Genomic DNA, 54,698 nt, shown 5'->3' on the forward strand with positions numbered 1-54,698 from the left:
AACGCTTTCAGGCGAAACTTCGCCCACGAGCTGGGCGACGATGGTCTGCGCCGTTTCGGCGGCGATATCGTCGACCTGGGTGAGGGCGGCGGCCTTGGTCTGGGCGATGCGCGCCTCGGCCGAAGTCATGCGGGCGGCAAGGTCGGTTTCCACGGCCTGGCGCTTGGCGGCCAGTTCGGTCTGGATGGATTCGCGCGTTTCGGTGGCAATGCCCTGCGCCTTGCTCTTGGCAGCGGCAAGGGCCGCCTCATAGGCAGCGATGGCGGCATCGGTTTTCTGGCGGCTCGCATCGGCGGCAGCCAGGTCGGCATCCAGCCGTGCCTTGCGCTCGTCGATAATCGAACCGAGGCGGGGCAGGGCCAGCTTGCTCATCAGCAGGTAGAGCGCGGCGAAGGTGATCGCCAGCCACAACAGCTGTGAGGGGAATGTTGCGGGGTCGAAGGGCGGGAACACGCCGGTGTCATGGGCATCGGCGCCCACTTCGGTGCCGTGGTGTTCGGCAGCGGGGTCATGCCCCGTGGCGCCTTCCACAGGCTCCCCATGGGGGACATCAATAACCGTGTCGAGGTTTTGCTCGCTCGGTGTTTCCGCCTCTTGGGCGAAGGCTTGCGTGGCCATCGGCTTGGTTCCGTTCGATCCGGAGAAACCGGCGGTCGGCCGGTCGAGAAAAGGCAGCCGGGTCTAGAGCCCCGGCTGCATCAGCGTCGTGCTGCCTTGGATTAGGCGACGAACAGCAGGATCAGGGCGACCAGGAACGAGAAGATGCCCAGTGCTTCGGTCACGGCGAAACCGAAGATCAGGTTACCGACCTGCGAAGGAGCAGCGGACGGATTGCGCAGTGCGCCCGTCAGGAAGTTCGAGAAGATGGATGACACGCCAAGGGCAGCGCCGGCCATACCGAGGGTTGCAATACCAGCGCCGATGAACTTTGCGGCTTCAGCGTCCATTTGGGTAGTCCTTTCGAGGGGTCAAAGAAGTTGGCGGGTTCGCCGGGGAAAAACTCAACGCCTAGTGTGAAGGGTGAACCGCGTCGTTGAGATACATCGAAGTCAACACTGCAAACACATAGGCCTGCACTGCTGCCACGAGGAATTCGAGTGCTGTCAGGGCAACGCCCATGAAGAGCGGCAGGATGGCGCCCATCCAGCCAAGGAACCCGGCGGCACCCAGCGTCACCACAAAGCCGGTGAACACTTTAAGCGTGATGTGGCCAGCCAGGATATTGCCGAACAAACGAACCGACAGGCTGATCGGACGCGACAGGAACGACACGATTTCGATCGGCACGACGATGAAAAGGATCGGGGTCGGGATGCCGGCGGGGGCGAACAGCTTGAAGAACTTGAGGCCATGGCGCATCACGCCATAGATGAACACCACGCTGATCACCAGCATGGCGAGCGCGAAGGTCACGATGATGTGGCTGGTAAAGGTGAAGGCATAGGGGATCATGCCAAACAGGTTGCCCACCAGAACGAAGGCAAACAGCGAGAACACGAAGGGGAAGAAGCGCATGCCTTCGGTGCCGGCCGAACTCTTGAGCATATTGGCTATGAACTCATAGCCCATTTCCGCCACCAGCTGCAGCCGGCCGGGAATGATGCTGCGCCGGCTCGTTGCCAGCAGCAAGAAGCCCGTGATCACCACCACTGCCAGCACCATATAAAGCGAGGAGTTGGTGAAGGCGATATTCAGCCCCGAACCGGGGGTGCCATCGCCGCCAATCGTGGCAATGGGAAAAATGTCTTCGATGACAAACTGGTGGATCGGATCAGTACCGGCCAATGGAGAGCCCCTTGCGCGTCATCATCTAATCGATCCGCTCTTCCTCATCCGGCTCGGGCCCCATATCGGAGCCCGGCGGAGGCGGTGAAGCGGCGTTCATTTCCGTCACCACGCGGATGACATTGAATACTCCGGCAGCAAAGCCCACCAACAGCAGGATCAGCATGCCCCAAGGGCTTGAACCCAATCCCAGGTCGATCAGGTAGCCGAGACCTGTACCAACCATGATGGCGGCGACGAATTCGGTGCCGATGCGCATGCCGCGCGCCAGTCCGCTCATCTGCTTGGAATGGTCCTGCGAGGCTCTGTTGTCCTCGCGCTCCCGTTCCCGCCTGGCCTGGGCAATGCGCAATGCCAGATCGCGCGTTACCCCTGCAGCACTGGGCCGACCTTCGGTATCTTGCGGCTCTTGCATCCGCCTCTTCCCCTCGGCCGGCTTGAACCTGCACTTGGCAGGGCGCCCTTTTCTAAGTGGCCGCAACATAGTGGCGCCCCCTACAGGTGTCAAGAACACTGCAATTGGCGCAAATGCTTGTTAATAAAAGCCTTTCCGGTTTTACCTGGGGGTGCGGCATGCTGTCCTGTCCCCGGTGTGGCAAAGTTAAGGCAGAGGCGGCGGATTCTCTGCCCGCGGTCGGTGGTAAAACCAGGCCGGTTTGAGCCCCTCACAAGGTGCAAGTCCTGCGCCAGTCGGGGGTGCTCGCCAACTCCTATTGACCTCTAGGTCATTTCCTATGCAGATGCGCGCCCATGAGCGATATCAAGTCTTTCCGCCAGTCTGTTGAATCTTTCATTGCCGCACGCGGCTGGACCCCGACCCGGTTCGGGCGCACGGTGGCGGGCGATCCGCTGTTTGTGTTCGACCTGCGCGAGGGGCGTGAACCGCGCAGCGAAACGCGCGCCCGCATTTTGCGCGCGATGCAGGAGTTCGGGGAAGGGGAAACCGCCCCGCCGCTGCGCATCGGCGTTGCGGGCCTCGGCAATGTCGGTGCGACCCTCGTGCGCATCCTGCAGCGCGACGGTGCCGAACTCACGCGCAAGCTCAACCGCCAGATCGTCGTCACGGCCGTTGCCGCCCGCTCCCGCTCGCGCGACCGCGGCATCGATATTTCGGGCCTTGAATGGTTCGACGATCCCGTGGCCCTGGCCAAATCCGACGGCATCGATCTCTTCGTCGAGCTGATCGGCGGCGAAGACGGCCCGGCCTTTGCTGCGGTGAAAGCCGCGCTCGAGATCGGCCGCCCCGTCGTCACTGCCAACAAGGCGCTCCTCGCCAAGCACGGCGTTGCCCTCGCGCGCCTTGCCGAAGAATCCTCGGCCCAGCTCGGCTTCGAAGCCGCGGTCGCTGGCGGCATCCCCGTCATCAAGACCCTGCGTGAAGGCTTGGGCTCCGCCCGCATCGCCAAGGTCTTTGGCATCATGAACGGCACCTGCAACTATATCCTCACCCGCATGGGCAATGAGGCCATTTCCTTTGCCGATTGCCTCAAGGACGCGCAGGCTCTGGGCTATGCCGAAGCCGATCCGACCTTTGACGTCGAGGGCTTCGATACCGCCCACAAGCTTTCCATCCTCGCCACCCTCTGCTTTGGCTACGAGATCGCCCCCGACCAGATCCATGTGGAAGGCATCTCGCGCATCACCCAGCACGACATCAAGGTTGCCGCCGAGTTGGGCTACAAGATCAAGCTCCTCGGCATTGCCCAGCGCACCGAAGACGGCATCGAGCAGCGCGTGCACCCCACTTTCGTGCCCAAAGGCTCGGCCATTGCCGGCGTCGACGGGGTGATGAACGCCATCGCGCTCGAAACCGATCACGTCCACGAATTGCTCCTGGCCGGCCCCGGCGCTGGTGGCCCGCCCACCGCCGCTTCGGTGCTGTCCGATATTCTCGACATCGCCCGCGGCACCCGCGTGCCCCCGCTCGGCGTACCCTCCGAAGAGTTGATGCCCTATAAACAGGCGCCCATGCGGGCCCATGAGGGCGGCTATTATATCCGCCTCAGCGCCAAGGACGTGCCCGGCGCGCTCGCCGCCATCGCCACCCGCATGGGTGAGCGCTCGATTTCCATCGATTCTGTCATTCAACGGTCCGATCTTGGCGTTAAGGCTGTGGCCGAAGACGGTACGCCTGTCCGCACTGTGGTGATGATCACCCAGCGGACTTTGGAATCGGATGTGCGTGAATCGCTTGCGCAGATCGCCGCTGACGGGTTCATAGTGGGTGAACCGCAGTTGATCCGGATCGAAATGCTCTGACACTCCCACCGGGATAAGAACAGGGCCCGGGGGGAGCCAGCATGAAACTAAGCAAGGTCGAGGCCGAGAGCCCGGCCAATCTTCACCGCAGCCTGACGCTTGAGCTCGTTCGCGTCACCGAACGGGGCGCCATCGCTGCGGCCCAGTGGCGCGGCAAGGGCAATGAACAAGCGGCCGATGAGGCCGCCGTCGGGGGCATGTGCGACGAGCTTGCCACCGTTGCCATCGATGGCCGTATCGTCATCGGCGAAGGCGAAGAGCATGAATGCGAACGCCTGTTCATCGGCGAACGCGTCGGCACCGGCGCGGGGCCCCAGGTCGATATCGCCGTCGATCCGCTCGAAGGCGTCACCCTTTGCGCCAAGAACCAGCCTGATTCGATTGTGGTCCTCGCCATGGCCGAGCGCGGCGGCCTCCTTAACGTCGCGCGCGATGTTTATATGCACAAGATCGCCATCGGCTCGGATTATCCCGCCGATACCGTCCACATCGATTGGACCGCCACCGAAAACGTCACCGCGCTGGCCAAGGCCAAGGGCGTGCCGCTGAGCGAAATCACCGCCATCGTGCTCGACCGGCCCCGCCACTCCGCGCTGATCGAGGAACTGCGCACCGCCGGGGTTGCCGTCAAGCTCATCAGCGATGGCGACATTGCCGGGGTCATCCACGCAGTCAATGCCGACCAGACCGGCGTCGATATCTATCTCGGCTCCGGCGGCGCTCCCGAAGGCGTGCTTGCTGCTGCCGCGCTGCGCTGCATTGGCGGGCAGATGCAAGGCAAGCTCATTCTCGATACTCCCGCCAAGCGCGAGCGCGCCCACCGCATGGGCATCACCAATCCCGCCCGGATCTATGAGGCAGGCGAACTCGCCGCCGGCGATGTGCTGTTTGCCGCCACCGGCGTTACCGACGGCACCTTGCTCGATGGCATCCGCCTCAGCCGCAATGCGGTGGAAACCTCCACCATCGTCATGCGCTCCTGGTCCCAGACCGTCCGTTGGATCCGCGCCCGCCACGCCCGTTGAACCAAACTTTCCGGGCTGCCCGGAAAGTTTGCGCGTCTGATCCGTGCCGGCTGGGCGCGGGCCGCTTTGCCGCGCCGGCCGGGCAGCCCCTCGAAATTGCCGCTAATATAGCTTAACTCTGCGCCATGCTGGAGCTTCCCCGCCACTTTCTCGACGTTTCCCGTTCCCTGTCCGGCCGTGCCTGGGTCGATCGCCTCGATCCCAATGCCACGCGCATTGCCACCGCCATCGGCCAGCGCACCGGCATTTCCGAAATCCTCGCGCGCATCATCGCCGCCCGCGGCGTGGGTCTCGATGGCGCCGAAAAGCATCTCGAGCCCACCGTGCGCGAACTGATGCCCGATCCCTCGACCCTGACCGACATGGATGCCCTCGCCGAGCGGATCGTCGGGGCGATCGAAGCGGGCGAGCCCATCGCCCTCTTTGGCGATTACGACGTCGATGGCGCCTGCTCCTGCGCCCTCATGGCGCGGTTCCTTCACCATTTCGGCGCTGCCCCGCAGGTGCATATCCCCGACCGCATCTTTGAAGGCTATGGTCCCAATATCGCCGCCATGGACAAGCTCATCGATGGCGGCGCGCGCCTCATCATCACCCTCGATTGCGGCACCACCAGCGATGCCCCCATCGCCCATGCCCGCAATCGCGGCGTCGATGTTCTGGTGATCGACCACCATCTCTCCGACCACGAGCTGCCGCCCGCTACCGCCCTGGTCAACCCCAACCGTCCCGACGATATTTCGGGCCTTGGCTATCTCTGCGCCGCCGGCGTCACCTTCATGGTGCTGGTTGGCGTCAACCGCCTCTTGCGCACGCGCGGCCATACCGGTCTGCCTGACCTCATGCGCCTCCTTGATCTCGTCGCTCTCGCCACTGTTTGCGACGTGGTCCCCTTGGTGGGCCTCAACCGCGCCTTTGTGGTGCGTGGGCTCCAGATCGCGCGGCGCGGCGACAATCTGGGCATTGCCGCCCTCGCGCTCGCCGCCCGCGTCAATGGTCCGCTCAATCCCTATCACCTCGGCTTTCTGATCGGCCCGCGCATCAATGCGGGGGGACGCATCGGCAATGCCGCGCTCGGCACCGAACTCCTCACCCTCACCGACGAGCATCACGCCCTCGCCATTGCCGCTCGCCTTGACGAGCTCAATAACGAGCGCCAGCGCATCGAAATTGAAGCGGTGGAAGAAGCCACGCGCGTCGCCGAACTCGAAATCGGCAATGGCGAAGGCCCGCCGGTGCTAGTGCTGGCTTCCGCCGCCTGGCACCCCGGTATTGTCGGCCTCGTTGCCGCCCGCCTGCGCGAGCATTTCGAGCGCCCCGCCTTTGCCATCGCGCTGCAGCCCGATGGCTCGGGCACGGGTTCGGGCCGCTCCATGCCGGGCGTCGATCTGGGGCGTGCTGTGATCGAAGCGGTGGAAACCGGCCTCATCCCCAAGGGCGGCGGCCATGCCATGGCAGCCGGCGTTACCATCCGCCCCGGCCAGCTCGGCCCCTTCCGCTCCTTCCTTTTTGAAGCGCTGGGGTCCGCTGTGGGAACCGCCCGCCGCGCCACGAGCCTGCCGGTGGATGCCGCGCTCACCAGCCGCGGCGCCACGCTTGAACTTGTGCATGAGGTTGAGCGGGCAGGGCCCTATGGCGCCGGCAATCCTTCGCCACTCTTTGCCTTTCCAGCCCATCGCGCCAAGTTCGCCCAAATTGTCGGCAAAGGCGGCCATGTCAGCTTTTCACTGACCTCGGGCGATGGCGCGCGGCTCAAGGCCATTGCCTTTCGTGCTGCGGGCACCCCGATCGGCGATGCCCTGCTTGGCAATACCGATCGCCCGCTGCATTTTGCCGGCGGGCTTTCGATCGACCATTATCAAGGCCGCGAACAGGTGCAGTTTCGCCTCACCGATCTAGCCGTGCCTGCCCCGTGAGGTGAACTGAGGCTTGCATCTGCTTGTGGGCTGCGTAAATTAAGCGCATGGGCCTCTTTGTCGCACTGCCGACAGCGCGCCAGGGAGGGGGTTCTATCTCGGGGCAGTCGCTCTGCAGCGCTGCCAGGTAGCTGGGCAAGCGTTTATGCGTAAAACTGCAGTCACGAATACCGCCGCCGGCAGCAAACCTCTGACGGCGATACTGTCCTGGGCCGTCGAGCAAATCGGCTCCCGCGTCGTCAACGCGCCCCGGCATGGCGGCGTCACGATCATCTTCCCCAATGGCCGCACACGAACCCTGGGCAATCCGGCCACCGGGCTTCATGCCGTGCTGCGCCTCAACAATTTCCGGGTTCTGAGCGAATCGATGCAGCGCGGCACGGTTGGTTTTGCCGCCGCCTATATGAATGGCGACATCGAGGTCGATGACCTTACCGCCTTGTTCCGCTTCTTTCTGCAGAACCGCGATATCATTCAGCGCGCCAATCCCGGCATCTTCCGCAAGGCGGCCGGCGATCTGCATTATCATCTCTCGCGCCGCAACACGCTCGATGGCTCCAAGCAGAACATCGCCGAGCACTATGACCTCGGCAATGACTTCTACGGCCAGTGGCTCGATCCCTCCATGACCTATTCCTCGGCGGTCTTTACCTCCGGGGACCAAAGTCTCGAGGAAGCCCAGCTCGCCAAATATCACCGCGTCGCCGACATGGCCGGCATCACCCCCGGCTCGAGCGTTCTGGAAATCGGCTGTGGCTGGGGCGGCTTTGCCGAAACCGTCGCGCGAGACTATAGCGCCAATCTGCGCGGCATCACTCTTTCCGCCGAACAGCTGCGCTTCGGCCAGGAGCGCCTGCGCCGCCAGGGGCTCGACAACCGCGCCAAGCTTCATTTCGAGGATTATCGCAACACCACCGGCCAGTTCGACCATATCGGCTCGATCGAAATGATCGAAGCGGTCGGGCAGGAACACTGGCCGAGCTACTTCCAGACGGTCCATGACCGGCTCAAGCCCGGCGGCACCGCCGCCATTCAGGCCATCACCATCGATGAGGCCGATTTTGCCGGCTATAGCAGCGGGCCCGATTTCATCCAGCGCTATATCTTCCCCGGCGGCATGCTGCTGACCAAGACGGCGATGCGCGAATGCGGCGAGCAGCACGGCCTTGTGCTCGAACAGGTGGAAACCTTCCGCCTTTCTTATGCTCGCACCCTGCGGCTTTGGCGCGAGCGGTTCCTTGAGCGTTGGCCCATGATCGCCCCGCTCGGCTATGACGAGCATTTCCGCCGCAAATGGATCTATTACCTCAGCTACTGCGAGGCGGGCTTCACCGAGGGCTGCATCGATGTTGGAATCTACCAGTACCGCCGTCCGGCCTGAGCTCTAATCCTTGGGCTTGGGCAGCCGGCCCATCACCCAGAAGAACACCGGGTAGGGCATCATCCGCAGCAGTTTCATCGGCCACACCAGGCGCCGGGGAAACGCGATCTCGAACCGATCCGAGCCCAACAGGCCATCAACGATCCGCCGCGCCCCATCCTCGGTTTCCATCAGGAACGGCATCGGGAAATCATTGCGCGCCGTCAGCTCGGATTTCACGAATCCCGGAGCGATCATCCGCACCTTGATCCCGCTGCCAGCCAGTTCCGTGCGCATCGTCTGCAGCAACGCGATCATCGCCGCCTTGGTCGAGGAATAAGCCGCCGAACGCGGCAAGCCGAAATAACCCGCTACCGAAGCGATCCCGGCAATCTGCCCGCCGCCTTGCCGGCGCATCTGCGCGATAATCGGATCGAGGAACCGCACGAATCCCAGGAAATTGGCGTCCACCACCGCGCTGAAGGGTTCAATGGCATAATCGCTGACCTTGCGCTCCTGCCAGGCCGCCGCCCCGAACACAAACAGATCGATTCGCCCCAGCCGCGCGATTACCTCCGCCACTGCCGCATCCACCGCCTCGGTGTCGGTCACATCCAGGGGAAAGGCATGAATGCGCTTGCCATCCGCGACCTCGGCCAGCTTTTCGACCCGCCGCCCCGAAACCGCAACCGTCCAGCCCCGGTCCGCCAGCATCCGCGCCACCGCCGCCCCGATCCCCGAACCGCCCCCAATGATCCAGGCAACTTTTTCGCTCATGCCGTCGCTCCCAACCGCGCCTCAGCTCCAAGGCCGAGACTATCCCCACTGCCGCCGCAAATCCTCCCCGCCCCCTTGAGGGGAGGGGCCGGGGGAGGGGGTCGTTCAGTCACCCCGAATCTCTCCGGACGCCCCAATCAGAATCACCGCCCCCATCATCACCCAACCCGAACCACCCGGGCATAACTTCGGCACCAAAAACCCCGATGAACAAACTGACAGACGCGGTTCATCAACCCGGCGCAAAAGTGGCGAAGGCGGTGCTAACACGCAAAAAGCCGACCCGTCAGTTCCCTGACGCGATCAGCACAACCAGCAATGAATAGGAAGCAAGACCCTGGTACGCCCAAGGGGAATCGAACCCCTGTTCCCGCCGTGAGAGGGCGGTGTCCTGACCGCTAGACGATGGGCGCGGAGGAGGTCTTAGTGCTAGCTTATCCCCGCAACAGCAGCAAGGAAAATGGTACGCCCTAGGGGAATCGAACCCCTCTCTCCACCGTGAAAGGGTGGCGTCCTGACCGATAGACGAAGGGCGCCTAAGCGCTGGTGGTCGTATAGTCGGACCCTTTTGGATGTGCAACACCTTTGCGCGCTTTCCATCAACTTTTTCAACAGCCTGAGAAAGTCACCGGCCGCCGATAGCCCTTGGGCCGCTCACGCACATCCACATGAATAAAGGGTTTACCGGGATAGCACCCCAGCCCGCCAACCGCCGGCGTGCGCATGGCAAAAGCGATCAGCTCGCGCTTGTCCACCCCGGGGATATAGAAGTCCGCCGCCATGCATTTGGTGTGAAAAGAATTGTCCGCGCCGCCCGCCGCCTTGTTGTGCCGGCCATCGCGATAGCCCGAGCTCATGATGACCTTGCGCCCGAAATGCCCCTCGAACTCCCAGATCAGGAACCGCAGCTGCGGGCTGATGCAAAACGCATTCACCTCCCGGCTGGCAACATAAGTGCCCCAGTCCGAGCGCTTGCCGGAATAGGCTTGCCCGCTGCCACTGGCGAACATCGCCATCGGGGCGCAGCCAGTCAGAACCAGAACACAAATGAGGAAGGTGGCGATCGTTTTCATGGCGTCCACTCAGGTCGGCCGGTTGCGCACAAGCAACACAGCAACTGATGGTTTACGAAGCCACTAAAATACGATCGAGATTGCTAACCAGCGCCTAAGCGTCAGGGTTAACGAAGCTGTCTACCGGCCTGCGGCCGGCAGACAAAAATCGGGTTTCGCTAGCTTACCACTTGCCGGTATTTGGCATGGAAGCCCAAGGCTCCTGCGGGGGCAGGGTGCCGTTCTGGATCAGCTCAACCGAGATCCCATCGGGCGAACGCACAAAGGCCATATGCCCGTCGCGTGGCGGCCGATTGATCACGACACCCATGTCCGACAGGTGCTGGCACAGGCCATAGATGTCATCAACGAGATAGGCGAGGTGCCCAAAATTGCGCCCGCCGGTATATTCTTCGGGATCCCAGTTATAGGTGAGTTCAACTTCCCCACCTTGGTCGCCCGGAGCGCGCAGGAAGATCAGGGTATAGCGGCCCTTCTCGTTTTCGCTGCGCTTGACCTCTTCTAGGCCTAGCCCCTCGCAATAAAATCGCAGGCTCGCTTCCACATCGGTCACGCGGACCATGGTGTGCAGATATTTCATCGGGGTAATTCCTCTGCAGTTCGGGCAACTCGCCTAACAAGTGAAGACGTGAGCCGCAACTGCCACACCTAAACTATTTCGAAACACCTTCTTAACTTTTGCCACTGAATCGGACACAGTGCTAAGGCTAGTGGAGTACCTCGCGGCGCGAGGCGAGTACGAAAAGGCGGCATCTATGGGGGCCAAACTGAGCGGCGAGGGCGACGAGCCTACGACCCTGTCTACCGGGGCGGTGACCGATCGCCCGCAAGCGACTGACGGCAGCATGGATACCATCGAGGTTTCCGGTGCCATCAAGTGGTTTGACGCTGGCAAGGGTTTTGGCTTTATCGTGCCCGATAATGGCATGGCCGACGTGCTGCTGCATGTCACCTGTCTGCGGCGCGACGGCTACCAGACCGCCTATGAAGGCGCCCGCATCGTGGTAGAGGCCCTTAACCGCCCCGGCGGGCTACAGGCTTTTCGCATTATTTCCATGGACGAATCCACCGCGCGCCATCCTTCGCAAATGGCGGCGCCGCGCACCCATGTGGTGGTGGAGCCAACTTCGGGCATGGTCCGGCTCGAGGTGAAATGGTTCAACCGCATTCGCGGCTTTGGCTTTCTGTCCGCGGGCGAGGGCACGCCTGACGTGTTCGTCCATATGGAAACCTTGCGCCGCTTCGGCATCACCGAGCTGCGGCCCGGCCAGTTCGTGCTGGTTCGCTATGGCGATGGCCCCAAGGGCCTTATGGTTGCCGAGATTCGGCCCGATGGATGGGGCGACGCACCGTCTTCGCACTAGGATCACCATCCATGCTTACCGCCTTCACCGCGCCTTCCGCTCCCGCCCAAGTGGTGCGCCGTTCCGGTCTGCTCGTGGCTGCTCTCTTCGCAGTCGCGCCGCTGGCGGCCTGCAGCGATGAGGGCCAACTGGTTCTCCACACCTCGACCGGCGATCACGCCTTCAAGGTCGAGGTCGTCGATACGCCCGAAAGCCGCGCCAAGGGCCTGATGTACCGCCAGGAACTGGCTGATGACGAAGGCATGCTCTTTGACTTCATGGATGAGCGGGAGGTGTCATTCTGGATGCGGAACACCTTTATTCCGCTCGACATGATCTTCATCGATGGCAAGGGCGTCGTCAAAACCGTGCATGTGAATGCCCGCCCGCACGACCCCACTTCGATCCCCTCGCAGGTTCCAGTGCGTTATGTGCTGGAGATCCCCGGCGGGCGCTCCCAGGAGATTGGCCTCAAGCCGGGTGACACCGTCGAGCATGACCTCATCGAGGCGGCGCTACAGCCCTGATCCTAGAGCCGCTTGAACACCATGCAATCAAGCACGGCCCACAGGTGCAGGCTGGCGCCCGCGACCACGAAGACGTGCCACAAGGCGTTCTGAAATCTCAGCGTTTCCCACAAGTGGAAGATAATCCCGAGCGAATATACGACGCCGCCCGCCAGGATCAGCCACAGTGTTGAGGCGGGCAGGGCGGTGGCCAGCGCATGGAACACCAGGATGCCGCTCCAGCCGATTGCCAGGTACAGCAGAATGGCAAGGCGCCCGAAGCGGTGCGGCACCAGCAGCTTGAGGGCCACGCCAATCAGCGAGGCGGCCCATACGAAGGTGGTCATCACCATGCCCGTGGTCGTGCCGCCCAGCACCGCGAGGAAAGGCGTATAGGTGCCGGCGATGAACAGGAAAATGGCGGCCTGGTCGAGCCGCGCCAGATGCATCTTGATCGGCGAAACCGGCCATAGATTATAGGCCAGCGACACGCCAAGCACGCAGATCAGCGTTGCCACATACAGCACAAGCGCCGGAAACGCCTCCGGCGCAGTGTGCGTCAGGGCAAATACCAGAAGGAACGATCCGGCAACAAGCGCCCCCACCAGCCCGAACACATGCACCAGACCATCGGCCACCAGTTCGGCCGGGGTATAAGGACGCTGCTCGCGGCTCCACCAGGAATAGGACGGGGACTGCTGAACGGGGTGCTGCACTACGGGCTCCTGCGGCGAGCCTGTTGCTGCCGGGTTGCCAACGCACTGATAAGCCACAGAGTTGCAGCGCGTGCGCCTGTGCCGCAGGCCAGAAGGCCACGAGCGGCCTTGGCGCTCCGTCCCACCGGGCCGCAATCGCTTGACCCGACCGACCGTTCCATGTTCGACCAGCCGGGGAGGAATAGCATGTTCGACCTGACGCTGCCGACATTGTTGACCCGCATTGCGGTGCTGGTCCCAATACTCGCCATCTACGGATTTGCCCTTACGGGTGCCGCGCGTGCGCTGGGCGATCAAGGCCCCGCCCAAGACGGCCGCCTCACCCTCAACCCTGCTGCTCATCTCGATCTGATCGGCGCTGTGGCCTTCTTGGTGTCGGGCCTGGGGTGGATGGCACCACTGCACCTGACGCCGACACGTCTGCGCCCCCCCGTTCTCGGTCCAGTTGCGGCCGTGCTCGCCCCAAGCTTGGCCATGCTGGCCTTGGCTTGGCTCGCCCAACGGCTGATCCCCCTCGCGATCAACATGGATTCGCTGGCCTGGGGCGCCATCGTGACCAGTGGTCTGCAAGCGCTTTCGGGCAGCGCCGTGCTGTTTGCGCTGATCAACCTCGTGCCCGTGCCGCCGCTGGCGGCTGGCGCATTACTCGGGCGGACATCGGAAATTGCCGGCTGGCTGGAGCGGCGGCGACTGCTGGTCAGCCTTGCCCTTCTTGTGGTGTTCGCGACCGGCAAGATCCAGCTCTGGCTGGCCCCGGTCGTCGCTGCGGTTTTGGCGCTGATCGACTGAGTTTGGGCTAATCGAGGTACTTGACGGTCAAGTCATTGAGCCGCCCGTCGTCACGAATGCGCGCCAAGGCAGCAACGATGGCGCGCTTGAGGGTTAGGTCCCCTTTCCAGAGGCCAAACACCAAAGCGTCATGCCCGAGCGGCGGCGGCAGATCGGTTATGACCAAGCCAGCCTCGCGAGCCAGCGAGTGGGCATAAAGCGCGTCGGCAATGCCGGCATCGGCCGAACCGTCTGCAATTGCGGTCGCGAGATCATCGGGCGAGCGCACCAGCTGGGGGGTAACGCCTTGCCCTCGCAAGAACCGCGACAGCCCCAATCGGTCGGCACCCGGCACATTGGCCAGCACCGCCACTGTCGCCCCCGTCTGCAGTGCCCCCGCTGCCCGGGACAGCACCACCCAACCCGTCTCGCCAAATGGTGGCGTTACGTCCAGAAAGGCGCGGGTGGCTGCTGTGTCAAGCGTGCCACCACCCACCACCGAGCATTGCGCCCGGCTGATCCGCCACAGGCTCAGATCAAAATCCTCACCCATGGCGGGCACTGTGACCGGCCGGAACCTGACACCGATCTCCTCGGCAATCATCTGCAGCAGTTCAACTTCGAGCCCCGGTTCGGCCTCGTCAGCGGTCACGAGCGGCGGCCGCGTCACGGGCAGGCAGGCGCTCAACAGACCCTGGCGCCGCACCTCCGAAAGCGAGGTATCGGGCGGGAGCAAATACACCGCCAGCAACAGAGCCACTCCTCCGATTAACCAGGCATATTGCGACACAATATCGAGGAGGCGGCGCAACATGGCTCAGTTCTTGCGGAAGTCGAACAGCGCCCAGCCAAAAAAGACCACGCACATGCCCACCAGCACCAGCGGCCCCAGGGATGGATCGAACTGGGCGAAGCCGATGAAGTTTTTTCTTAGCGCATCAACGGCATAGGTCATCGGATTCGCGTGGATCAGGAACACCAGCCATTCCGGATAGATGATCGCCGCCTGCGCCCGCGACAGCGCTGGATCGAGCGGAAACACCGAGCTCGAGAGAAAATACAGCGGCAGGATCACGGCGTTCGAAAACACCCCGAAGCCCTCGAAACTGCGTACCCGATGCGCAATCACGATTCCCAGCGACGTCAGGCCAAAGGACAGGAGAAACATCAACAGCAGGCCCATGGCGATATCGGCTGGCGCGATGGGCACATCGACGAAAAACGCCAGGATCAGCACGAGGCAGCCATGAAACATCGCCACCGTCGCGCCGCCCAGCACCTTGCCGAGCAGCACCAGCGAGCGTGGCATGGGCGATACCAGCACTTCGCGCAAGAAGCCGAACTCGCGGTCCCAGATCAGCGACACCGCCGATTGCACCGAAGTGTACATGATGTTGAGGGCGATAACGGCCGGGAAGATAAACTGCAGATAGGTGAATGGGATCACAAAGCGGACCGCGCCATAAACCTCGCCGCGGAAATAAGGGTTAAGCCCGATCCCTAGTACCAGAACCCAGAGCAGCGGCCGGCTGACCCCACCGATCAACTGCCCCTTGTCCCGCGCGGCCCGCTTGATCTCGCGCAGCCAAATGGCAAACACCCCGCTAGCCAAAGCCCGTGGCCCCAGCGGTGTGGTTTGGGGAAAGTCGTCTACCAGGCTCATCGGCGTCCCTCCCGCTTGGGCGTGACGGGTTCCGGGCGCTCCAGTTGCCGACCGGTAATGGCGAGAAACACGGAAGCAAGGCTCGAGCGATCAAAGGAGAGGTCGGTGAGCCGATCGCCGAATTCGCCCAGGAATTCACGCGTGAACTGCGATTGTGGGATGCGGACCAACAGCCCTTCTGGGATAGGCGTCACCAGCTCAGGATAGCGCGACTGAATAGCGTGCGCTGCCGCCGCATCCACCGGGCGCAGCCGCATATATTCTTGGCCATAGCGCGATTTCAACGCATGTGGGGTGTCCAGCGCCACCACCTTGCCCTGGTCGATAATGCAAACCCGGTCACAGTTCTCAACCTCTTCGACATAATGGGTGGTGATGACGAGGGTCAGGTCACGTTCGGCACGCAGCTTGGCGATATAGTCCCACATGGCGTCGCGCGAACGGGCGTCGAGCCCCACCGTCGGTTCATCCATCACGAGGATCCGCGCGTCATGCACAAGGGCGCGGGCAATTTCGAGCCGCCGCTTCATGCCGGCCGAAAGCGTCTGCACCAATGCGTTGGCGCGATCCGCAAGCTCGACCGCCGCCAGCATTTCCTGGATCCTGTCCCGCCTCAAAGCCTTGGGCACGCCATAGACCATGCCGTGGAACTCGAGGTTTTCCCGAACCGTCAGGCGTCCATCCAGGCTGGAGGTCTGGAACACTACGCCGAGATTGCGCCGCACCCGTAATGGGTCGCGCATCACATCGGCCCCGCCGACCTTGGCCGTGCCACTGTCGGGCGCCAGCAGGGTGCAGAGGATATGCAACAAGGTGGTCTTGCCGGCGCCGTTGGGGCCGAGCAGGGCAAAGACCTCGCCGCGGTTGATCGTCAGGCCTACCCCATCGAGCGCCAGATGACGGCCATAGCGCTTGCTGAGGTCGTGCAGTTCGACGGCAGGAGTCATGGATTGGAGGGTGCCGCACCGGGCATGTCGATTAGCGTCAGCAACTCATCGACGACGCCATCCGCCACCAGCGCCGCAATCGCCTGGTCGATATTGTTGCGCAAGAAGGTGTCCCGGCTAAGCATGACGCCACCAATGGGCACCGGCGGCAGGTTGAGCGGGCTGGGAGAGGCGATGATGTCGAGCGCGGCGATATCAGGGCGGCTCTTGCCCAAGGCATAAAACGAGGGTGCCCAAACCAGGGCGGCGGCGACAGTGTCGCTCAGCACGGCGTCGAGCGCCTGGGTGTCGGTCGCCATCGGAAAACGCCGCCAGCGCTCCCCGGCCGGGCGGGAATTGTTGAACTGCACGAGGCGGAAATCTGCCGCAGAGCCGATCGTCGCCCCAAGCGCCTGGCCCGGGGCGATGTCGCCGAGGGTCGCGGGGGCAGGGGACTTGGCCACAAACACATAGCCGGTTTCGTAATAAGCCCGGGTGACTGTCACCCATTCGGGATAACCGCCGGCAAACAGTTTGAACCCGAAATACACCGCGCAATCGGCCAGCAGGTGGCGGTACACATCCTCGAATTCGGCGCGCTCATTGGTGTCGGTCACCACATGCATGCGCGGCTCGAGCAAGAGACTATCGGCAATGGCAAGGCCAACCGCCTTGTCGAACTCCCATCCGGGATCACGCGGATCAACACAAAAGCGGAAGGAATACTCGTCGCTGGCCCGGCCGAACTTTTCTTGGTCGGGCAGGCTGGGGCGATCCTGCGCCAGTCCCGGGGCGCCAAGGGCAGCCGCACAGAGCAGGCACGAAGCAAGAACCCGCCCGTGGCGGCGAAGGCGGGATAGCAAAACCATCAGGCTGGTTCCTCAAGAAAAACCGCGGGCGCCGAAGCGCCCGCGTCCAACTGCCTAGTTTGCGGCAGCTTGCGTGTCGGCAGCACCTGCTGCGTCGCCAGGCAGGGCGAACACCCAGAGCACCGAGCCAGCGGTCGGCACGACCAGTTCGGGCGTCAGCGTCGCTACCGAGCGCGCCATGCTCGAACCGTTACCCACGGCAACCGCGACATACTGCTTGCCATCGGCTTCGTAGCTGACGGGGAAGGAGTTGATCGCGTTGTTGGTGCGCATCTTCCAGAGCACGTCGCCCGACTCGTCGTCGAACGCATAGAACCAGCGGTTCCAGTCACCGGCGAACACGACGCCGCCTGCTGTGGGCAGCACGGCCGAGACGATCGGTGCGCGCTGGCGATGCGACCAAGCGGTTTCCTGGTCAACCATGCTTACGGCATCCACGCGGCCGATATTGCCGTCGCTGCCGTCGACCGGAATACGCGAGAAGGTCGCACGACCACCACCGGTATAGATCTGGCCGGCGTCAAGCGGCTGGGGCGTGGTGTTCGAGCAGTACTCGTTGAGCGGCAGATAAAGCATCTGCGTGCGCGGGCTGTAAGCCGTTGCTGGCCAAGCGCGGCCGCCGGGGTCAGCCGGGCAGTTGAGCGTGGTTTCGCCGATCTTCGGGATGGAATCAGGGTTGATGGTCTTTTCGCCGGTTTCCTGGTCGATGGAAGCGACCACGTTCTGCGGCACGGTTTCCTTGGCCCAGAGCCATTCACCCGACTCGCGGTCCAGCGATTCGATGATGCCGAGCTTACCGGCTGTCACGACCTGCTTGCGATCGGTACCATCATGGGGAAGATCGATCAGGATGCGCTCATAGATATAGTCCAGATCCCAGGTGTCGTTCTTGAGATACTGGTGGTGCCACTTGAGCGCGCCCGTCTGCGGATCGAGGGCAAGGGTCGAGTCGCTGTAAAGCGCGTCATTGGTGACGCCTTCTTCCTCGGATGCCGGCAGCAGGCCGCTCATCTCGGCGATCCAGGGATAAGGCTGGCCCACGCCGCTGAACACGGTCTTGGTTTCCGGATCATACGTCCCGGCCAGCCACACCGATGCGCCAAAGCGGCTTTCGAGCGGTATGCCGTTCCAGGTTTTGTCGGCCTCGCCATCGCGAGCGATGGTGTAGAAGCGCCACTTCTCTTCGCCCGTTGAGGGGTCGTGTCCGGTGATGAAGCAACCGCCAGGCTGGGCATTGCCGCAACCGGTCATCCCCTGGATCACCACGCCGTCGGCAATCAGCGGACCAGCTGAATAGCGCCAGCCCTTGTTCCAGTCCGCAGGCTGCACGTCCCACACGACCTGGCCGGTCTTGGCGTCGAGCGCGATGATATGAGTGTCCGATGTCGCGAGGATGATCTTGTCCTCGTAGATCGACATGTTGCGCTTGGTGGCCGTGTTGCCGGTGCCGGCCGCGACAACGTCCTCAGGCAGATCGCGCACATATTCCCAGAGCAGGTCACCGGTAGCGCCGTCGAGCGCCTGGACCTTGTCGAGGTTGTTGTGCACGTAAAGAATGCCGTCGTGAACGATCGGCGTGGTTTCGGTCGCGCCCGGGGTCAGCGACCAGGTCCACGCCACGGTGAGGTTGCCGACATTGTCCTTGTTGATCTGCTCGAGTGGGCTATAGCCCCAGCCGTCATAGGTGCGGCGCCAATGCAGCCAGTCGCCATCGGCGGGGTTCAACAACGTTTCGTCGGTCACCGGGGTGTAGCTATCGAGTCGGGACGGCGTTTCCTGGGCATAAACAATGCCCAAGGCAAGAACAAGCAATGAGCTCGCGAGCGCTGATGAGGCGAGCAGTAACCGCTTTTGCATTTGAGTATTTCCTCCGTAGACGCTGAAAGCCCGATTTTCGTCACGGGCTTTGTGCCCTCGCGACGCAATGGCTTGGCAGCGTTACACCGATCATGCGCCCCGTTACTTGGAGCCGTCAACCTTGGTCAGGCTAAGCGTGATCGCCATTCCGTCGGGGCGCGGACGGCAATATCGACGGGGGTGATTCGGGCGCAAACCCCTCTGTGCCGGGCCATGGGCCGTGCTCGTCGGCGGCTGCGGCGGCGTGCCGCAGCAAGTCCACCCGGCGTCGCATTCAACTAAAGTATGAAGCTCACCTGCGACTCCTAGGCCTGGCAGTAAACCCGCGTCGCGTCACAAATAAACTTGTTGTCCTGCGCAGCCGATTGCTTCACGCTTGAGTTTGCCCAGACCGGGTAACCAAGCCCGGCAACTAGCCTGTGACGTTCTGAGGAGAATTTCGATGCTGCTTCGTACCTTCGCCATCTCGGCGGCAATGGCCGGACTCGCCTTGTCTGGAACACTGGCCAACGCCCAGGAAGACCTGCCCAAGGCAAGCTTCACTGCCGCCCAGGCCGATGCTGGACGCGCGGAATATCAAAAGAGCTGTCTGGATTGCCATGGTGCCAATCTCGACGATGGCGAGTTTGGCGGTCCGCCCCTGCGCGGCAGCAATTTCGAAGGCACCTATTTCGGTTTCACCGCCGATGGTCTGTTTGGCTTCATCAAGACGGCCATGCCGCCCGACCGCCCGGGTCGCCTGAGCGACAAGACCTATGCCGAACTGACGGCCTATATTCTGTCTAAAAACGGCGTGCAGCCCGGCACCACCCCGCTGCCCGACAACCTCGATGCCCTTGCGGGCCTTGTTATCGAGAAGTAGCGGCGGCGCTGTTTCGCGATTGTGCGGGGAGGGGACACCACCCCCTCCTGGCCCTTACCATGAGCACCGAAGTTGCGGCGCGTGGCGATCCCGGCAAGGCCGTGCGCTAAAGCGAGAATGCTGATCCGAGGGGATTCAACCGAACCCTGCACTGGACTGAGCAGCAGTTGGACTGGCCAAGCCCGCTGAAGCCGATCTCATCCCCGAAGATGAGATCAGCACCGGCCTAGCCATGCACCGCGTGAACGGCTTGATGAATTCGTCCGCACGCTCGCCTGTCAGCGGCACCGGCAGTTCCGTGTTACTGCTGGTCGGATCGGTCGCCGGTAAGCTCAAAAAACAGCCAGGTCGAGTAAGCGGCAATCGCCAGAGTGGCGCACACATACAATTCTGACATTCCGGGGACACTCCTCACGCAGGCCTTGCAGCCGTAACTCAGCATGGCCTGTTAACCTAAACGAGCCCCTAACGTTCCAGGATGGTGGAATTTTTCCGCTAAAGCAGCTCAGCCGAATTGCGATCCGAAATTGGACGCCGGTTCGGTCCGATTTGGCCAGGCTAGGAGCGGTCAAGCCTGAGCCAGCGCCCGCCAAATCTTTGATCGGTGCTGCGTCAGTGCTTCCACCCAAGTGCGCATGAGCAGAGACTCGGTTGGATCCTTGCCCATATCTGCAATCGTGTCCCTGACCTCGTTCACGCCAATCGACGTGATCTCGTCATAAACCCAAGGCGCCACGCGGGGCAGTTCATCCAAATCAAACCGGTCGGTGAGCGGGTCAGGGATGCGGTCGATTGTCGAAATGGCCATTCTAGGATCTCCTCTGTTTGAGACCAATGCCAACGACCTAGCGTAGTTCCCCGTGCTCACTTGCTGTTGAAAAAGGTCAAGACGCGGAGCGCCAAGTTCTGCAGGGTAGTGTGCTCGCAAAATCTGGTGAGTATGGCGATCCCGGCAGGACCGTAAGGTACAGACAGTGCGTTGATTTGCAGGCGTATTCGCGCTGAACCCCGCACCGGATCGCTAGGTGCGGGGATAGATGTTCACTTCTGTTCTAGGGTTTGCGCGACAGGTTGATCGTGCCAGCGCCCATTTCGGCCATGACGGCGCGGTTCGCCTTGCGGGTATAAACCGCTGCTTGCTCGGGGTTGGTCCACCCGAAAATGGCCATCAGTTGCTGGTCGGTAGCGCCGTTCGCCGCAGCGATTGTGGCTCCTGCTTTGCGTAGTCCGTGTGCCCGACCTGGTACGCCGGCCGCTTTGCATTGCTCCGCAAACCAGGCGCCGAAGGACTCCTTCTTCCACGGAGTGCCGCGCTCGGTAGCAAGGAAAGTCAGGTCTCCGGTCTTGCTAGCCTCAATTGTCTGCTTCAAGATCGGCAGCATTGGCAAAATCACCTCTACGCCGTTCTTGGTGGCCCGGTATGAAATGATGCCGTTCCGGACGTGTTGGCGGCCCAGCATTACGACGTCGCCGCGGCGCAGCCCCGTATAGAGCAGCAGGTCCATTGCAAGCCGTGCCCGCGTACCAATAGGGTGCCGCCCCTGGTATTCTGCACCTCGGTGATGGTCCAGGTGTGATGCCCTTCAGTCGCGGGGGAGGGGCGCTCAATCCCTTGGCCGGGTTTTCCGTCATGATCCCGGCATCTACGGCCCAGGCGAAGATTTGGCTCATGACCTTGAGATAGTTGATGGCGGCGAACGGCGTTTCGGGCCTACGGTCGCGACCCTCCGCTATCATTTTGCGCGTGATCTGCGACGGCTTAATATCGCCAGCGGTCTTGACGACACGGTCTAGGATGCCGCCCTAAACGTCTGTGTCTCGTTGGCCAGTCCCGCGAGCTTGGCACTGTTCTTGTACCGCTCAACCCGCCACTTAAAGGTGCCTGTGCTGGTGGGTGGAGCGGGCTTGTTTCCCCCCAGCGGAGCCTCATATGCCGCCAACCACTCTCGGCTCTCGTATTCGCCGGGCAGACGCACCCTCGGGCCGTCGCTGCGTCGGAAGTACCAGACGACGGTGCCGTGTCGGTTCTTCTCGCGCTGAACATAGCGTTTGCGGGGGGCAGGCATGGCTTGCATCAGAAGTGGCCCTTGACCTCATTGTCAACGCTGTCATTGCCGTTGTCCTTAAGTGAAGTGGCCGGATCAGCCGGACGGTGCCGATGCTCGTGACAATCTCGACTATCCCGCCTTCCTCGGTCGCAGCCTTGAGAAGCGTCTTCGCGTGGCGCCTGGTGATGGCGAGCTCGCGCGTCACCCTCGCGCCCCCATCGCTGTCCTGATGGCGGTGAAGGTCCAGGTGAACGCTGGAAACGACCACAGCCATGTGAATTCGGGCGCAAAGACTGCGTGGCTGCAGCCCCGTTACCCGCGACGCGCAGCTGAGCGCCGCAATAGCGCACCCGGATACCGAGGACAGTCTCAAGGTCGTTCCCCTTCAGCGATCTGAAGGGCGATCCGTACCGGCGCGAGCGCTCAGCTGCTTTCGTCGCCGTGCCTCCGGCGCTCGCGCATGGCGATGGACTGGGCGCGGGCGCGCTCCTGTTGGATTGCTAAAGCAATCAGAATAGCACCGTCCTCTGCACCTTCATCTCGCCATACCAGAGCCCTTTCCCAAACGTCAGGGCTGACGCCCGCGGGCTGTTCCACCGGTGAAGATGCCGGCAGGGTGGCTACTTCAATTTGCGGCGCCAACCGTTCGAGTGATGGGAGCCGGGCAGGAGGCTCAGTGCCCCAAGCCCATAATTCCAGCCGGGTAGTGCGCGCGATCAATTCGCCCAGATCAGCCATTTGCCACCACCAGATTAACGGCCAGCATGATCGGGAGCAGGAGCGCCAAGACGAACCACGACTTCCAGGGTTTGTGTCCATAGTCGATAAAGCTCGCGAAGAGTATGCCCCCCGCCCACGCCAGCACCATGCCGGTTGTAGCCACTATTTGCGCTGTCATGGCTTCACCTCCGCCAGCGCCTTCCGCAGCTCGTCCGCGGCCTTGATGGTGGCCTGGCGGAAAAGCGCCTGCCATTCATCGAGGTAGTGCGTGACCGCATGGTTTTGTCCGTCGCCGGAAAATGGCGGCGTTGATTAGCGTGCTGATGACCGTGATTAGGTCGACCAGCTTCATTGCTTCCCACATGCTGGTCTGGGCTAAATCGATGGTAGGGCAGTATTGGTCCAGGGTGGTGGTGTCGGTGGTGCTGGTCATTTCGCCGCCTGTTCCGCGTCGTATGCGGCATTCGACAGGTCAACGAACTCACCCTGCAGGTTGCCGAGCATTTCAGCTAGGCATCTGCTGACCACCCAAACTTCGGTAGCAAGCCAGTCCAAGGTCTCGACACCATCTTCCCCGATGGTGAAAGTCCTGAGCTTCCCGTCAGCGGCGACCTTGCCCTTCCCGTACCCGAACCTCATCTCGATCTGGCCCATGAGAAGATCGGAAGGTGCTTCGCGGCTTGAGCTTTGGACAACAAGCCTCCGGTCCTGTCGATTTCTCCGCTGAGCGCGCTGATTTTAGCGGCTGGCACCGAGCACATGATAATTGCCCCTGCTGGGGTCTCGGTGTTATTCTTTACCTTCGCCGAAACCCCACCGAAGGACAGGAATCGGTTTTTCCCCGCATCAAAGTGGCTGGAGCGCGAACACAAGCGCCTGCAGAGCGGCAACGCGGGTGGTGACGACTGGTCGCGCCGCGAAGCCGAAATCTACGGGAGCCTTCGCTAATGGCTGACATCACCGAGGTGTCCCGGCCTTGGCCCGCCAAGCTCAAGCCGTAGCTGAACACTTGTTGCCCAGCGGGCGCAAGATAGGCGTTGAATGGTGCGACGGCTCAACGGCCGGCGAAAAAGGCGACAGCCTGAAGGTTCACCTGATCGGAGCCAAGGCCGGCGTTTGGAAAGACTTTGCCACGGGCCATGGTGGCGATCTGGTTGACTTGTGGCAGGCAGTCAGAGGCGGCACCCGGACTGATGCGTATCGCCAGGTAAAGGACTATCTGGGCTTGTCTGACCCAAAGGCCTTCCGGGAGCCGACCAAGACATACACGCTGCCCGAGCGGCCCAAGTGCGTGCCGCCGGTCGCCAAGGGTTTAGATTACCTCACTACTGACCGAAACATCCCAGGCCACGTGCTTGGCTCCTACAGGATCGGCGAAGCGAGCGACCGCATCATCTTTCCGTTTCTGGATCCAGAGGGTGTGCTGGTGTTGGCTAAGGACGGAAGGCGGCGGATGGGGAAAAGCCCGTGCCGACGGCAGCGGGCTGCAGGCCGATCCTGTTCGGTTGGCAAGCCATGCCACCGAACGCTCGCGCAATTATCATTACCGAAGGCGAGATCGATGCGCTGAGCTGGGGGGGTATGGTCATTGCGCGGTGTCAGTGCCGTTCGGTGGTGAAGGGTGAGAAGCAGGCTTGGATTGAGAACGAGTTCGATCGGCTACAGGTGTTTGATCGGATATATCTCAGCCTTGATATGGATGGCCCCGGCGAGTAAGCGGCCACAGAGATCGCGGGGCGGCTAGGGCGACATCGCTGCCTGCGTGTTTCCCTCCCCCACAAGGACGCGAACGCCTGCCTGGTCCAAGGCGTCAGTGCAGCGGATATGCAGCGCGCGTTGGATGATGCCGCCCACCTTGACCCCGAGCGGCTGCGGCGACCGTCGGATTACTTCGACCGGGTGGCTTAGCTGTTTTGGCCAGCGCCAGATGATCGTCAGGGCTATGGGGTGCCATACGGCAAGCTTGACGGGAAACTGTTGTTTGTCCCGGGTGACGTCACCTTGTGGACTGGCGCGTCCGGTGCAGGCAAGTCGCAGGTGACCTGTGATTGCGTGCCGTTCTGGATCAAGCAGGGTGCCAAGGTCTGCATCGCCAGTCTTGAGATGCCACCCGCGCGCACCCTCAAGCGCACCGTCAAGCAGACCGGCAACGTGGATCGCCCGCCGCTGCCGTACCTGCGCAGCATCATGGATTACCTCGACCAAGGCCTGCTGATCTACGAGAAGGTCGCCAAGAGCGGCGTCGGGCCGCTGCTCGAAATCTTCGACTACGGCCGCGCCAAGTACGGTTGCGACATGTTCGTGATCGACAGCCTGCTGCGCCTCGGTATCGCCTCTGACGACTACGCGGGGCAAGAAAAGGCGGTCTACCACATCGTCGACTGGACAGTGCAGCACAACGTGCACACCCACCTCGTTGCCCACGCCCGCAAGGGAGAGAAGGGTGGCGGACCGCCCGAGATCGAGGACGTGAAGGGTGCCAGCGAGATTGGGTCCAACGCTGCCAACATCCTCACCTTCTGGCGCAATAGGGACCACGAGGACAAAGTCCAGAAGGCCAAGTCAGATGCGGAACGGGCGGAGCTCAATGAAAAAGCCGGGCGTGATCATGAACGTGGCCAAGCAGCGGCATGGCGACTTTGAAGGAAAGATCGGACTTTGGTTCGACCAGCAGACCTACCGCTACCACTCATCCCATGATCGCGGTCTTTGGGCCCGGCGGTACGTGGATCACTTCACGACAGACACAGGAGAAACTCTATGAACGAGGACGAAGACCGCATCTCGTGGCTGCAGCGAATGGGCCTTACTCTCCCTGAGAGCGAACGGTTGCTGCCGGTCTTGGAGAACCTCACGCTTATAGAGCGTGACGGCAATCTGGGCCCTCGCGACAGCCTGAGCGATGCCATGCTGGAACTGAGCAGCGGTGACTTTGCCATCGTCGTGGATGCCTGCGCCAAAGGATGGGGCGGGGAGATGGTGGCCGATGCGCTTGAGGCAGCGGCCAGCCAGTACTTCAAGGAGTACAGCGTCGAGGGCACCAATGTCGTGGCCTTCCCACCTCAGCGAGCAAGGGCAAGAGCGCCGGATAGAGATGTCGACCTGGTCTAACCCATGCCTGCCTCGATTTCCTCGACAATGCCGATAAGGCGATCCGGGCACTGACTGGCGCCAGGGAAGACAGCCTCCTGGCGTTTGACCGATGATCAAGCCGAGTTCATCGGCAATGTCGTTGCCACCAACTACAACGAAAATGCGACGAGCTCGGCTGAGGACCAGATGCTCTACGACCTTGTCGACGATGAAGTTCGTCGCGTGTTGCGGGGTGAATTTCATCCAAGCGGAACCGCATCATGAGCGAGACCACCTACCGGGATGCCGGCGAACTGCCAGCCGTCGACTGGCTGGACAAGAACCTCATCGACATCGATACGACATACCAGCGAGGCTTGGACGAAGGGCGGGTGCAGAAGATCCTAGACTGGTTTACTTGGGACAGTTTCGGCGCCGTGGTGGTCGCGCCGGCCGCTGACGGGCGCTACCACGCCATTGATGGGCAGCACCGGATCGAGGCTGCCAAGCGCCACCCCAAGGTCAGCATGGTGCCGGCGGTGATCATTGTCGCCAGCGGTACCGCGGCGGAGGCGGAGACCTTCGTCAATGTGAACGGCGCTCGCAAAAACGTCTCGCCGCTCGAGATGTTCTGGGCCGAGCTGGCAGCGGGCGATCCGGAGGCTGTGACCTTGCAGCAGGTCTGTGATCGGGCAGGGCTCAAGGTGCTGCGCTATCCTGGCCGGAATGGACAATACGGGCCGCGGGAAACCGTCTCCGTGGCGGCTATACGCGGGCTGATCGATCGGCGGGGCGCCATGAAGGCGCGCCAGGTGCTGGAGGTGCTGGCCAAGGCGGATCTGCGGCCGGTGCAGTCGCTCCAGATCAAGGCCGCTGAGCTACTGATGACCAATGCCGAGTTCAAGGATGAGGTGGACCCAGAGGCGCTGACCGACAGCATCCGCGCCCATGCTGGATTGATCGAGGCGGAGGCCAGTGCGTTTGCTGCGACCCATCGCCAGGCTAAGGTGAAAGCGATGGCTTCAGTGTGGTTCAAGCGAACCAGAAAGAAGCGAAAGTAGCCGGACTAGGTGGAAGTAGAGAGCTGTCGCTTCTCCACGTAGACCCCGTAGATTGTGGTCAAGATGGAGATGCCGACCATCAGCTTTATCCAGCCCGTCACCAGCGTCCAAAACAAGACCGCAAGTGAGCCCAGCGGCCAGTATCGGAATGCGAGGGTCGGTAAATCCAACAAGATCACTCCGATGGCGGAAAGGACTGCCAGGCCTACAAAGGTGGCAGTGGAGCCGCTGGTGGCAGCCCAAGCCTCCCCAATATTGATTGGCTTTTCGATTGCGGCGCCTGGAAGAAGAGGGGCAAGTCTGTACGTGACAGCAACGGTCAAGATGCCCAGCACGATGCCTAAGCCTATTATTATCGGCACAGCATTGGTGACTATTGCTACAAAAATCGTAATTAGCACCAGTGCCGCCGCTAACAAGCCGACGATCAATGCTGTCTGCAGCGTCCGTCCAAAATAAGCCAGCAGGCGGTCTCCCATCAGGGGAGGAACAGCTGCTGGAGGAACTTCGTCAATCAGCACGAAACGATGCCAGGCCACGGCGATCCACATAACCGGTATAAAGCTGGCAAGTGCTGGCAAGAGATATTGCCATGTTAGCGTAGGCTCGCCGCCGTTTGCTTGTTCTGCCTGAACTTGAAAGTACAAGGCAACCACAGTGAGGATCGCAATTAAGATGTACAGCCAGCCAGACAGGCGCAGCGCGCTTCTCAATTGACCAAAAACCAACTTCAACGAATGAAGAAAAATCTGTAAAGCCATGGGGCCGAAGCTCTCCGGGACACAGCAGTAGATCGAAGACCCGCCCCTAAAGCTCTTCCCTTAGAGTTCTAGGATGAACCCGACTGGCCTTCAACAGGTCTCACTGTTTGCCCAGAAGCAAAGTTCGGCGATGGTTGACGTGAACCCGATCCTGGTTCATTGTGCCAATGTCACACCAGCCTGCCCGACCTCTCCCAACCGAGAGGTCGTTCCATGTCTAAGCCCCGCAAGGGTAAGCCGCTCACCTACGATCAAGCGGCCTCCGAACTGCCCGATGCCGAGGCCCAAGCCCGCGCAGTCTCAAGCGTATATGCTGAAGCCTATGAGCAGTGCATCGTGCAGCTGCGCGTTTGGCATGGCATCATGGCCCGGGAGCGAGCCAAGTTTAAATCTGCCATGCTTCGCGTCGATCAGTTGCGCGCCATCGTCGACGAGGGCGAGGGCAAGAAGGTCATCGCGGAAGCGCTGGTGCCCAATCCGATGATCACGCAGGAACTGCCGGACGCAGTGGAAAGTGGCGAGGTGCAGACCGGCACGATCAAAGCACTGGCGTGATCCGAAATGAGGTTATCCTGGTCGGCGGCCTAGCCCGAGTGAAGGGCAAGAGCGAAGCGCAGTTTCTCGCGGCAGCTAAGTATTGCAACTTATTTGGGACCAGCCAGATCGGCCCACTGAAGGCGACCGACTAGGCGAAGTTGCGGGCCGATACCTCAGGCATCCGGCAGGATCACGTTTCAGCATCACAGGATGCAGCACGCGCTGAGCTTCAAGGGGCGCGCCGAGCATTGGGCGCCCACGCTGCCAGCATAGTGGAACAGGTTGTTGTCCAAGGGCAGTCGGTGCGCGGCCTCGCCGAGCGGCTCAAGATGGGGCAAGGTGGGCAAGCACGGCGGCGATTGGAAAAGGAGCTGCTCGATGCCTGGACGTGCTCGTCGAGCACTTCAAGTTGCTCCCGGCTGACAAGAGCGCGCCGCGAAGCGCGATGGATGGTGACCGGCTGCCTCTGGCGGTATCGCCGCTTACTCCATGATAGCTGATAGGCCGCAACCAACCCCATTGCAGTCGCTTACTTCAGCAATCAATGTTCCTGAGACCAGAAGTCGCTAGGGTGGCTTATACTGGTTGCCTCGCTGCAAGGCACACAAGTCCGCCGCTCGATCAACACCCTCCAATAAAGGCTCCATCTCAGCATGACGTACGCAATCCTCCCTGCCTTCGAAAATACTGTGGCCGAGATCGAGGTCTGGCTTGATGCCGAAGAGGCTATCTATGAGGTCGCCGCAGCGGCTTGGTCAGAAGTGCCATTCGAAGGCCCGAAGCCAACGCGCGGCTTCCGGTGCAACTGGGATACCGTTAAGACCAGCTGGCGCGAGGGAGTAGCTTAGACCTCAAGGCTCCTGCCGGTCAGTTCTTGATAAAGCCGGACGGTTTCGTGGTCCGGCCCAACGCCCAGTTCCTCGTGCAGCTGCTTGCTGCAAGCGTTGAAGAGCTGCTTAACGCGCGAGAACTGCCCCTTCGCAGCCGCGTCAGACGTCTGAGCCCGGTGGGCGCCTTCATGACAGGCGTCCAACTGTAGCAAACGGGAGGCACAAAAATGGCGTTGCTCAGGGGTGAGTTCTGTCCCGCTTTGCAGTGCCGCTGAAACCGTCCTGTTGAAGTCCTGGAGCAACGCGGTGCGCTGGAACGCAAGCCATTCCTCGAACCCGTTTCCCGCGGAGCCAGACGAATCTAGTAGCTCACCGCGGTAATTTTCGCACATCCGCACGCACGCCGTTGGGCTGGGATTGGCAATAAGACCTATGAACTCCGCCAGATCGATATAGACGTTCTGGTCGGGGTTGAGCCAGACCGCTTGGGTATCTGCCGAGGGCAACTCGCAGTTGTGATCTTGCTGGAACTTGCGAATGCGACCCATACTTTGGCGGATGTCGGCGTTGGCCCGCTCGGAGCCGTTGTCGGACCAGATCAGATCACGGATACGCCCCCTCGATACAAGCTCACCCCGCCAATCAGTACCCGCAGCAGGTGGAGCGGCGGAGTGGCCAACTTTCCGGACGAGCGAACATGGTAGTGGCCGAAGACAAAAACCGATACCGGTGCGGTCACGTATGGCGCGGACATCATGTTCCCCTAAAGGTCCGGCTTACGCTCCCCATGCAGCCTTCAAACCAAGCGGTCGATAGGCACGACTATCATCAAGGATAGGCTCATCTTGATAATGAACAGCACTGCGCCTGATCAGGTGGGCAGCAGGTCGAAAGCTAGGCTCGCTTGAATAAACCAGAACCCTCTGCGACTGTCGATTCCTAGAGCCGAACAATCTGGTTCTGGCAGCTCGTCGGATCTATGCGGAGGCGAGCACGGAGCTTGGCCGGCAATAGGTGGCAGACTGATGCGCTGACATCGGTGCGACTGCACCGGGCCCGCCCTGGCCCCGGTGGGATGCTGAGGTTCAATGGGACGGCTTGTAAGGACGACCCCAGCCCTTCCTAGAGCCGGGGCCACCGCCAAAAAAGGTCCTTGGAACTTGCAGACTCTCATCTGCACGGCTCAACGGCGCGGCGCCTTCGGAGTTCCGCAACAAAGCCAGCAGAGACATGCACATGAAGCTGGCAACGATTCACAGGGCCGTGAGTTAGAATTGCTCCTGGCCGACGAGGTCCGGCTAACCTAGGAGCTAAACATGATCAAAACTCGCCCCCTTGCAGTTGTTCTCACTGTGGCATTGCTTTCCGCCAGCTCAGTAGCTGCCTTCGCTCAGACCACACCAGCTCCTGCAGCGCCCGCTGTTGTGGAAGTCGACGAAAATGATGATGATGGCTTTGACATGGGCTGGCTGGGCCTGCTCGGCCTTGCTGGTCTTCTCGGGCTTCGCGGCCGCCGTCATGAGACTACGAACACGCGTACGACCACCGGCCACTAACCTCCTAGCGCTGTTCCAGATTCGCCGCGTAGCTGAGGCAAGCTACGCGGCTTTTACTCGCCCGCTCAACAGCGTGCATCTGGTAGCACGGCGGGCATAAGGATGGTACACAACAGTATCGTCTGCCGGTTTCCGGACGCAGACGGCCGGGAGAACATATTTGCTCTTGCCCCTTAATGGGGGAAGAGCTGTGTCCAGCTTTGATCAATACAAGATGTTTACCCGCCAGTCTGCCGGGACTTCCAGTGGTCAGTTCCGCTACGCGTTGGTAGCTCCAAGCGCTGCAGTGACCCTGCACCTGTTGAGGATATTGAACGGGACGCCCAGAGGCGCCGCAACGGCTCCAAGAAGTTCTGTGGCTACACGACCTCTGTATGCAAGCGACCTCGCCATCTGCTTACCGCTGGAGGAGGCCTTTGCCGCTGCAATCCGTATGGCGAACAAGTACGATTCAGGAACTATTCGTCACCGGCGAGACGGGGCTTTGGCAGCCAGCCTGGGGCGGCCTACTCACCGAGCGTGAGGCAGGCTCTGATTACGCCTCGCCTGCTGCTGAGGAAGCGCAGATGCCTCCAACCCTGTGTAAGAACATACTCGCCTAAGCAGCTAGACGCACAGGGTTGATATGGAGGGTAACAATTAGGCCATCGCTGGCCCAATCGTAGTCAATGGACCCCTGCAGCGCGCCTGAAATGCTACGAGCGACGAGCTTCGTGCCATACCCCGGGGGGTGAAGTTGGCTGGGCTACCGGGGGACCGCCGCGCTCAGTCCACACCAAAGTCACTGCCTCATCTCGTGCAGAGCATGAAACATCCACCAGGCCTGTGGTTGTAGAGAGTGCTCCGTATTTCAAGGAGTTCGTCGCCAACTCATGAAGGATGAGCGCCAAAGTGGTGGTAGCGTTTTCTCCAACGATCATGCGGGGCACTGACACGCGTATGCGTCCACTGAACGCGCCCAAGTCGTCGTAAGGTGCCAGTAGAACCGTCAGTAAGTCCCCCAGCAGAGCTGCTGCATTCATATTCTGACCCGGCAATGGTCGAACCAGATCATGGGCGCGGCCCAAGGCGGTAAATCTCTGCGTCAGCTCGCGCGCCATGTCATTGACGGTCGTGGTGGAACGGGAGGTAATCGCTGTTAACCCCGTGGCTATGGCGAGAAGGTTCTTGACCCTATGGCTCATTTCTCCCGCAAGAAGTTCACGGCCTTCCTCTGCCTTCTCTCGCCCGGTGACATCCAGAAAGATACGAACATGACGCGTTCGACGATGCCTTCGTCATCGCCCTTGCCGCGAGCAGAAATCCAGCGGAGCTCTTCCCCCTAGCATGATGCGGAAGTCCACCTCATACGGCCCCAGTATTGCTCGGGTTGCCATGAACGCAGCTCTAACCCTGTCGCGATCGGCTGGATGAATATGCGTCGATAAGGCTTCGAACGTTACCTCTGAGCTTGGCTTGAGTCCCCAAAGGTCATAGGCAATATCATCCATCGTCAGAGCGTCGGTGTCGACGTTCCACGACCCCACCGCAACACCCGCCGCTTCTATAGCGCGCACCAAGTTCTTGTTTTGCCACAGTGCTGGTTTCGTTACTTCAGGTGATGGGTTCATGATTTCTCCGACGCGCATCTATCAGGTGCGATTATCAAGCCACAAGTCTAGCTAGCAGCCATAGCGACCTCGTTTTGCAGCACATATCGTGCTCTCGAGAAGCGTTCGGCAGACGAGTGTAGCCATTGCCAGAGGAGACTCGGATGCAGCGCGAGATCAGCTCGCGATGATCTACTTCCATAATTGCTCCCATTTGTCCGCGCTGGAGCATCACTTCCCGCCGGCCGCTTCCAATGGGGTGGGGTAAAGACCCCAACGGGGGTGTTGGGGTCTAAGTGGGTGGGTGTAGCTAGGGCCACGATGGGCAGTCGCTACCATCAGTGCCGCCCAGCCTTAGGGGCTGCAGGAGCATCGGTCTGGCCTCCGGCTCCCCACTACAACGCGGGCCTAAGCCGTTCAGCGGCGACTTGGAAATCAACAACGTTCTGGCCAACATTGCGATGTGCGATGCTGGACGTGTAGGTTAGCGCAATAGCGCGCTCGATCATTTCTTCCAGCTCAACTGAAGTTGGATCGTTGTAAGGTAGGACTACTAAGGCCTGCTCGAGGAAGCCCCTGACCAGTGTCATACGTGTTGGCAAATGGAGCCCCCGTTCGCTGCGTTGAGTACATCGTTGGAGCTACATCGTTAGAGCTGCCGTTTGCTCGTACCCCTAACGGCTCAAGCGCAGTTTTAAACGCGCTTGATGCTGATTGTACGCGACCCCGTTCCGGCAGCCGAGAAGTGCCGGAGTCGGCCCATGTCCATTGCCATTGTTCCAAGCATTCAGACCTGAGCCAGGGCGTTGAAGCAGCTGCATCCGGAGAGCACGGAAGCTCCGCGTAAGGACCGATGCTGTACGCCAGGCGCTGCAGGCCAAGCAGCTGGTGCGCAAGAGGTTCGGTGAGCGGCACTGATCCCGGCACCGCCATGGGCAAGAACCCGCCATCATCCATGTTCTACCTAACTCGCCTGGGCGAAGCGGCAGCCTCTGGCATGTTCGTCGTGTGCAGCTGCCAACTGTGCCGGCGCTCGCGCATCTATCTGGCAACGGACCTGCTGGAAATATACCACCCCAACTCGTTCGTCCGTGATCTGTTCGGCGGCCGATGCCCGCAGTGCCAGAGCGCCGACTTCTGGCGGGCGCGTGAGAGACACGCGACCAACAGCGATGTGGGGATGCTAACCGTTAGGCGGCTGGCAGGGGTGAAGACAACACCGTTGTGGCTGGATGAGCTTTATTCGGCGCCGCGTAAGTCGGCACGATTCCAAAATGGGTAAAGCAGCATCCGCGATCTGGATCGCGATTGCGAGCCAAACGATCCGGCTGTGCGTAGAATGCTTAAGGGTAGGCCCAGCAACACCAGAGTTAACCCGCAGTAAACCGTGATTTGTTAGATTTCGATAGGGCAGCGCCCTCATGAGAGGGCCTGCAGGTGCGTCGAATCAAGAACTTGATCCAAGAGTTCAATCAAGCAACCAACGGAAACGTCGCTGTCCTTACAGCATTCTCCTTGATTCCCATGCTGGTCCTCGCTGGCGGCGCAACAGATGTCGCGCGGCACGAGTCGTATCGCGTTCAACTTCAGGATGGCGTCGATCGCGCTGTCCTTGCGGCGGCATCGCTCAGTCAAACCCAACCGATCGAAGCTACGGTGGGTGAGTACCTCAAGTCCTTGCCGTTTATTGCTGATGTGGATGTGCGGGTTGATGCAGATAGTTCAACAAATCACCGAGAGGTAACTGTCACCGCGACCTACAATATGGAAACGGCGTTTCTGCGCCTGATTACCATAGAGAGCATAGACGTGACCGCTAGGGCTACAGCGGTGGAAAAGCGGCAGAACATCGAGATTTCCCTTGTTCTAGATGTCTCCGGGTCCATGCGGAACGGCTCGCCATCCCGTATTCGCCTTTTAAAGCCCGCAGCTAAGCAGTTCATTGAGACTATTCTGAACGAAGAAAGTGCCGCCTACACTTCGGTCAGCATCGTCCCCTATGCAGGTTCAGTAAACCCAGGAGCTATGGCGTTCGGGGGACTTGGCACTCCGCGACGGCACAACCATTCGTCCTGTGTTGAGTTCACCGCGGGGGACTACGCAACCGGCGTTATCCCGTTCAACCAGCGCACACAGGTTGCTCACTTCACTAATTCTCATCAGGGTGTTTCTTACCCTGGGCTAGGCTGGCCCTGGTGTCCCCTGGAGGATACCTCCATAAGCTACATCACCAACGACGCGAACTACCTCAAGAGCCGTATCGACTCTCTGATAATGTATGACGGAACTGGTACTGCTATTGCCGTTAAGTGGGGCATGCTGCTGTTAGAGCCCGCCGCTCAGCCTTTGATGGCGTACGCCGCTTCCCACGGGATGGTGCCGGCAGAGTTCTCCAACCGTCCTGCCCGGTTCGATGACCCGAACACGATAAAGTTCATCGTTCTGATGACAGATGGTGACATTACCGAGCAGCGCCGGCCAAATGTTTATGACTTCCCACGAGCGAAAGAACAGGACAACTACACGTCGCAAAACAGGAACAGTGCTAGAGACAGCATGTATTCGGTCTGCAACCGGGCGAAAGCAAACAGCGTAATTGTTTTCACCATCGGGTTTCAGGTGAGTAGCCAAGGTCGGGCAGAGATGCAGAACTGCGCGTCGAGCATCAGCCATTTTTATGATGTCAACGGTATCGACATTGATGCGGCATTCAGATCTATCGCCACCGCTATTCAAAAAGTCCGCCTTACGGAATGACGGGGTTAGGGTTGCCACTGCGGCTAAAAACATTCGCCCGGGACGCCATGGGGGCGAGCGCTGTCGAGTTCGCTCTCGTTGCACCCCTTCTGTTCGCAGTTATATTCGCCACCATGGAGGCGGGTTGGACAATGCTGCAAACCATCATGCTGGATCGCGCTCTTGATATCTCCGTTCGTTCGCTCCGCATCGGAAGCATGGAGAATCCGACACATGGGGCGCTTCGCGATGAAGTTTGCGATGCTGCGATGATCTTGGTGGATTGCAATAGGAACCTGATCCTTGAACTTATCCCGGTCTTGAACAGCGAAAGCTACCCAAGCGATCAGGCGAGATGCGTGAACAGGAGCAGCACGGTTCAGCCAACAGTACGGTTCAACGCTGGGCAAAGATCGCAAACCGTGTTCGTCAGAGCCTGCTTTGTGGTGGATCCGTTAACGCCACTTTTGGGCTTGGGCCTGGCTCTGCCGAAGGATGAAAGTGGCGCATACCGCATCATCGGCAAAACAGCCTTTGCTAACGAACCCGGATCCTAAGTAATGATCCCTCGGTTCTTGGGCGACAATCACGGTGTAGCGGCCACTGAGTTTGCCCTGATCCTGCCTATCCTGCTCGCATTGTTCCTAGGCACAATTACCATTTTCGACCTGTTCCGCACCGCGCAGCGTGCCCACAAGGCGACGTTCACCATTGGAGACATTCTCTCTCGTCAGAGCGCAATTGACGATCGCCTAATCGAAGAGATGCTAGACTTGCTGGAAAACACTGTAGACGCGGCTGGGGATAGCAAGGTCAGGGTGAGCAGCATTTCCATGACTGGAGGAGCGCTGGTGCTGGACTGGAGCAAGCCCCAGCAAACCAGGGGAACGGCAGCTGACAGGGACATCCCATACAGCGTCATCCCTGATATGGCTGAAGGTGATTCCGTAATCCTCGTAGAGAGCTTCGTTCCTCACGTAGCGTTTGTCAGTGGCTTTGGAATCGATGAACTAACATACGAGAACCACTCGCTGCACAGACCACGGTTCGTCGGCAGGATTGCCTTCGAAGAGTAGCTTCCCCGCAGTCTGGGCGAACAGGTAAGCTGGTCACGGACTTGTAGGCGGCATGGATGTCCGCGCCCGTCATCTCTTTCTTCAAAGTAGCCGCACACAGCGATAAACCCATCAGGTGGGCAGGTCTAGGCACAAATCGACCAGTGCTTTGGCGCGCTCTAGGCAAACCTGCTCCCCTTCCTCCTCAGTTGCTGAGACTTTGGTTGGGAAGGGGGCTGCCGTGCCCCGCTCAGTGATTTCAGCTGTGAATAGCTTGTGTTTTAACAGCACGATGACGTGCCCTCGATAATATGCCAGCAAGGGCCACCTCATACACAGGTGCATCAGGAACGAGGGGCCCTCGGTCTTGGTTTCAGCTCGTTCTGGGTTCACTCATATCCGGGGAACTCCGCCAGTGTGCCCCACTCATCCTGCCACAACGAGCGCTCCCGCAGGCTGATCACCACGCGCTCAAACGCCCAAACCTTACGCAGGACGTCGGCGATTCCAAAGCAGCAGGGACGGGGTAGGGGCCCTGCATCCCCGCTTGAACCTTGTCACCTTGGGCGATCCAATCCGGCCAGTAGACGGATGCGACGGTGTCAGGGACAGTCAGGCCAAGATCCTCGAGAACGGCTGTATGGCCGCCAATGCCGACTGTGATTGCGTCAAAGGCGACTTCGTCGTCGTCATCTGTCCATTGGTAGATCGATTCCATCGGCGGACGGTATATCGGGGGGATCGGGGCGGGCAAGGACGACGGGGATGAAGGTGGCGCGTCAATCGTCGTCAAACTCGCCAGGCACAACTGCGCTAATCCTGCAGAACAGCGACTCTAGATCATTGACGCTGCGCTGCTCGAGCGTGATCTCCAGCCATTCTAGCCACTGCTCTAGCGTGCGGTCTCCTACTCTCGTTTGACCGTCATAAGGTGTGTTCTCTGCAGCCCATCGGACAAACGAGGCAACCTTCTCCGCTTCTTCCTTCTGGGCAGCGAGCGTGGTTAATAAGCGCCAACGCGCATCTTCAACAGCAGCCTCCCGGCGCGCCTTGGCCCTCAGTTCCTGTTTTCTCTCGGCTAGCTTCTGAGCCGCCTCCCGCTCCTCATCCCAAGCCTACAGGGCCACTGCCCCTTTTTTCAGGGCGCTAACTTGTTGCGGAGTGGCCGATATTCGCCGTCGATTTGGCGGCAGTCATCTCCATCGCTGATGTGGTCTCAGATGCCGTGGACTACGCGGCGATCATGGTGCCAGACGCTGAGGAGGCCTCATGAACCTCCCCACCCTCAACATGGCGGACTGGTCGATCCTCGACTATGAACTCGCTTTCGGCGGCATCCGCCACCTCAACGACGCCGCGGGTGGCTCCAGAACCAGCCGCGCTCTTTCAACTCAAAGCAGGGCGACTATCATCCCGGTGCTGACCTGATTGTGCGGGTAGGGGAGGAGTGGTGCGCCAACGCGATCGACGACGTGGTGAACAGCCTACGCGTCATCCGCTTCCAGGATCCGGAGGAAGATGACCGGGGCATACGGTTGATCATCCGTTACGAGGCTGACTATGGTGCCTCCGGCACTCCGGTGCTCGAACTGATCCGGATGGCGCTGCAACAGCAAGCTCAAGGCTCATAAGCGATATCGCCCCAGCGACATCGGAAAATGAGCCCCGGCCGAAAGGTCGGGGTTTTCTCTGTCCGAGTCGCGGAAAGGTGCGGGGGCCGCAGTTAATACCTAAACGCTTTCAATGGGCGGTTCTTGATCCAGGTGCGGGGGGGCAGGCACTGAAACCATTGACAAATCGAGGTTTTGGCGATCCCGGCAGGACTCGAACCTGCGACCAACAGCTTAGAAGGCTGCTGCTCTATCCAGCTGAGCTACGGGACCTCGGCCAAGCCCTCCTTTACCCGATTTCGGCCAGAAAAAAACCCGCCTCTTGGTCTCTGGCGCATCCATCTTTGTACGGGGCGTCGCGACAGCAGTCACCACGCGCAATTTTCGATCCCGGCAGGCGATGCTCCTAAGCTCCTGCTCGCAAGAACCCGGTTTTCCGAGGGTTTGCCATGCAAGTTCAAATGCACCTTGACAGCAATGAGGTACGTGTATGAAACTAATGCAATCGATTGCATAGGTCTCACGAACGCCAATGAAATCGATTTAAACGCGGCCAGCTCGGGATATCTCACAAGAAGATAACCTTGCGGCTGGCAGATTTGCGGAGCGGTTCGCTCCAGGATCCTTGGGAGGATGCATCTATGACAAAGTTTACCGTGGCTGCCGCGATGGCGGCTGCCTTGATGAGCTCGACTGCCGCAATGGCTGCAGAGCTGGAAGTCACCCATTGGTGGACTTCGGGCGGTGAATCCGCCGCCGTTGCCGAATTTGCCCGCTTGTTCGATGCGACTGGCAATCAATGGGTCGATAGCGCCCTCGCCGGTTCGGGCACCGGTGCCAACCCCGTCATCATCAGCCGCATCCTCGGCGGCAACCCGATGGGCGCCACCCAGATGAATACCGGCCGCGATGCCGAAGGCCTAATCCAGGCCGGCCTGATCCGCGACCTCACTCCCATTGCCGAGGAAGAGGGCTGGAAGGAATTCTACGCCGATCCAGGTCTCTTTGACGCCTGCACCTATGAGGGCAAGATCTACTGCGTGCCCGTCAATATCCACTCGTGGCACTGGCTGTGGCTCAGCACCAAGGCTTTCGAAACGGCTGGCATTCCCGTTCCCAAGGACTGGAATGAATATGCCGCGGCCATTCCCCAGCTGCGTGAAGCTGGCGTCATCCCCTTCGGCCTTGCTGCTGGCTGGCCGCTGAACGGCATCCCCGGCGTGTTGCTGGCCGACGTTGGTGGTCCTGAACTTTACGAAAAGGTCTGGGGCGAACACGACGCCGAAGCCGTTCGTAGCCCCGAGTTCCGCAAGGTTGCCGAAGCCTGGGCCACCATTCGCGATGCCGTGGATCCCGCTGAAGTCGTGCCCCAGTTCGGCGACGTCGCTAATCAGCTGATTGCCGGCGAAGCTGCCGCCAACATCCATGGCGACTGGATCCAGGGTGACCTGCAGGTCGCCGGCGCCGTTCCCGGCGAAGACTACGAATGCCTGCCCGGCCTGGGTCTGACCCAGCGCATCGAGGGTGGCGGCGACGCCTTCTACTTCCCGCAGTTGCCAGAAGGCACCTCGCAGGACGTCTTGGATGCTCAGGTGGAGCTCGCCAAGCTGCTGGTCAGCAAGGAAGCCCAGGTGGCGTTCAACCTCAAGAAGGGCTCCATGCCCATCCGCACCGATATCGACCTGTCGACGGCCAATCCCTGCATGCAGAAGGCCATCGCGATCCTCCAGAGCCCCGAAGGCCTGCTGCCTTCCGGCGAAACCCTGAACTCGAGCGACACCCAGCAGCAGCTGGACGACCTCAACCAGGAATTCTTCGCCGACAAGAGCTTCTCGGTTGACGACTACATCGAAGAATACGCTTCGATCATCGAGTCCGCCAACTAAGCTGGTCCTGCCGAACGGGGGCCGCCTGTAGCGGTCCCCACCGGCGCGGCGGGCGGCTCATTGGCCGCTTCGCCCAAGTTTTCGCTAAAGGGGAAGCGCTATGACCGACATCCGGCACGCTGGTGCTCTGGGTCGGCCGGTGGCGGCCGACAAGCCACCAGGATTCCTGCACAATTTGTTTGTGCGCAATATCAGCGCCAAGATTGCGGCGACACCCATGGTGGTGATCGTGCTGGTGGTGTTTATCGGCTGCACGCTCTGGAGCGTCTGGTTTTCGTTCACCGATTCACGCGCGCTGCCCAATGGCGCCTTTATCGGCTGGGAACAATATGAGCGGCTCTTTGCCGCCCGGCGCTGGCGCATCTCGGCCACCAATCTGTTGACCTATGGCATCTTCTCGCTGGTCTTCACCATGGTTGTGGGCTTCCTGCTCGCCGTGTTGATGGACCAGAAGATCCGCTTTGAAAGCGGCTTCCGCACCATCTTTTTGTATCCCTTTGCCCTCTCGGGCATCGTCACCGGCCTTGTATGGCAGTGGATCATGAACCCCACGCTCGGGTTGCAATCCACAATGCGGGGCCTCGGCTGGACCAATTTCACCTTCGACTGGATCACCAATACCGACATGGTGCTGTATGCACTTATGATCGCGGGTACCTGGCATGGCACGGGCTTTGTCATGGTGCTGATGCTTGCCGGGCTGCGCGGGGTGGACGAGGAAATCTGGAAGGCCGCGCGCGTCGATGGCATTCCCACCTGGCGCACTTACCTCCAGATCGTGCTGCCCATGATGCGCGGCGTCATCGTCACCACGCTGGTGATCGTGGGCTCGGGCCTTGTGCGCACCTATGACCTCGTTGTGGCACTCACCAATGGCGGCCCAGGCCTGTCTTCCGAAGTGCCCGCCAAATACGTCATCAACTACATGTTCAACGCTGGCAATCTGGGCCAGGCCCTGGCGGCCTCGACAGTGATGCTTGCGGCCGTGTTCGTGATCCTGATCCCCTGGATCGTCATCGAATTCGGACCCAAGAAGGCGCGCTAGGAGAACACCATGGCCACTATTGCCGCTACCGCCGAGCCCTTTGGTCCTCGCCCCCGTCCGTTTTTCACCCCAACCCGCATCATCATCTACGGCATCATCATCGTTGCGGCCCTCTATTACCTGCTGCCGCTCTACGTGATGATCATGACCTCGGTGAAGGGCCTGCCCGAGATCCGTCTCGGCAACATCTTCGCCCCGCCGCTCGAAGTCACCTTCGAGCCCTGGGTCAAGGCCTGGACCAGCGCCTGCACCGGCCTCACCTGTAACGGTCTGGCGCCCGGCTTCTGGAACTCGGTCAAGATCACGCTGCCCTCCACCGTCGTTTCGGTCTTCGTGGCCGCCGTTAGTGGTTATGCGCTCGTCAACTGGCGCTTCAAGGGTTCCGAGTTCTTCTTCACCTGCCTGTTGTTGGGTTCGTTCATCCCCTATCAGGTGATGCTCTACCCGATGGTGATGATCACCCGCGAGCTCAAGATCTTCGGCACGCTCTGGGCCGTGATCCTGGTGCATACCGTCTTCGGCATGCCCATCCTCGTGCTCCTGTTCCGCAACTACTTCGCTTCGCTGCCCCAGGAATTGTTCAAGGCAGCCCGCGTGGATGGGGCCGGGTTCTGGCGCATCTTCTTCCAGATCATGGTGCCGATGTCGCTGCCCATTTTTGCCGTGGCGATCATCCTCCAGGTCACCGGTATCTGGAACGACTTCCTGTTCGGCGTGGTCTTTGCCGGCACGCAGAACAATCCAATGACCGTGCAGCTCAACAACATCGTCAATTCGGCTCAGGGTGTGCGCGAATACAATGTCAACATGGCCGCGACGATCCTGACGGCAGCGGTACCGCTGATCGTTTATTTCGTCTCGGGCAAATGGTTCGTGCGCGGCATCGCCGCTGGCGCGGTGAAGGGATAAAGCAATGCAGAGCAGCGTTTCCATCAAGGACCTGTCGCTTAACTTCGGCGCCGTGCAGGTGCTCAAAAGCCTCGATCTCGAAGTCGGGCAGGGCGAATTCATCGTCCTGCTCGGCCCCTCCGGCTGCGGCAAGTCCACCTTGCTCAACTGCATTGCCGGTTTGCTCGATGTTTCGGGTGGCCAGATCTTCATCGGCGGCAAGAACGTCACCTGGTCCGAACCCAAGGACCGCGGCATCGGCATGGTGTTCCAATCCTATGCGCTTTATCCGCAGATGAGCGTGGAAAAGAACCTGTCCTTTGGCTTGCGCGTCACCGGCATGCCCAAGGACGAGATCCAGCGCCGCGTCGCCCGCGCCGCCGAGATCCTCCAGATCGAGCCGCTCCTGCAACGGAAGCCGGCCAATTTGTCGGGCGGCCAGCGCCAGCGCGTCGCAATTGGCCGGGCGCTGGTTCGCGACGTCGACGTCTTCCTCTTCGACGAGCCCCTTTCCAATCTCGATGCCAAGCTGCGCAGCGACTTGCGCGTCGAGATCAAGCGGCTGCATCAGCGGCTAAAGAACACCATGATCTATGTCACCCACGACCAGATCGAGGCGCTAACGCTGGCCGACCGCATCGCCATCATGCGCAGCGGTGAAATCCAGCAGCTGGCCGATCCGCACACCATCTACAACAAGCCTGTGAACCTTTACGTCGCCGGCTTCATCGGTTCGCCCTCGATGAACTTCATAAACGGCACCCTCAACGGCGGCGCTCAGCCTCACTTCGTGGCCGAAGATGGCACCCATGTTTCCATGGGCACCTATGATTTCGCCACCGCTCCCCAGGGCGCCACCAAGACCGTGCTCGGCGTGCGGCCCGAGCACATCGTGCTTGGCGATGCCGCGGCCGGCATGCCCTTCTCCACCGAAGTCGAGATCGAGATTGTCGAGCCCATGGGCTCGGACACGCTCGCCTGGACGCGGATTGCCAGCCACCCCGTCACCTTCCGCGCCGATAGCGATGTGCAGCTTCATGTCGGCCAGAAGCTGCTGGTTGGCTTTGATCCCGCTCGTGGCTCCATCTTCGACACCCAGAGCACCAACCGGCTCTGACAACCGCTTCGGCTCCGCCGTCCGGCGGGGCCGCCTATTCACGCCAGATTTTTCGAACAAGAGGCCCCAATGACCGAGTTGTCATTCCAGCTTTATAGCGCCCGCAACTACCCCGATCTCGATGACTTCCTCGCCAAGCTGGCGGCTCTCGGCTACACGCAGGTGGAAGGCTATGGCGGTCTTTACGCCGATGCGCCCGCCCTGGCGGAAAAGTTCAAGCGCAACGGCCTGTCCATGCCCACCGGCCACTTCGGTCTCGCCCAGCTGCAGGACACCGATACGACGCTCAAGACCGCGGAAATCCTCGGTGTGAAGCGCCTCTACTGCCCCCATATCGGCCCCGAGGGGCGCAGCGCAGACGAAAGCAAGTGGGTCGAGCTGGCGGAAACCCTTGCGGGTCTGGGGGAAACCTTCACCCGTGCAGGCTATGGCTTTGGCTGGCACAACCACGATTTCGAATTCGCGCCCACCACCAGCGGCCGCACCCCGATGGAAATCATTCTCGAAACCGCCCCTGCGCTCGAGTGGGAAGCCGACGTGGCCTGGATTGCCCGCGGCAAGGCCGATCCTGTGCAGTGGTTCGACCGCTATGGCGACCGCATCACCGCCGTCCACGTCAAGGACATTGCCCCCGCCGGCGAAGCCACTGACGAAGACGGCTGGGCTGATGTCGGCTTTGGCGTCCTCAACTGGGACCAGTTGATCAACGAGGTCACCAGCCGCACCAAGGCGCAGTATTTCGTCGCTGAACACGACAAGCCCTCCGATGCCGAGCGCTTTGCCCGCCGCTCCATCGCCACCGCCAAGAACTGGAAGTAACCGCTATGGCCAAGACCTTTGGCGTCGGCATCATGGGTGCCGGCAATATTTCGAGCGCCTATCTGCGTCTCGCGCCCCTGTTCAAGGGGCTCGAAGTGCGCGCGGTCGCCGACATCATCCCCGAAGCCGCCCGCAAGCGCGCCGAGGAGTTCGGTGTCGCCGCCCAGACGCCCGACGAGCTGCTCAAGAACAGCGAACTCGACGTGATCGTCAATCTGACCATCCCTTCGACCCATTATTCGGTGTCCATGGACATCGTTTCGGCCGGCAAGCACGCCTATTCCGAAAAGCCTTTCGTGCTCTCGCTCGAAGAAGGCCTCGCGCTCAAAAAGGCCGCGGACGAGCGTAATCTCCTGGTTGGCAGCGCGCCCGACACCTTCCTGGGCGGGGCCCATCAGCAGGCGCGCGACATCATTGATTCCGGTGCCCTCGGGCGCATCATGAGCGGCACCACCCATGTGATGAGCCGCGGCATGGAGCACTGGCATCCCAATCCAGATTTCTTCTTCCAGGTTGGCGCCGGCCCGGTGCTTGATGTCGGCCCCTATTACGTGACCGACCTCATCCACCTGATCGGCCCGGTCAAGCGCGTCTCCGCCTTCACCAACATGGCGCGCACCGAGCGTGAAGTGACGGCACCCGGTCCCTACCAGGGCACCAAGATCAAGGTCGGCACCCCGACCACGGTTCATGGCGTGCTCGAGTTCCACAACGGCGCCATCGTCACCATGGGCGCCAGCTGGGACGTGGCCAGCCACGGCCACCACAATATTGAGCTCTACGGCACTGAAGGCACCATCTATGTGCCCGATCCAAACTTCTTTGGCGGCGAACTCGTCACCACCGACATCGAAGGCACCAAGACCACGGTCACGCCCTGGGATCATCCCTTCGGCAAGGTCAACCAGGATCAGGATAAGCCCAATCCGCGCGCCAATTACCGGACAGCCGGCCTTGCTGACATGATGGCCTCCATCGAGGGCGGCTACCGCGCGCGTTGTGGCCTGGATGTCGCCCTCCATGCCGTCGACGTCATGACTTCGCTGCTCAAGGCCGGCGAAAGCGGGCAGGTGCTGACCCTCGCTACCACTTGCGAGCGCCCAGAAGCGCTCAAGCCCGAACAGGCCCAGGCGCTGCTCAAGGCGTCGGCTTGACACTGTCGCCGCGGGCGATAGCGTAACACCAACGAGGATCGGCGGCCGCGTGCCGCCGATTGCATCTGGGGAGCCCGAGCCGGCGGCATGACTCGCCCGGCTTGGGAAGGGAATAATCGAGGAGAAACTTCATGCGCACCATTAAGGGCCCAGCCATTTTCCTGGCCCAGTTCGCCGGCGACACCGCCCCCTTTAATGAGTTCGGCAGCATCTGCGCCTGGGCGGCGGGGCTGGGCTACAAGGGCGTTCAGGTCCCGACCGGCGTTGGCGCCATGATCGACCTCGAGAAGGCCGCAACCTCCAAGACCTTTGCCGATGAAATCGCCGGCATCGCCCGCGAAAACGGCGTCGAGATCACCGAGCTTTCGACCCACCTCCAGGGTCACCTCGTCGCCGCCCATCCGGTCTACGACACAATGCTCGATGGCTTTGCCCCGTCTTCCGTGCACAACAATCCCAAGGCGCGCCAGGAATGGGCCGTGCAGCAGATGCTTTGGGCCGCCAAGGCATCGCAGAACCTGGGCCTGACCGAACACGCGACCTTCTCGGGCGCGCTCGCCTGGCCGTTCCTGTATCCCTTCCCCCAGCGCCCCGCAGGTCTTGTCGAGGAAGCCTTTGACGAGCTCGCGCGTCGCTGGACGCCCATCCTCAACGCCTTCGACGAAGCGGGTGTCGATGTCTGCTACGAGATCCACCCGGGCGAGGATCTGCATGACGGCGTGACCTACGAGATGTTCCTCGAGCGGGTGAACAACCACCCCCGCGCCAATCTGCTCTACGATCCCAGCCACTTCGTGCTGCAGCAGCTCGATTATCTCGAATACCTCGATATCTACCACGAGCGCATCCGCATGTTCCACGTCAAGGATGCCGAGTTCAACCCGACCGGCCGCCAGGGCGTTTACGGCGGCTACCAGAGCTGGATCAACCGGGCAGGGCGCTTCCGCTCGCTTGGCGACGGGCAGGTCGATTTCGCCTCGATCTTCTCCAAGATGGCGCAATATGACTTCGCCGGCTGGGCGGTGCTCGAATGGGAATGCGCCCTCAAGCACCCCGAGGACGGGGCGCGCGAAGGCGCCGAGTTCATCAAGCACCACATCATCCACGTCACCGAGCGCGCCTTTGACGATTTCGCCGCCGCTGGCACCGACCAGGCCGCCAATCGGCGCATGCTCGGGCTCGAGTAAAGTCCAAGACCTTACATGGGCTCATTGAGGCCCTTCACCTCCCCCCTTGTGGGGGAGTCCGGGTGGGGGGTATCGCCCCCGAACACAGCAATCAAAGAACAAGGGGAGGCATTTCATGGCTGAAAACGGCGCAAGGCGCATTCGCCTGGGCATGGTTGGCGGCGGCAAGGGAGCCTTTATCGGTTATGTGCACCGCGTCGCCTCGCGCATCGACGGTGACTACGAGCTGGTGGCCGGCGCGCTCTCGTCGCGCCCCGATGTCGCCCAGGAATCCGGGCGCAATTTGGGGCTCGCACCCGACCGCATTTACACCAGCTTTGAGGACATGGCCCGCGCCGAAGCGGCTCGTCCCGACGGCATCGAAGCGGTCTCGATCGTCACCCCCAACCATCTCCATTTCGCCCCCGCCAAGGCCTTTCTCGAGGCCGGCATCAACGTCATCTGCGACAAGCCCATCACCTCGACCCTCGAGGATGCGCGCAAGCTCGCCGAAATCAAGCCGGCCAAATCAGCCAAGTTCCTGCTGACGCACAACTACACTGGCTATCCGCTGATCCGGCAGGCCCGCGAACTGGTGGAATCCGGCGCCTTGGGCACCATCCGCGTGATCCAGGCCGAATATCCGCAGGATTGGCTGACCGAACCCGTCGAGCAATCCGGCACCGCACCGGGCGCCGAATGGCGCACCGACCCTGAGCGCTCGGGCGCTGGCGGCGCGATTGGGGATATCGGCACCCACGCCTATAATCTCCTGCGCTTCGTCACCGGCCTAGAAACCGAAGCCGTGTCGGCCGACCTGACCTCCTTCGTTCCCGGCCGCAAGCTCGACGATAACGTCCATATCATGCTGCGTTTCGCCGGCGGCGCCCGCGGCATGCTCTGGGCTAGCCAGGTCGCCGTCGGCAATGAAAACGGCCTGCAACTGCGCGTCTATGGCGACAAGGGCGGCCTCGAATGGCGGCAGGACAACCCCAACTACATGTGGTTTTCCGAGTTCGGTAAGCCGCGCCAGCTGCTGACCCGCGGCGGCGCCATCTCCCAGGTCGCTGCTTCCACCATGAATGTGCGCATCCCTTCCGGCCACCCCGAGGGGTATCTGGAAGCCTTCGCCACGCTCTACAGCCAGTTCGCCGAAGTGATCCGCGGCAACGGGGAAGCTTACGAAGGCCTGCTCCCGAGCCTCGCCGATGGCGTCGAAGGCATGCAGTTCATCACCGCTTCGGTGCAATCAAGCCGCAATGACGGCAAGTGGACCAGGCTCAGCGAAGTATGAGAAGGCCTGGAGCTGGCACGCGACGCCTGAGCCAGGGCCGTACGCCCCGCTAGGCCTACCAGCCGGGGTGGCGCACCGCGCTAACCCCACCCACACCTGTCACCCCGGCCTTGAGCCAGGGCCCATCCCGAGATGCCTCGGGAAAGCTTCCCAACAACTACCCGCCTAGGCCGCGCATCAAAAAACCAAACCAGACGGGCGTGCAAAAACCCCCGCCATCACCGGCAGGGGCAGCCAACACCCCGTCGGCAATGGAACGCCTAGTGCGTCCAGGGTGCCTTGCGGTCGTGGCGGAAATTGTCGGGATAGCTCACGCGCTTGACGGTGGGCTCATGGGCCGGCTGCACCGAATAAGCGATGCCATTCTTTTGCGCATAAGCTTCGGCTGCTTCCAGCGTCTCGAACGAGAGGCGGATCTGCTGGCGCGTATCGGCCGAGCTGGTATAGCCCATCAGCCCTTCGATCGAGCGGGGAGTTGCCTGCTCATGCACCAGGACCCACTGCTTGGACTTGCCCTTGCCCGATTGCGTCGCGCTACGGGCAGGACGGTAAATGCGAGCGGTCATGGAACAACCTCAAGACTATGCGGTGCGATGGTCGGAGTACAAAGATTCGAACTTTGGACCCCCGGTTCCCAAAACCGGTGCTCTACCAGGCTGAGCTACACTCCGAGATCGCCGGGCAGTGGTTAGCCTGTTCCGGCGCAAAGGGCAAGGCACCCGTGCCCCTCATTTCACACTAATCGTGTATCACGCGATTTGGTTCACCGCGCGGCGCTATAGCGCTCCAGTGCCCGCGCGAGATCCGCCTTCAGATCATCGATCGACTCGAACCCGATATGGAGCCGCAACATATTGCCCTCCTGCGTCCACGGCACCGCCGTGCGGCTCCCAGCCGGCTTGATCGGCAGGCAAAGGCTTTCATACCCGCCCCAGGAATAGCCCATCGAAAACAGCGACAACCCATCAACGAACGCGGCGAGGGCCGCGCGCGGGGCAGGGGCCAGCACAATGCTGAACAGGCTCCCCGAGCCGGTAAAATCGCGCTGGAACAGCGCATGGTCGGGGTGGCTGGGCAGGCCCGGATGCAATACCGCCGCCACCTCAGGCTGCTCCTCGAGCCAGCGCGCCATCTCTAGGGCCCGCTCCTGGTGCTCCGCCATTCGAATCGCCAGCGTGCGCAAACCCCGTGCCACAAGGAAGGCTTCGTCCCCGGAGGTGAAAAAGCCCAGCAGTGTGCGTGTCTTCAACACATCGGCCCAAACGGCTTCTGTGGTGGAAATCGTGCCGGCAAACGCATCGGAATGGCCCACAAACATCTTGGTGCCGGCATGCATGACGATATCAGCGCCCAGCGCTAGCGGCTGGTGATAGAGCGGGCTCGCCCAACTATTGTCCACCAGCAGCCGCGCTCCCCCATCATGGGCAACCTTCGCCAGTGCGGGCAGGTCTTGCACTTCAAAGGTCAGCGAGCCCGGGCTTTCCGCCAGCACCGCCTTGGTGTTAGGCTGCATCATGGCGGCCAATCCCGCGCCGATCCGCGGATCATAATAGCGCGCCGTCACCCCCATTCGCGCGAGAAAGCCATCGGCAAACTTGCGCACCGGGTCATAAGCGCTGTCCGAGATCAGCACATCATCACCCGCCTTGACGCAGGCCAGGAGCGCGACGGTGATGGCTGCAAGGCCAGATGGGAGCAGGAGCGTGCGATGCGCGCCTTCCAGCGCCGTGACGACCGCTTCAACGCTGGCGGTGGTGGGATTTCCCGCGCGACCATACAAGAAGCGCTGCTCCTGGGCTTCTAGATCTGCCAGGCTGTTGAACAGTACGGTTGAACCGCGATAAACCGGGGTATTCACAAACCCGAACTGATCCTCGGGCGAGCGGCCAGCATGGGTGAGCAAGGTTTCGACGGACAGTTTCGGCGTCTCGTCGGATGAATTTTGGCGATGCATCTATGCTCACTTCCACGTCAAATCGCTGTTCTGACTAAATATACGCCAAATCATCGCGGGAGAGCTAGCTTGGGCTCTTGACGCAAATGGCTTTAGTCGGTTCGATGCATATCAGCATCAAAGCCGCCCAACCAAGCGGCGGTGCAACCAGAGCCGGGCGCCTGCGCCGAACGAGCTGTGGGACACTAGTCAGGAAACAAAAGGCAACCGAATGCACAAGACGCTCGTCAAGTTCGCTGTGACTGCCGCTTTTGGCCTCACAGCAACTGCCGCCTACGCCGATACGCTCGGCGACGTTAAAGCCAAGGGCTATGTTCAATGCGGCGTTACCGGCGGTGTTGCCGGCTTCTCGGCACCGGACGCCAACAACAAGTGGGCCGGCCTCGAGGTCGACTTCTGCCGCGCCGTGGCTGCCGCCATCTTCAACGACGCCGAAGCCGTCCGCTACACGCCCCTGACCTCCCAGGAGCGCTTTGCAGCTCTGTCTGCCGGCGAAATCGATATTCTGTCGCGTACCACCACCTGGACCATGAGCCGCGATACCGATCTGGGCATCAAGTTCATCGGCACGATTTATTATGACGGCCAGGGCTTCATGGTGCGCGAGGCCGATGGCATCGCTGCGGCCACGGACCTTTCGGGCGCTGCCATCTGCATCGAATCGGGCACCACGACCGAACTCAACGCCGCCGACTACTTCGCGGCCAACAATCTCGAATTCAACACCGTCGTCTTTGTGGATCAGGACGAAGTGGTGAAGGCCTATGAAGATGGCCGTTGCGACGTCTACACCACCGACGCTTCGGCGCTTGCTGCCGAGCGCTCCAAGTTCGCCAATCCTGACGAGCACATCATCCTGCCCGAGATCATCTCCAAGGAGCCGCTTGGCCCCGTGGTGCGCCAAGGCGACGATCTATGGTTCAACATCAACCGCTGGGCCTATTTCGCCCTGCTTGAAGCTGAAGAACTGGGCGTAACCTCCGCCAATGTCGACGAAATGCTGGGTTCGGACAATCCTGCCATCAAGCGCCTGCTCGGCGTTGAAGGCGATTTCGGCACCCCAATCGGCCTGACCAAGGACTGGGCCTACCAGATCATCAAGCTCGTGGGTAACTATGGCGAAGCCTTCAACCGCAATGTCGGTCCCGACACCGCTATCGGGCTGGAGCGTGGCCTCAATGCGCTGTGGACCGATGGCGGTCTGCAGTACGCCCCGCCGATCCGCTAAGCCTTGAAGTAACCAGCCGGCGCTTTCCCACGAAAGCGCCGGTTTTGATTCGAACCGACTATTGGGTTGCGGGAAGATTTGGTTTTTCTGCCATGCAGGGCCGACTGCCTTGTGCTGCCATATCCTTTTGCAACCCGGGTTCATCATGAAAGGACCGCATGCCACATGGCCATGCAAGAAACCCTCGGCACCAGAGCGCCGCGCAGCTCCTTGGTGAATGACCCGGTAATCCGGGGCATTATCTACCAAGTTCTCGTCGCGGCGGCGGTGATCGCCTTTTTCGGCTGGATCATTCTCAACACCGCCCAGAACCTCGCCGCCCAGAACAAAACCACCGGTTTCGATTTCCTGTTCCGCACCGCTGGTTTCGATATCAGCTTCACGCTGATCCCCTGGAGCCGCACGTCGCTCTATTGGGAGGCCTTTCTCGCCGGCCTGCTCAATACGCTGCTGGTCGCCGTGATCGGCATCTTCTTTGCCACGATCATCGGCTTTGCCCTCGGGATCGCGCGCCTATCTTCCAACTGGCTGATCGCCCGTGTGGCTACGGTCTATATCGAGACCATCCGCAACATCCCCCTGCTGCTGCAGCTTTTTTTCTGGTATTTCGCGGTGCTGAAGGCCATGCCGGCGGTGCGCGACAGCTTCCTCCTGCCCCTGGGAGTCTATGTCAATCAGCGCGGCATCATGGTGCCAAAACCCTTGCCGGACCACGAGTTCATCTGGGTTGCAGTGGCCTTCGCCCTTTGCCTCCTCGCCGCCATTGCTATCGGTGTCTGGGCCACGCGCCAGCGCACGCTTACAGGGCACTATCCTGCCGCCATTGTGCTGGCTGCCCGCATTGCCAATGCGATCGTCATGTTTGCCCTGGGCTACCTTGCCTTCGCCCTGATCGGCACGCTGCTGCCCGCCCTCGGCCAGCCGGCCGTTGCCGCGCTCGGCGGAGCCGTGTTGGCGGGCCTGACCTTCACAGCGCTAGGTCCCTATGCCGGCGCCTTCGTCGCCTTCGCCCTCAGCTGGATCGTCCTGGTCTTCCTGCTGCAGGGCATGTTCGCGTGGCTGCCTGCCGTGGTCATTTATGTCGGTGCGGCGCTTCTCGGGCTGACCGTCGGCTGGCTCACCCTGGTCCGCATCAGCGACACGCCCGCCGACGATAGCAAGTTTCCCACGGCACTGCCCATCCTGGTGGTCGCCGGCATTCCCCTGCTGCTCTACTATCTCATCGGTGCCGAGTTGGCCTTTGAAGTGCCCGAGCTGCAGCGCTTCAACTTCCGCGGCGGCGTCCAGCTGCCGCCCGAACTTGTCGCCCTGGTTTTCGGGCTGGCCATCTATACGGCCGCCTTTATCGCCGAGAACGTCCGTGGCGGCATTCGCGCCGTCAGCAAGGGCCAGACCGAGGCGGCCCAGTCGCTCGGCCTCAAGGAAGGTGATCGGCTGCGCCTCGTCATCATCCCCCAGGCCATGCGCGTTATCGTGCCGCCGCTGACCAGCCAATATCTCAACCTCACCAAGAACTCCTCGCTTGGCGCGGCTATCGGCTACCCCGAACTGGTGAACGTCTTCATGGGCACTACGCTCAACCAGACCGGCAAGGCCATCGAGGTGGTTGCCCTGACCATGGCGGTCTATCTCACCATCTCGCTGCTCACCTCGGCTTTCATGAACTGGTACAATGGCCGCGTGGCCCTGGTGGAGCGCTAGAACCATGACCACAGATCTCGGCTTTGTCCGCAAGGACTTCATCGCCTCCAAACCGGCTCCCGGCCGCACCGGCGGCCCGATCCTTTGGCTGCAGCGGAACCTCTTCGCCACCCCGACCGACGCGCTCTACACCATTATCGGGATGCTGTTCCTCCTCTGGGCCGTCCCGCCGATCTACAACTTCATCATCGGCCACGCCGTGGGGCCAACGGGCACCGTTCTTGAATGCCGCGCCGAAGGGGCAGGCGCTTGCTGGGCCTATATTTATGCCCGCTTCAACTTCTTCATCTACGGCTTCTACCCCATCGACCAGTACTGGCGGCCCAACCTCGTCTTTGCCCTGCTGGCGGTGCTCATCGTTTCGCTGCTGACGCCCGCGGCACCCTTCAAGCGCACCACGGCCCTGCTGTTCTTCCTGGTGTTCCCGGTGGTGAGCTTCTACCTGCTGCATGGCGGCGTTTTCGGCCTGCGCACCGTGCCGACCGGTGATTGGGGTGGCCTCATGGTCACGCTCATCATTTCGCTGGTGGGCATCATCTGCTCCTTCCCGATCGGCATCCTGCTTGCCCTCGGGCGGCAATCCAAGCTGCCCATCATCAAGACGCTCTGCGTCATGTTCATCGAGCTCTGGCGCGCCGTGCCGCTGATCTCGGTGCTCTTCATGGCATCGATCATGCTGCCGCTGTTCATGCCGGCCGGCACGACGGTGGACAAGCTGCTGCGCGCCTTGGTGGGCGTCACGCTCTTCACCTCGGCCTATGTGGCCGAAACGGTGCGTGGCGGCCTTCAGGCGCTACCGCGCGGGCAGTACGAGGCGGCGGCGGCCTTGGGGCTGGGCTACTGGAAGCGGATGTACTTCATCATCCTGCCCCAGGCGCTCAAGCACGTCATTCCGGGCCTGGTGAACAACTTCATTGCCCTGTTCAAGGATACGTCGCTGGTCTCCATCGTCGGCATCTTCGATCTGCTCGGCACCGTTCAGGCCGCCAGCGCCGACATCGATTGGGCATCTCCAACCCAGGCCGTGACCGGCTACATCTTTGCCGCCTTCATGTTCTGGATTTTCTGTTTCGCCATGTCCCGCTATTCGCTCTGGATGGAGCGTCGGCTGGATACCGGGCACAAGAGGTAAGTTATGAGCCAAGTTTCCGAAACCACGGTGGAACGTGATATCCGCACCGAGGGCATGCAGGTGTCCAAGACGGACGTGGCCATTGACGTGATCGGCATGCACAAATGGTATGCCGATTTCCATGTTCTGCGCGACATCAACCTCCGTGTCATGCAGGGCGAGCGCATCGTTATTGCGGGGCCCTCGGGCTCGGGCAAATCCACCCTGATCCGCTGCATCAACCGCCTCGAAGAGCACCAGGAAGGGCGGATCATCGTCAACGGCACCGAACTGACGGCCGATCTCAAGCGCATCGATGAGGTGCGCCGGGAAGTCGGCATGGTGTTCCAGCACTTCAACCTCTTTCCGCACCTGACCATTCTGCAGAACCTGACCCTCGCACCCATCTGGGTGCGGGGCATCCCCAAGGCTGAGGCGGAAGCCACGGCCATGCATTATCTCGAGCGCGTCAAGATCCCCGAACAGGCCAACAAATTCCCCGGCCAGCTGTCCGGCGGCCAGCAACAGCGTGTCGCCATTGCCCGCTCGCTCTGCATGCAGCCGCGGATCATGCTCTTTGACGAGCCGACCTCCGCGCTAGACCCTGAAATGGTCAAGGAAGTACTGGATGTGATGATCTCGCTCGCCGAAGAAGGCATGACCATGATCTGCGTCACCCACGAAATGGGGTTCGCCCGGCAGGTCGCTAACCGGGTCATCTTCATGGACCAGGGCCAGATCATCGAGCAAAACGAGCCCGAAGCCTTCTTCTCGGCGCCACAGCATGAGCGGACCCGTCTCTTTTTGAGCCAGATCCTGCATTAATGCCGCACGCTCTTTGGTGAAGATCAGCCACTGATGGATTGACCCACTGGCGGCCCGGTCCAATATGGGCGCGCAATGGAGCAAGACATCGTATTGAGCCGTTTTTCCAAGCTGTTGCTGCGGATTGCCATAGCGCTGGCAGGTCTTTGCGCGTTGGCGCTCGCCAGCACTGGCGCGGCGCAGGCGCAAACGCTGCAAACCGTGCGCGACCGCGGCTTTCTGATCTGCGGCGCCACCAGTCCCTTGCCCGGCTTTGCCCAGCAGGATGCCGAAGGGCGCTGGTCTGGTTTTGACGTCGATTTGTGCCGCGGCATTGCTGCCGCGGTGTTCGGCGACCCCAACCTCATCGAGTTTCGTGCCCTGCGCGGCGAAAGCCGCTTTGCCCCCCTCCAGACCGGGCAGGTCGATGTGCTCACCCGCAACGGCTCTTGGACGCAGCGGCGCGATACGCTCTTTGGCGCGAGCTTTGTTGCCACCGCCTTTTTCGACGGGCAAGCCTTCATGGTCCCGCAGTCGCTGGGCGTGGTTTCCGCCTTTGAACTCGACGAGATCAGCATCTGCGTGATCGATGGCGGCGAAGAGCTCGAGCGGGTGCAGGAATTCTTCTTCCTCAACCAGGCCAGCTATAACGAAGTGCCCTATGAGGACGTGGCCGATCTGGCGGTCGCTTATCGCGCCGGGCTTTGCCAGGCCGTCTCGGCATCAGGCCGCCAGCTGCAGGCAATGCGCCGCGATCTGCCCGAGCCGGCCAATCATCGCATCCTGCCCGAGCGCATTTCCAAGGAGCTGTTGGGCCCGGCCGTCCGCGCCGGTGACGATCAATGGTTCAACATCGTTAAATGGACCATCTTTGCCCTGATCAACGCCGAGGAGGTGGGCATCACCGCCCTTAACACCAATTCCCTCGCCAATGCCCGCACTCCCGCCGTGCGGCGCCTGCTAGGGGTGGATGGTGATTTCGGCACGCCGCTGGGCCTCCGGCGCACCTTCATGAGCGATGTTGTCCGCGCCATTGGCAATTATGCCGAACTTTATGACCGTCATTTTGGCCCACAGACCGGCGCGGCACTGCTGCGCGGTCAAAACGCGCTCTGGAGCAATGGTGGGCTCCTATATGCGCCCCCCGTCTTGTAGCGGAATCTAGTCGGCAAGAAGCAGGTTTACGCGCCTGTTCTGCTTGCCTTTATTCTCGATCTTGCCGATCCGCAGCGGCCCGATCTCGCTCGTATT

The 54,698-nt window shown here is 61.2% G+C and carries 57 protein-coding genes, 4 tRNA genes and 1 pseudogene (2 of these 62 running past the window's edge); 34 read left to right on the plus strand and 28 right to left on the minus strand.

The genetic code is table 11. From position 1 onward, the window contains the following. From AC3YMN_RS13845 to AC3YMN_RS13860, 4 genes are all read right to left on the minus strand, one after another. Nucleotides 1-618: the 5' portion of a F0F1 ATP synthase subunit B family protein gene (locus tag AC3YMN_RS13845; RefSeq protein WP_173087532.1), read on the minus strand. The gene continues 33 nt to the left of window position 1, outside the view; the window shows 618 of its 651 coding nt (coding positions 1-618); it begins with the start codon at nt 616-618; its stop codon lies beyond the left edge, outside the window. A gap of 101 nt (nt 619-719) precedes the next feature. Further along, on the minus strand, nt 720-947 hold the full coding sequence (locus AC3YMN_RS13850) for a F0F1 ATP synthase subunit C (protein ID WP_127752552.1): 228 nt from the start codon (nt 945-947) through the stop codon (nt 720-722). Nucleotides 948-1,008: 61 nt separating this feature from the next. Continuing rightward, nucleotides 1,009-1,785, minus strand: coding sequence for a F0F1 ATP synthase subunit A (locus AC3YMN_RS13855; RefSeq protein ID WP_127752553.1), 777 nt, complete (start codon nt 1,783-1,785; stop codon nt 1,009-1,011). A gap of 25 nt (nt 1,786-1,810) precedes the next feature. Beyond that, the gene (locus AC3YMN_RS13860) at nt 1,811-2,200 is read right to left on the minus strand and encodes an AtpZ/AtpI family protein (RefSeq protein WP_489890438.1); all 390 of its coding nucleotides are present in this window, start codon (nt 2,198-2,200) and stop codon (nt 1,811-1,813) included. Nucleotides 2,201-2,703: 503 nt separating this feature from the next. On the opposite strand from AC3YMN_RS13860, the gene AC3YMN_RS13865 reads away from it, so the two are divergent. The 4 genes from AC3YMN_RS13865 to AC3YMN_RS13880 all read left to right on the plus strand — a co-directional run bounded on the left by AC3YMN_RS13865 (nt 2,704) and on the right by AC3YMN_RS13880 (nt 8,366). Further along, on the plus strand, nt 2,704-4,044 hold the full coding sequence (locus tag AC3YMN_RS13865) for a homoserine dehydrogenase (protein ID WP_489890544.1): 1,341 nt from the start codon (nt 2,704-2,706) through the stop codon (nt 4,042-4,044). A 41-nt stretch (nt 4,045-4,085) separates the two neighbouring features. Continuing rightward, entirely contained in the window at nt 4,086-5,069 is a 984-nt protein-coding gene (glpX, locus tag AC3YMN_RS13870; RefSeq protein WP_489890439.1) for a class II fructose-bisphosphatase, read from the plus strand. 125 nt (nt 5,070-5,194) lie between these two features. Continuing rightward, nucleotides 5,195-6,985, plus strand: a complete 1,791-nt coding sequence (recJ, locus tag AC3YMN_RS13875; protein WP_489890440.1) for a single-stranded-DNA-specific exonuclease RecJ — start codon at nt 5,195-5,197, stop codon at nt 6,983-6,985. A 145-nt stretch (nt 6,986-7,130) separates the two neighbouring features. Next, nucleotides 7,131-8,366, plus strand: a complete 1,236-nt coding sequence (locus tag AC3YMN_RS13880) for an SAM-dependent methyltransferase (protein WP_173087534.1) — start codon at nt 7,131-7,133, stop codon at nt 8,364-8,366. Nucleotides 8,367-8,369: 3 nt separating this feature from the next. On the opposite strand, the gene AC3YMN_RS13885 is transcribed toward AC3YMN_RS13880, so the two are convergent. From AC3YMN_RS13885 to AC3YMN_RS13905, 5 genes are all read right to left on the minus strand, one after another. Continuing rightward, complete coding sequence (locus tag AC3YMN_RS13885) at nt 8,370-9,122, minus strand: SDR family NAD(P)-dependent oxidoreductase (RefSeq protein WP_172122921.1); 753 nt, start codon at nt 9,120-9,122, stop codon at nt 8,370-8,372. Between the two features lie 338 nt (nt 9,123-9,460). After that, a tRNA-Glu gene (locus AC3YMN_RS13890) sits at nt 9,461-9,535 on the minus strand. A 48-nt stretch (nt 9,536-9,583) separates the two neighbouring features. Next, nucleotides 9,584-9,658, minus strand: a tRNA-Glu gene (locus AC3YMN_RS13895). Between the two features lie 72 nt (nt 9,659-9,730). Continuing rightward, nucleotides 9,731-10,195: a YcbK family protein gene (locus AC3YMN_RS13900; RefSeq protein WP_489890441.1), complete on the minus strand. Its 465-nt coding sequence runs from the start codon at nt 10,193-10,195 to the stop codon at nt 9,731-9,733. A gap of 163 nt (nt 10,196-10,358) precedes the next feature. After that, complete coding sequence (locus tag AC3YMN_RS13905; RefSeq protein WP_127752561.1) at nt 10,359-10,775, minus strand: VOC family protein; 417 nt, start codon at nt 10,773-10,775, stop codon at nt 10,359-10,361. A gap of 265 nt (nt 10,776-11,040) precedes the next feature. Between AC3YMN_RS13905 and AC3YMN_RS13910 the strand changes: the two genes are divergently transcribed. After that, nucleotides 11,041-11,559 carry a cold-shock protein gene (locus AC3YMN_RS13910; protein WP_248305320.1) on the plus strand — a complete coding sequence of 173 codons (519 nt, stop codon included), beginning with the start codon at nt 11,041-11,043 and terminating at the stop codon, nt 11,557-11,559. An 11-nt stretch (nt 11,560-11,570) separates the two neighbouring features. Then, nucleotides 11,571-12,065, plus strand: a complete 495-nt coding sequence (locus AC3YMN_RS13915; protein WP_489890442.1) for a DUF192 domain-containing protein — start codon at nt 11,571-11,573, stop codon at nt 12,063-12,065. 2 nt (nt 12,066-12,067) lie between these two features. Here AC3YMN_RS13915 and trhA read toward each other — a convergent pair whose 3' ends face one another. Next, nucleotides 12,068-12,760, minus strand: coding sequence for a PAQR family membrane homeostasis protein TrhA (trhA, locus tag AC3YMN_RS13920; protein ID WP_489890443.1), 693 nt, complete (start codon nt 12,758-12,760; stop codon nt 12,068-12,070). A gap of 186 nt (nt 12,761-12,946) precedes the next feature. On the opposite strand from trhA, the gene AC3YMN_RS13925 reads away from it, so the two are divergent. Next, a complete protein-coding gene (locus tag AC3YMN_RS13925; RefSeq protein ID WP_489890444.1) occupies nt 12,947-13,549 on the plus strand; it encodes a zinc metalloprotease in 603 nt (200 codons plus the stop codon). Between the two features lie 7 nt (nt 13,550-13,556). On the opposite strand, the gene AC3YMN_RS13930 is transcribed toward AC3YMN_RS13925, so the two are convergent. The 5 genes from AC3YMN_RS13930 to AC3YMN_RS13950 are packed head-to-tail and all read right to left on the minus strand — an operon-like array spanning nt 13,557 to nt 18,843. Further along, nucleotides 13,557-14,342 carry a substrate-binding periplasmic protein gene (locus tag AC3YMN_RS13930; RefSeq protein WP_489890445.1) on the minus strand — a complete coding sequence of 262 codons (786 nt, stop codon included), beginning with the start codon at nt 14,340-14,342 and terminating at the stop codon, nt 13,557-13,559. 3 nt (nt 14,343-14,345) lie between these two features. Further along, nucleotides 14,346-15,191, minus strand: a complete 846-nt coding sequence (locus AC3YMN_RS13935; RefSeq protein ID WP_172122926.1) for an ABC transporter permease — start codon at nt 15,189-15,191, stop codon at nt 14,346-14,348. Continuing rightward, nucleotides 15,188-16,138: an ABC transporter ATP-binding protein gene (locus AC3YMN_RS13940; RefSeq protein ID WP_489890446.1), complete on the minus strand. Its 951-nt coding sequence runs from the start codon at nt 16,136-16,138 to the stop codon at nt 15,188-15,190. Before AC3YMN_RS13940 ends, AC3YMN_RS13935 begins: the two co-directional genes overlap by 4 nt. Then, nucleotides 16,135-16,986 (minus strand): substrate-binding periplasmic protein, encoded by an 852-nt coding sequence (locus AC3YMN_RS13945; RefSeq protein ID WP_489890447.1) that lies wholly within the window; start codon nt 16,984-16,986, stop codon nt 16,135-16,137. Before AC3YMN_RS13945 ends, AC3YMN_RS13940 begins: the two co-directional genes overlap by 4 nt. A 54-nt stretch (nt 16,987-17,040) precedes the next feature. Then, nucleotides 17,041-18,843: a pyrroloquinoline quinone-dependent dehydrogenase gene (locus AC3YMN_RS13950; RefSeq protein ID WP_489890448.1), complete on the minus strand. Its 1,803-nt coding sequence runs from the start codon at nt 18,841-18,843 to the stop codon at nt 17,041-17,043. Nucleotides 18,844-19,285: 442 nt separating this feature from the next. Between AC3YMN_RS13950 and AC3YMN_RS13955 the strand changes: the two genes are divergently transcribed. Beyond that, nucleotides 19,286-19,705 carry a c-type cytochrome gene (locus AC3YMN_RS13955; RefSeq protein WP_127752570.1) on the plus strand — a complete coding sequence of 140 codons (420 nt, stop codon included), beginning with the start codon at nt 19,286-19,288 and terminating at the stop codon, nt 19,703-19,705. Between the two features lie 568 nt (nt 19,706-20,273). On the opposite strand, the gene AC3YMN_RS13960 is transcribed toward AC3YMN_RS13955, so the two are convergent. The 5 genes from AC3YMN_RS13960 to AC3YMN_RS13980 form a co-directional block, all read right to left on the minus strand. Then, nucleotides 20,274-20,513, minus strand: coding sequence for a hypothetical protein (locus AC3YMN_RS13960; protein ID WP_489890449.1), 240 nt, complete (start codon nt 20,511-20,513; stop codon nt 20,274-20,276). A 244-nt stretch (nt 20,514-20,757) separates the two neighbouring features. Continuing rightward, the gene (locus AC3YMN_RS13965; RefSeq protein WP_489890545.1) at nt 20,758-21,276 is read right to left on the minus strand and encodes a tyrosine-type recombinase/integrase; all 519 of its coding nucleotides are present in this window, start codon (nt 21,274-21,276) and stop codon (nt 20,758-20,760) included. A 900-nt stretch (nt 21,277-22,176) separates the two neighbouring features. Next, on the minus strand, nt 22,177-22,491 hold the full coding sequence (locus AC3YMN_RS13970) for a hypothetical protein (protein WP_489890450.1): 315 nt from the start codon (nt 22,489-22,491) through the stop codon (nt 22,177-22,179). Next, nucleotides 22,484-22,651, minus strand: a complete 168-nt coding sequence (locus tag AC3YMN_RS13975; RefSeq protein ID WP_489890451.1) for a hypothetical protein — start codon at nt 22,649-22,651, stop codon at nt 22,484-22,486. The genes AC3YMN_RS13970 and AC3YMN_RS13975 overlap by 8 nt, the downstream gene beginning before the upstream one ends. Before the next feature lie 251 nt (nt 22,652-22,902). Beyond that, nucleotides 22,903-23,127, minus strand: coding sequence for a hypothetical protein (locus AC3YMN_RS13980; protein ID WP_489890452.1), 225 nt, complete (start codon nt 23,125-23,127; stop codon nt 22,903-22,905). A 33-nt stretch (nt 23,128-23,160) separates the two neighbouring features. Between AC3YMN_RS13980 and AC3YMN_RS13985 the strand changes: the two genes are divergently transcribed. From AC3YMN_RS13985 to AC3YMN_RS14010, 6 genes are all read left to right on the plus strand, one after another. Continuing rightward, the gene (locus AC3YMN_RS13985; RefSeq protein WP_489890453.1) at nt 23,161-23,421 is read left to right on the plus strand and encodes a hypothetical protein; all 261 of its coding nucleotides are present in this window, start codon (nt 23,161-23,163) and stop codon (nt 23,419-23,421) included. A gap of 28 nt (nt 23,422-23,449) precedes the next feature. Beyond that, nucleotides 23,450-24,043, plus strand: a complete 594-nt coding sequence (locus AC3YMN_RS13990; RefSeq protein ID WP_489890454.1) for a hypothetical protein — start codon at nt 23,450-23,452, stop codon at nt 24,041-24,043. A 377-nt stretch (nt 24,044-24,420) separates the two neighbouring features. Then, nucleotides 24,421-25,116 carry an AAA family ATPase gene (locus AC3YMN_RS13995; protein WP_489890455.1) on the plus strand — a complete coding sequence of 232 codons (696 nt, stop codon included), beginning with the start codon at nt 24,421-24,423 and terminating at the stop codon, nt 25,114-25,116. Between the two features lie 117 nt (nt 25,117-25,233). Beyond that, entirely contained in the window at nt 25,234-25,584 is a 351-nt protein-coding gene (locus AC3YMN_RS14000; protein WP_489890456.1) for a hypothetical protein, read from the plus strand. Between the two features lie 84 nt (nt 25,585-25,668). Continuing rightward, nucleotides 25,669-25,830, plus strand: a complete 162-nt coding sequence (locus tag AC3YMN_RS14005) for a hypothetical protein (protein ID WP_489890457.1) — start codon at nt 25,669-25,671, stop codon at nt 25,828-25,830. Next, nucleotides 25,827-26,606 (plus strand): DUF6551 family protein, encoded by a 780-nt coding sequence (locus AC3YMN_RS14010; protein ID WP_489890458.1) that lies wholly within the window; start codon nt 25,827-25,829, stop codon nt 26,604-26,606. Before AC3YMN_RS14005 ends, AC3YMN_RS14010 begins: the two co-directional genes overlap by 4 nt. 5 nt (nt 26,607-26,611) lie before the next feature. On the opposite strand, the gene AC3YMN_RS14015 is transcribed toward AC3YMN_RS14010, so the two are convergent. Then, entirely contained in the window at nt 26,612-27,367 is a 756-nt protein-coding gene (locus AC3YMN_RS14015) for a hypothetical protein (protein WP_489890459.1), read from the minus strand. A gap of 213 nt (nt 27,368-27,580) precedes the next feature. Here AC3YMN_RS14015 and AC3YMN_RS14020 point away from each other — a divergent pair, with 213 nt between their 5' ends. After that, nucleotides 27,581-27,922: a hypothetical protein gene (locus AC3YMN_RS14020; RefSeq protein ID WP_489890460.1), complete on the plus strand. Its 342-nt coding sequence runs from the start codon at nt 27,581-27,583 to the stop codon at nt 27,920-27,922. Nucleotides 27,923-28,748: 826 nt separating this feature from the next. On the opposite strand, the gene AC3YMN_RS14025 is transcribed toward AC3YMN_RS14020, so the two are convergent. Then, on the minus strand, nt 28,749-29,282 hold the full coding sequence (locus AC3YMN_RS14025) for a bacterial transcriptional activator domain-containing protein (RefSeq protein ID WP_489890461.1): 534 nt from the start codon (nt 29,280-29,282) through the stop codon (nt 28,749-28,751). A 768-nt stretch (nt 29,283-30,050) separates the two neighbouring features. On the opposite strand from AC3YMN_RS14025, the gene AC3YMN_RS14030 reads away from it, so the two are divergent. Then, on the plus strand, nt 30,051-30,290 hold the full coding sequence (locus AC3YMN_RS14030; RefSeq protein WP_489890462.1) for a WGxxGxxG family protein: 240 nt from the start codon (nt 30,051-30,053) through the stop codon (nt 30,288-30,290). Between the two features lie 598 nt (nt 30,291-30,888). Here AC3YMN_RS14030 and AC3YMN_RS14035 read toward each other — a convergent pair. Next, a pseudogene (locus tag AC3YMN_RS14035) lies at nt 30,889-31,900 on the minus strand (sensor histidine kinase). Between the two features lie 883 nt (nt 31,901-32,783). Between AC3YMN_RS14035 and AC3YMN_RS14040 the strand changes: the two are divergent. From AC3YMN_RS14040 to AC3YMN_RS14060, 5 genes are all read left to right on the plus strand, one after another. Next, nucleotides 32,784-33,161, plus strand: a complete 378-nt coding sequence (locus AC3YMN_RS14040) for a hypothetical protein (protein WP_489890463.1) — start codon at nt 32,784-32,786, stop codon at nt 33,159-33,161. 173 nt (nt 33,162-33,334) lie between these two features. After that, the gene (locus AC3YMN_RS14045) at nt 33,335-34,636 is read left to right on the plus strand and encodes a pilus assembly protein TadG-related protein (RefSeq protein ID WP_489890464.1); all 1,302 of its coding nucleotides are present in this window, start codon (nt 33,335-33,337) and stop codon (nt 34,634-34,636) included. Nucleotides 34,637-34,683: 47 nt separating this feature from the next. Then, nucleotides 34,684-35,172, plus strand: coding sequence for a TadE family protein (locus tag AC3YMN_RS14050; protein WP_489890546.1), 489 nt, complete (start codon nt 34,684-34,686; stop codon nt 35,170-35,172). A 3-nt stretch (nt 35,173-35,175) separates the two neighbouring features. Continuing rightward, nucleotides 35,176-35,691: a TadE/TadG family type IV pilus assembly protein gene (locus tag AC3YMN_RS14055; RefSeq protein WP_489890465.1), complete on the plus strand. Its 516-nt coding sequence runs from the start codon at nt 35,176-35,178 to the stop codon at nt 35,689-35,691. Between the two features lie 1,248 nt (nt 35,692-36,939). After that, nucleotides 36,940-37,098, plus strand: coding sequence for a hypothetical protein (locus AC3YMN_RS14060; RefSeq protein ID WP_489890466.1), 159 nt, complete (start codon nt 36,940-36,942; stop codon nt 37,096-37,098). Nucleotides 37,099-37,476: 378 nt separating this feature from the next. Here AC3YMN_RS14060 and AC3YMN_RS14065 read toward each other — a convergent pair. Beyond that, nucleotides 37,477-37,553, minus strand: a tRNA-Arg gene (locus tag AC3YMN_RS14065). A gap of 368 nt (nt 37,554-37,921) precedes the next feature. Here AC3YMN_RS14065 and AC3YMN_RS14070 point away from each other — a divergent pair. From AC3YMN_RS14070 to AC3YMN_RS14105, 8 genes are all read left to right on the plus strand, one after another. Continuing rightward, nucleotides 37,922-39,166 carry an ABC transporter substrate-binding protein gene (locus AC3YMN_RS14070; RefSeq protein WP_489890467.1) on the plus strand — a complete coding sequence of 415 codons (1,245 nt, stop codon included), beginning with the start codon at nt 37,922-37,924 and terminating at the stop codon, nt 39,164-39,166. A gap of 100 nt (nt 39,167-39,266) precedes the next feature. Continuing rightward, the gene (locus AC3YMN_RS14075; protein ID WP_489890468.1) at nt 39,267-40,211 is read left to right on the plus strand and encodes a carbohydrate ABC transporter permease; all 945 of its coding nucleotides are present in this window, start codon (nt 39,267-39,269) and stop codon (nt 40,209-40,211) included. 9 nt (nt 40,212-40,220) lie between these two features. Next, the gene (locus AC3YMN_RS14080) at nt 40,221-41,120 is read left to right on the plus strand and encodes a carbohydrate ABC transporter permease (protein ID WP_489890469.1); all 900 of its coding nucleotides are present in this window, start codon (nt 40,221-40,223) and stop codon (nt 41,118-41,120) included. Between the two features lie 4 nt (nt 41,121-41,124). Continuing rightward, a complete protein-coding gene (locus AC3YMN_RS14085) occupies nt 41,125-42,216 on the plus strand; it encodes an ABC transporter ATP-binding protein (RefSeq protein WP_489890470.1) in 1,092 nt (363 codons plus the stop codon). 69 nt (nt 42,217-42,285) lie between these two features. Continuing rightward, nucleotides 42,286-43,035, plus strand: a complete 750-nt coding sequence (locus AC3YMN_RS14090; RefSeq protein WP_489890471.1) for a sugar phosphate isomerase/epimerase family protein — start codon at nt 42,286-42,288, stop codon at nt 43,033-43,035. 5 nt (nt 43,036-43,040) lie between these two features. Continuing rightward, nucleotides 43,041-44,189: a Gfo/Idh/MocA family protein gene (locus AC3YMN_RS14095; RefSeq protein ID WP_173087538.1), complete on the plus strand. Its 1,149-nt coding sequence runs from the start codon at nt 43,041-43,043 to the stop codon at nt 44,187-44,189. A gap of 131 nt (nt 44,190-44,320) precedes the next feature. Further along, nucleotides 44,321-45,376: a sugar phosphate isomerase/epimerase family protein gene (locus AC3YMN_RS14100; RefSeq protein ID WP_489890472.1), complete on the plus strand. Its 1,056-nt coding sequence runs from the start codon at nt 44,321-44,323 to the stop codon at nt 45,374-45,376. A 115-nt stretch (nt 45,377-45,491) separates the two neighbouring features. Further along, on the plus strand, nt 45,492-46,649 hold the full coding sequence (locus AC3YMN_RS14105; RefSeq protein ID WP_489890473.1) for a Gfo/Idh/MocA family protein: 1,158 nt from the start codon (nt 45,492-45,494) through the stop codon (nt 46,647-46,649). A 260-nt stretch (nt 46,650-46,909) separates the two neighbouring features. Here the strand turns inward: AC3YMN_RS14105 and AC3YMN_RS14110 are convergent, their stop codons facing one another. From AC3YMN_RS14110 to metC, 3 genes are all read right to left on the minus strand, one after another. Beyond that, nucleotides 46,910-47,215, minus strand: coding sequence for an ETC complex I subunit (locus AC3YMN_RS14110; RefSeq protein ID WP_173087540.1), 306 nt, complete (start codon nt 47,213-47,215; stop codon nt 46,910-46,912). 28 nt (nt 47,216-47,243) lie between these two features. After that, nucleotides 47,244-47,320 (minus strand) — tRNA-Pro (locus AC3YMN_RS14115). Nucleotides 47,321-47,412: 92 nt separating this feature from the next. Beyond that, a complete protein-coding gene (gene metC, locus AC3YMN_RS14120) occupies nt 47,413-48,603 on the minus strand; it encodes a cystathionine beta-lyase (RefSeq protein WP_489890474.1) in 1,191 nt (396 codons plus the stop codon). A 211-nt stretch (nt 48,604-48,814) separates the two neighbouring features. On the opposite strand from metC, the gene AC3YMN_RS14125 reads away from it, so the two are divergent. From AC3YMN_RS14125 to AC3YMN_RS14145, 5 genes are all read left to right on the plus strand, one after another. Further along, the gene (locus tag AC3YMN_RS14125) at nt 48,815-49,831 is read left to right on the plus strand and encodes an amino acid ABC transporter substrate-binding protein (RefSeq protein WP_127752581.1); all 1,017 of its coding nucleotides are present in this window, start codon (nt 48,815-48,817) and stop codon (nt 49,829-49,831) included. A 165-nt stretch (nt 49,832-49,996) separates the two neighbouring features. Next, the gene (locus tag AC3YMN_RS14130) at nt 49,997-51,532 is read left to right on the plus strand and encodes an amino acid ABC transporter permease (RefSeq protein WP_489890475.1); all 1,536 of its coding nucleotides are present in this window, start codon (nt 49,997-49,999) and stop codon (nt 51,530-51,532) included. 4 nt (nt 51,533-51,536) lie between these two features. Next, nucleotides 51,537-52,664 carry an amino acid ABC transporter permease gene (locus tag AC3YMN_RS14135; protein WP_489890476.1) on the plus strand — a complete coding sequence of 376 codons (1,128 nt, stop codon included), beginning with the start codon at nt 51,537-51,539 and terminating at the stop codon, nt 52,662-52,664. A 3-nt stretch (nt 52,665-52,667) separates the two neighbouring features. Further along, nucleotides 52,668-53,468, plus strand: coding sequence for an amino acid ABC transporter ATP-binding protein (locus AC3YMN_RS14140; protein WP_127752584.1), 801 nt, complete (start codon nt 52,668-52,670; stop codon nt 53,466-53,468). 93 nt (nt 53,469-53,561) lie between these two features. Then, nucleotides 53,562-54,602, plus strand: a complete 1,041-nt coding sequence (locus tag AC3YMN_RS14145) for an amino acid ABC transporter substrate-binding protein (RefSeq protein WP_489890477.1) — start codon at nt 53,562-53,564, stop codon at nt 54,600-54,602. 6 nt (nt 54,603-54,608) lie between these two features. Here the strand turns inward: AC3YMN_RS14145 and AC3YMN_RS14150 are convergent, their stop codons facing one another. Next, a protein-coding gene (locus tag AC3YMN_RS14150; protein ID WP_489890478.1) for an alanyl-tRNA editing protein crosses the window boundary here: on the minus strand, nt 54,609-54,698 show its final stretch. Its footprint extends 627 nt past the window's final position; only the last 90 of its 717 coding nucleotides appear in the window; its start codon lies off the right edge, out of view; it ends in the stop codon at nt 54,609-54,611.

This window comes from Devosia sp. Z11_6 (assembly GCF_058133665.1).

What these genes read in the sequence shown, in the direction of transcription:
- AC3YMN_RS14100 (WP_489890472.1), top strand. Translation starts at nt 44,321, where the DNA reads ATGCGCACCATTAAGGGCCCAGCCATTTTCCTGGCCCAGTTCGCCGGC.
- AC3YMN_RS14030 (WP_489890462.1), top strand. Translation starts at nt 30,051, where the DNA reads ATGATCAAAACTCGCCCCCTTGCAGTTGTTCTCACTGTGGCATTGCTT.
- AC3YMN_RS13900 (WP_489890441.1), bottom strand. Translation starts at nt 10,195, where the DNA reads ATGAAAACGATCGCCACCTTCCTCATTTGTGTTCTGGTTCTGACTGGC.
- AC3YMN_RS13915 (WP_489890442.1), top strand. Translation starts at nt 11,571, where the DNA reads ATGCTTACCGCCTTCACCGCGCCTTCCGCTCCCGCCCAAGTGGTGCGC.
- AC3YMN_RS14125 (WP_127752581.1), top strand. Translation starts at nt 48,815, where the DNA reads ATGCACAAGACGCTCGTCAAGTTCGCTGTGACTGCCGCTTTTGGCCTC.
- AC3YMN_RS14080 (WP_489890469.1), top strand. Translation starts at nt 40,221, where the DNA reads ATGGCCACTATTGCCGCTACCGCCGAGCCCTTTGGTCCTCGCCCCCGT.
- AC3YMN_RS14090 (WP_489890471.1), top strand. Translation starts at nt 42,286, where the DNA reads ATGACCGAGTTGTCATTCCAGCTTTATAGCGCCCGCAACTACCCCGAT.
- AC3YMN_RS13865 (WP_489890544.1), top strand. Translation starts at nt 2,704, where the DNA reads ATGCAGGAGTTCGGGGAAGGGGAAACCGCCCCGCCGCTGCGCATCGGC.
- AC3YMN_RS13880 (WP_173087534.1), top strand. Translation starts at nt 7,131, where the DNA reads ATGCGTAAAACTGCAGTCACGAATACCGCCGCCGGCAGCAAACCTCTG.
- AC3YMN_RS13860 (WP_489890438.1), bottom strand. Translation starts at nt 2,200, where the DNA reads ATGCAAGAGCCGCAAGATACCGAAGGTCGGCCCAGTGCTGCAGGGGTA.
- AC3YMN_RS13950 (WP_489890448.1), bottom strand. Translation starts at nt 18,843, where the DNA reads ATGCAAAAGCGGTTACTGCTCGCCTCATCAGCGCTCGCGAGCTCATTG.
- AC3YMN_RS13970 (WP_489890450.1), bottom strand. Translation starts at nt 22,491, where the DNA reads ATGGCTGATCTGGGCGAATTGATCGCGCGCACTACCCGGCTGGAATTA.
- AC3YMN_RS13955 (WP_127752570.1), top strand. Translation starts at nt 19,286, where the DNA reads ATGCTGCTTCGTACCTTCGCCATCTCGGCGGCAATGGCCGGACTCGCC.
- AC3YMN_RS14085 (WP_489890470.1), top strand. Translation starts at nt 41,125, where the DNA reads ATGCAGAGCAGCGTTTCCATCAAGGACCTGTCGCTTAACTTCGGCGCC.
- recJ (WP_489890440.1), top strand. Translation starts at nt 5,195, where the DNA reads ATGCTGGAGCTTCCCCGCCACTTTCTCGACGTTTCCCGTTCCCTGTCC.
- AC3YMN_RS14020 (WP_489890460.1), top strand. Translation starts at nt 27,581, where the DNA reads ATGTCTAAGCCCCGCAAGGGTAAGCCGCTCACCTACGATCAAGCGGCC.
- AC3YMN_RS13940 (WP_489890446.1), bottom strand. Translation starts at nt 16,138, where the DNA reads ATGACTCCTGCCGTCGAACTGCACGACCTCAGCAAGCGCTATGGCCGT.
- AC3YMN_RS14105 (WP_489890473.1), top strand. Translation starts at nt 45,492, where the DNA reads ATGGCTGAAAACGGCGCAAGGCGCATTCGCCTGGGCATGGTTGGCGGC.
- AC3YMN_RS13850 (WP_127752552.1), bottom strand. Translation starts at nt 947, where the DNA reads ATGGACGCTGAAGCCGCAAAGTTCATCGGCGCTGGTATTGCAACCCTC.
- AC3YMN_RS13980 (WP_489890452.1), bottom strand. Translation starts at nt 23,127, where the DNA reads ATGGGCCAGATCGAGATGAGGTTCGGGTACGGGAAGGGCAAGGTCGCC.
- AC3YMN_RS14140 (WP_127752584.1), top strand. Translation starts at nt 52,668, where the DNA reads ATGAGCCAAGTTTCCGAAACCACGGTGGAACGTGATATCCGCACCGAG.
- AC3YMN_RS14025 (WP_489890461.1), bottom strand. Translation starts at nt 29,282, where the DNA reads ATGGGTCGCATTCGCAAGTTCCAGCAAGATCACAACTGCGAGTTGCCC.
- metC (WP_489890474.1), bottom strand. Translation starts at nt 48,603, where the DNA reads ATGCATCGCCAAAATTCATCCGACGAGACGCCGAAACTGTCCGTCGAA.
- AC3YMN_RS13935 (WP_172122926.1), bottom strand. Translation starts at nt 15,191, where the DNA reads ATGAGCCTGGTAGACGACTTTCCCCAAACCACACCGCTGGGGCCACGG.
- AC3YMN_RS14070 (WP_489890467.1), top strand. Translation starts at nt 37,922, where the DNA reads ATGACAAAGTTTACCGTGGCTGCCGCGATGGCGGCTGCCTTGATGAGC.
- AC3YMN_RS14060 (WP_489890466.1), top strand. Translation starts at nt 36,940, where the DNA reads ATGAACCTCCCCACCCTCAACATGGCGGACTGGTCGATCCTCGACTAT.
- AC3YMN_RS13975 (WP_489890451.1), bottom strand. Translation starts at nt 22,651, where the DNA reads ATGACAGCGCAAATAGTGGCTACAACCGGCATGGTGCTGGCGTGGGCG.
- AC3YMN_RS14095 (WP_173087538.1), top strand. Translation starts at nt 43,041, where the DNA reads ATGGCCAAGACCTTTGGCGTCGGCATCATGGGTGCCGGCAATATTTCG.
- AC3YMN_RS14055 (WP_489890465.1), top strand. Translation starts at nt 35,176, where the DNA reads ATGATCCCTCGGTTCTTGGGCGACAATCACGGTGTAGCGGCCACTGAG.
- AC3YMN_RS14135 (WP_489890476.1), top strand. Translation starts at nt 51,537, where the DNA reads ATGACCACAGATCTCGGCTTTGTCCGCAAGGACTTCATCGCCTCCAAA.
- AC3YMN_RS14000 (WP_489890456.1), top strand. Translation starts at nt 25,234, where the DNA reads ATGAACGAGGACGAAGACCGCATCTCGTGGCTGCAGCGAATGGGCCTT.
- AC3YMN_RS14050 (WP_489890546.1), top strand. Translation starts at nt 34,684, where the DNA reads ATGGGGGCGAGCGCTGTCGAGTTCGCTCTCGTTGCACCCCTTCTGTTC.
- AC3YMN_RS14075 (WP_489890468.1), top strand. Translation starts at nt 39,267, where the DNA reads ATGACCGACATCCGGCACGCTGGTGCTCTGGGTCGGCCGGTGGCGGCC.
- AC3YMN_RS13910 (WP_248305320.1), top strand. Translation starts at nt 11,041, where the DNA reads ATGGATACCATCGAGGTTTCCGGTGCCATCAAGTGGTTTGACGCTGGC.
- AC3YMN_RS13930 (WP_489890445.1), bottom strand. Translation starts at nt 14,342, where the DNA reads ATGTTGCGCCGCCTCCTCGATATTGTGTCGCAATATGCCTGGTTAATC.
- AC3YMN_RS13885 (WP_172122921.1), bottom strand. Translation starts at nt 9,122, where the DNA reads ATGAGCGAAAAAGTTGCCTGGATCATTGGGGGCGGTTCGGGGATCGGG.
- AC3YMN_RS14010 (WP_489890458.1), top strand. Translation starts at nt 25,827, where the DNA reads ATGAGCGAGACCACCTACCGGGATGCCGGCGAACTGCCAGCCGTCGAC.
- AC3YMN_RS14130 (WP_489890475.1), top strand. Translation starts at nt 49,997, where the DNA reads ATGGCCATGCAAGAAACCCTCGGCACCAGAGCGCCGCGCAGCTCCTTG.
- AC3YMN_RS13960 (WP_489890449.1), bottom strand. Translation starts at nt 20,513, where the DNA reads ATGGCCATTTCGACAATCGACCGCATCCCTGACCCGCTCACCGACCGG.
- AC3YMN_RS13925 (WP_489890444.1), top strand. Translation starts at nt 12,947, where the DNA reads ATGTTCGACCTGACGCTGCCGACATTGTTGACCCGCATTGCGGTGCTG.
- AC3YMN_RS14015 (WP_489890459.1), bottom strand. Translation starts at nt 27,367, where the DNA reads ATGGCTTTACAGATTTTTCTTCATTCGTTGAAGTTGGTTTTTGGTCAA.
- glpX (WP_489890439.1), top strand. Translation starts at nt 4,086, where the DNA reads ATGAAACTAAGCAAGGTCGAGGCCGAGAGCCCGGCCAATCTTCACCGC.
- AC3YMN_RS13905 (WP_127752561.1), bottom strand. Translation starts at nt 10,775, where the DNA reads ATGAAATATCTGCACACCATGGTCCGCGTGACCGATGTGGAAGCGAGC.
- AC3YMN_RS13945 (WP_489890447.1), bottom strand. Translation starts at nt 16,986, where the DNA reads ATGGTTTTGCTATCCCGCCTTCGCCGCCACGGGCGGGTTCTTGCTTCG.
- AC3YMN_RS14110 (WP_173087540.1), bottom strand. Translation starts at nt 47,215, where the DNA reads ATGACCGCTCGCATTTACCGTCCTGCCCGTAGCGCGACGCAATCGGGC.